This is a genomic window from Pseudomonas sp. Lb2C2 (genome assembly GCF_052112205.1).
Lineage (GTDB): Bacteria > Pseudomonadota > Gammaproteobacteria > Pseudomonadales > Pseudomonadaceae > Aquipseudomonas > Aquipseudomonas kilonensis.
On sequence record NZ_JAUTYW010000002.1, the window covers coordinates 403,224 to 459,886 of the forward strand.

The 56,663-nt window shown below is 62.5% G+C and carries 52 protein-coding genes (2 of these 52 cut by a window edge); 31 read left to right on the top strand and 21 right to left on the bottom strand.

Features of this window, described 5'->3' with window-relative positions:
• Both Q7F16_RS06065 and Q7F16_RS06070 read right to left on the bottom strand, forming a co-directional pair.
• Positions 1–1,093, bottom strand: the 5' portion of a protein-coding gene (locus Q7F16_RS06065; protein WP_079302049.1) for a gamma-aminobutyraldehyde dehydrogenase. Its footprint begins 365 nt before the window's first position; only the first 1,093 of its 1,458 coding nucleotides appear in the window; its start codon is at positions 1,091–1,093; the stop codon falls past the left edge of the window.
• Positions 1,094–1,289: 196 nt separating this feature from the next.
• A complete protein-coding gene (locus tag Q7F16_RS06070) occupies positions 1,290–2,204 on the bottom strand; it encodes a LysR family transcriptional regulator (RefSeq protein ID WP_046065341.1) in 915 nt (304 codons plus the stop codon).
• A gap of 182 nt (positions 2,205–2,386) precedes the next feature.
• On the opposite strand from Q7F16_RS06070, the gene Q7F16_RS06075 reads away from it, so the two are divergent.
• The 15 genes from Q7F16_RS06075 to Q7F16_RS06145 all read left to right on the top strand — a co-directional run bounded on the left by Q7F16_RS06075 (position 2,387) and on the right by Q7F16_RS06145 (position 18,893).
• Positions 2,387–3,097 carry a tellurite resistance TerB family protein gene (locus tag Q7F16_RS06075; protein WP_046065340.1) on the top strand — a complete coding sequence of 237 codons (711 nt, stop codon included), beginning with the start codon at positions 2,387–2,389 and terminating at the stop codon, positions 3,095–3,097.
• Between the two features lie 282 nt (positions 3,098–3,379).
• Positions 3,380–5,002: a methyl-accepting chemotaxis protein gene (locus Q7F16_RS06080; RefSeq protein WP_046065339.1), complete on the top strand. Its 1,623-nt coding sequence runs from the start codon at positions 3,380–3,382 to the stop codon at positions 5,000–5,002.
• Positions 5,002–5,538: a chemotaxis protein CheW gene (locus tag Q7F16_RS06085; protein WP_409555921.1), complete on the top strand. Its 537-nt coding sequence runs from the start codon at positions 5,002–5,004 to the stop codon at positions 5,536–5,538. The genes Q7F16_RS06080 and Q7F16_RS06085 overlap by 1 nt, the downstream gene beginning before the upstream one ends.
• Positions 5,535–6,800: a CheR family methyltransferase gene (locus tag Q7F16_RS06090; RefSeq protein WP_014336749.1), complete on the top strand. Its 1,266-nt coding sequence runs from the start codon at positions 5,535–5,537 to the stop codon at positions 6,798–6,800. Before Q7F16_RS06085 ends, Q7F16_RS06090 begins: the two co-directional genes overlap by 4 nt.
• Positions 6,797–7,468 (top strand): chemotaxis protein CheW, encoded by a 672-nt coding sequence (locus tag Q7F16_RS06095; RefSeq protein WP_014336750.1) that lies wholly within the window; start codon positions 6,797–6,799, stop codon positions 7,466–7,468. Before Q7F16_RS06090 ends, Q7F16_RS06095 begins: the two co-directional genes overlap by 4 nt.
• Positions 7,465–9,729 carry a hybrid sensor histidine kinase/response regulator gene (locus Q7F16_RS06100; RefSeq protein WP_409555920.1) on the top strand — a complete coding sequence of 755 codons (2,265 nt, stop codon included), beginning with the start codon at positions 7,465–7,467 and terminating at the stop codon, positions 9,727–9,729. The genes Q7F16_RS06095 and Q7F16_RS06100 overlap by 4 nt, the downstream gene beginning before the upstream one ends.
• Positions 9,726–10,736: a chemotaxis response regulator protein-glutamate methylesterase gene (locus tag Q7F16_RS06105; protein ID WP_204127606.1), complete on the top strand. Its 1,011-nt coding sequence runs from the start codon at positions 9,726–9,728 to the stop codon at positions 10,734–10,736. The genes Q7F16_RS06100 and Q7F16_RS06105 overlap by 4 nt, the downstream gene beginning before the upstream one ends.
• A gap of 45 nt (positions 10,737–10,781) precedes the next feature.
• Positions 10,782–11,783 (top strand): diguanylate cyclase domain-containing protein, encoded by a 1,002-nt coding sequence (locus tag Q7F16_RS06110; protein ID WP_409555919.1) that lies wholly within the window; start codon positions 10,782–10,784, stop codon positions 11,781–11,783.
• A 273-nt stretch (positions 11,784–12,056) separates the two neighbouring features.
• Positions 12,057–13,152, top strand: a protein-coding gene (gene prfB / locus Q7F16_RS06115) for a peptide chain release factor 2 (RefSeq protein ID WP_095963568.1) whose coding sequence is annotated in 2 segments (ribosomal slippage) — positions 12,057–12,128 and positions 12,130–13,152 — 1,095 coding nt in all. Because the reading frame shifts where the segments join, the coding sequence is not laid out codon by codon here.
• A gap of 109 nt (positions 13,153–13,261) precedes the next feature.
• A complete protein-coding gene (gene lysS, locus Q7F16_RS06120) occupies positions 13,262–14,764 on the top strand; it encodes a lysine--tRNA ligase (RefSeq protein WP_003198151.1) in 1,503 nt (500 codons plus the stop codon).
• Between the two features lie 101 nt (positions 14,765–14,865).
• Positions 14,866–15,582, top strand: coding sequence for a TetR/AcrR family transcriptional regulator (locus tag Q7F16_RS06125; protein ID WP_003198153.1), 717 nt, complete (start codon positions 14,866–14,868; stop codon positions 15,580–15,582).
• 151 nt (positions 15,583–15,733) lie between these two features.
• Entirely contained in the window at positions 15,734–16,288 is a 555-nt protein-coding gene (locus Q7F16_RS06130; protein WP_014336756.1) for a hypothetical protein, read from the top strand.
• A 36-nt stretch (positions 16,289–16,324) separates the two neighbouring features.
• Positions 16,325–17,602, top strand: coding sequence for a flavohemoglobin expression-modulating QEGLA motif protein (locus tag Q7F16_RS06135; protein WP_014336757.1), 1,278 nt, complete (start codon positions 16,325–16,327; stop codon positions 17,600–17,602).
• A gap of 59 nt (positions 17,603–17,661) precedes the next feature.
• Entirely contained in the window at positions 17,662–18,567 is a 906-nt protein-coding gene (locus tag Q7F16_RS06140; protein ID WP_046065331.1) for an alpha/beta hydrolase, read from the top strand.
• The gene (locus Q7F16_RS06145; protein WP_014336759.1) at positions 18,564–18,893 is read left to right on the top strand and encodes a hypothetical protein; all 330 of its coding nucleotides are present in this window, start codon (positions 18,564–18,566) and stop codon (positions 18,891–18,893) included. The genes Q7F16_RS06140 and Q7F16_RS06145 overlap by 4 nt, the downstream gene beginning before the upstream one ends.
• 186 nt (positions 18,894–19,079) lie before the next feature.
• Here the strand turns inward: Q7F16_RS06145 and Q7F16_RS06150 are convergent, their stop codons facing one another.
• From Q7F16_RS06150 to Q7F16_RS06160, 3 genes are all read right to left on the bottom strand, one after another.
• Positions 19,080–19,868 (bottom strand): OmpA family protein, encoded by a 789-nt coding sequence (locus tag Q7F16_RS06150; RefSeq protein ID WP_046065352.1) that lies wholly within the window; start codon positions 19,866–19,868, stop codon positions 19,080–19,082.
• A 51-nt stretch (positions 19,869–19,919) separates the two neighbouring features.
• Positions 19,920–20,333 carry a DUF4398 domain-containing protein gene (locus Q7F16_RS06155; RefSeq protein WP_095974827.1) on the bottom strand — a complete coding sequence of 138 codons (414 nt, stop codon included), beginning with the start codon at positions 20,331–20,333 and terminating at the stop codon, positions 19,920–19,922.
• Between the two features lie 284 nt (positions 20,334–20,617).
• Positions 20,618–20,962: a hypothetical protein gene (locus tag Q7F16_RS06160; RefSeq protein WP_003198166.1), complete on the bottom strand. Its 345-nt coding sequence runs from the start codon at positions 20,960–20,962 to the stop codon at positions 20,618–20,620.
• A 180-nt stretch (positions 20,963–21,142) separates the two neighbouring features.
• Here Q7F16_RS06160 and ppc point away from each other — a divergent pair, with 180 nt between their 5' ends.
• The 7 genes from ppc (at position 21,143) to Q7F16_RS06195 (ending at position 28,577) form a co-directional block, all read left to right on the top strand.
• A complete protein-coding gene (ppc, locus tag Q7F16_RS06165; RefSeq protein WP_409555918.1) occupies positions 21,143–23,773 on the top strand; it encodes a phosphoenolpyruvate carboxylase in 2,631 nt (876 codons plus the stop codon).
• A gap of 291 nt (positions 23,774–24,064) precedes the next feature.
• On the top strand, positions 24,065–24,712 hold the full coding sequence (gene adk / locus Q7F16_RS06170; protein WP_014336764.1) for an adenylate kinase: 648 nt from the start codon (positions 24,065–24,067) through the stop codon (positions 24,710–24,712).
• A gap of 94 nt (positions 24,713–24,806) precedes the next feature.
• Positions 24,807–25,484 (top strand): tRNA (adenosine(37)-N6)-threonylcarbamoyltransferase complex dimerization subunit type 1 TsaB, encoded by a 678-nt coding sequence (tsaB, locus tag Q7F16_RS06175; protein ID WP_409555917.1) that lies wholly within the window; start codon positions 24,807–24,809, stop codon positions 25,482–25,484.
• Positions 25,485–25,837: 353 nt separating this feature from the next.
• Positions 25,838–26,149 (top strand): hypothetical protein, encoded by a 312-nt coding sequence (locus Q7F16_RS06180; protein WP_014336766.1) that lies wholly within the window; start codon positions 25,838–25,840, stop codon positions 26,147–26,149.
• On the top strand, positions 26,149–27,009 hold the full coding sequence (locus Q7F16_RS06185) for a DUF72 domain-containing protein (RefSeq protein WP_409555916.1): 861 nt from the start codon (positions 26,149–26,151) through the stop codon (positions 27,007–27,009). Before Q7F16_RS06180 ends, Q7F16_RS06185 begins: the two co-directional genes overlap by 1 nt.
• Positions 27,010–27,040: 31 nt before the next feature.
• Entirely contained in the window at positions 27,041–27,862 is an 822-nt protein-coding gene (locus Q7F16_RS06190) for an isocitrate lyase/PEP mutase family protein (RefSeq protein ID WP_409555915.1), read from the top strand.
• Between the two features lie 16 nt (positions 27,863–27,878).
• On the top strand, positions 27,879–28,577 hold the full coding sequence (locus tag Q7F16_RS06195; RefSeq protein ID WP_409555914.1) for an extensin-like domain-containing protein: 699 nt from the start codon (positions 27,879–27,881) through the stop codon (positions 28,575–28,577).
• A 1-nt stretch (position 28,578) separates the two neighbouring features.
• Here Q7F16_RS06195 and Q7F16_RS06200 read toward each other — a convergent pair whose 3' ends face one another.
• Entirely contained in the window at positions 28,579–29,199 is a 621-nt protein-coding gene (locus tag Q7F16_RS06200; RefSeq protein ID WP_095974829.1) for an energy transducer TonB, read from the bottom strand.
• 91 nt (positions 29,200–29,290) lie between these two features.
• Between Q7F16_RS06200 and Q7F16_RS06205 the strand changes: the two genes are divergently transcribed.
• Positions 29,291–30,073 (top strand): class I SAM-dependent methyltransferase, encoded by a 783-nt coding sequence (locus tag Q7F16_RS06205; RefSeq protein WP_409555913.1) that lies wholly within the window; start codon positions 29,291–29,293, stop codon positions 30,071–30,073.
• Positions 30,074–30,267: 194 nt separating this feature from the next.
• Here Q7F16_RS06205 and Q7F16_RS06210 read toward each other — a convergent pair whose 3' ends face one another.
• Positions 30,268–30,903 carry a TetR/AcrR family transcriptional regulator gene (locus tag Q7F16_RS06210; RefSeq protein WP_079302061.1) on the bottom strand — a complete coding sequence of 212 codons (636 nt, stop codon included), beginning with the start codon at positions 30,901–30,903 and terminating at the stop codon, positions 30,268–30,270.
• Between the two features lie 94 nt (positions 30,904–30,997).
• Between Q7F16_RS06210 and Q7F16_RS06215 the strand changes: the two genes are divergently transcribed.
• Together Q7F16_RS06215 and Q7F16_RS06220 are read left to right on the top strand one after the other, a co-directional pair.
• Positions 30,998–32,098 (top strand): efflux RND transporter periplasmic adaptor subunit, encoded by a 1,101-nt coding sequence (locus tag Q7F16_RS06215; RefSeq protein ID WP_046065324.1) that lies wholly within the window; start codon positions 30,998–31,000, stop codon positions 32,096–32,098.
• 6 nt (positions 32,099–32,104) lie between these two features.
• Complete coding sequence (locus Q7F16_RS06220; protein WP_046065323.1) at positions 32,105–35,170, top strand: efflux RND transporter permease subunit; 3,066 nt, start codon at positions 32,105–32,107, stop codon at positions 35,168–35,170.
• A 190-nt stretch (positions 35,171–35,360) separates the two neighbouring features.
• Here Q7F16_RS06220 and Q7F16_RS06225 read toward each other — a convergent pair whose 3' ends face one another.
• From Q7F16_RS06225 to plsB, 4 genes are all read right to left on the bottom strand, one after another.
• Positions 35,361–36,050, bottom strand: coding sequence for a DUF4197 domain-containing protein (locus Q7F16_RS06225; protein WP_223472600.1), 690 nt, complete (start codon positions 36,048–36,050; stop codon positions 35,361–35,363).
• Positions 36,051–36,082: 32 nt separating this feature from the next.
• Positions 36,083–36,478 (bottom strand): YbaY family lipoprotein, encoded by a 396-nt coding sequence (locus tag Q7F16_RS06230; RefSeq protein ID WP_409555912.1) that lies wholly within the window; start codon positions 36,476–36,478, stop codon positions 36,083–36,085.
• 92 nt (positions 36,479–36,570) lie between these two features.
• A complete protein-coding gene (locus tag Q7F16_RS06235; protein WP_046065320.1) occupies positions 36,571–36,945 on the bottom strand; it encodes a hypothetical protein in 375 nt (124 codons plus the stop codon).
• Positions 36,946–37,133: 188 nt separating this feature from the next.
• Complete coding sequence (gene plsB / locus Q7F16_RS06240; protein ID WP_046065319.1) at positions 37,134–39,632, bottom strand: glycerol-3-phosphate 1-O-acyltransferase PlsB; 2,499 nt, start codon at positions 39,630–39,632, stop codon at positions 37,134–37,136.
• A 226-nt stretch (positions 39,633–39,858) separates the two neighbouring features.
• Here plsB and Q7F16_RS06245 point away from each other — a divergent pair, with 226 nt between their 5' ends.
• Positions 39,859–40,068 carry a cold shock domain-containing protein gene (locus tag Q7F16_RS06245; RefSeq protein WP_003198198.1) on the top strand — a complete coding sequence of 70 codons (210 nt, stop codon included), beginning with the start codon at positions 39,859–39,861 and terminating at the stop codon, positions 40,066–40,068.
• Positions 40,069–40,215: 147 nt separating this feature from the next.
• On the opposite strand, the gene Q7F16_RS06250 is transcribed toward Q7F16_RS06245, so the two are convergent.
• From Q7F16_RS06250 to dapE, 3 genes are all read right to left on the bottom strand, one after another.
• Entirely contained in the window at positions 40,216–40,593 is a 378-nt protein-coding gene (locus Q7F16_RS06250) for a hypothetical protein (protein ID WP_003198200.1), read from the bottom strand.
• An 82-nt stretch (positions 40,594–40,675) separates the two neighbouring features.
• On the bottom strand, positions 40,676–41,485 hold the full coding sequence (locus Q7F16_RS06255) for a putative RNA methyltransferase (RefSeq protein ID WP_409555911.1): 810 nt from the start codon (positions 41,483–41,485) through the stop codon (positions 40,676–40,678).
• Positions 41,485–42,636, bottom strand: coding sequence for a succinyl-diaminopimelate desuccinylase (gene dapE, locus Q7F16_RS06260; RefSeq protein ID WP_014336780.1), 1,152 nt, complete (start codon positions 42,634–42,636; stop codon positions 41,485–41,487). The genes Q7F16_RS06255 and dapE overlap by 1 nt, the downstream gene beginning before the upstream one ends.
• Positions 42,637–42,942: 306 nt before the next feature.
• On the opposite strand from dapE, the gene tcdA reads away from it, so the two are divergent.
• A complete protein-coding gene (tcdA, locus tag Q7F16_RS06265; protein WP_373419631.1) occupies positions 42,943–43,755 on the top strand; it encodes a tRNA cyclic N6-threonylcarbamoyladenosine(37) synthase TcdA in 813 nt (270 codons plus the stop codon).
• A 115-nt stretch (positions 43,756–43,870) separates the two neighbouring features.
• Here the strand turns inward: tcdA and Q7F16_RS06270 are convergent, their stop codons facing one another.
• The 4 genes from Q7F16_RS06270 to Q7F16_RS06285 all read right to left on the bottom strand — a co-directional run bounded on the left by Q7F16_RS06270 (position 43,871) and on the right by Q7F16_RS06285 (position 46,982).
• Complete coding sequence (locus tag Q7F16_RS06270; RefSeq protein WP_046065317.1) at positions 43,871–44,275, bottom strand: SufE family protein; 405 nt, start codon at positions 44,273–44,275, stop codon at positions 43,871–43,873.
• Complete coding sequence (locus Q7F16_RS06275; RefSeq protein ID WP_046065316.1) at positions 44,272–45,477, bottom strand: aminotransferase class V-fold PLP-dependent enzyme; 1,206 nt, start codon at positions 45,475–45,477, stop codon at positions 44,272–44,274. The genes Q7F16_RS06270 and Q7F16_RS06275 overlap by 4 nt, the downstream gene beginning before the upstream one ends.
• 75 nt (positions 45,478–45,552) lie before the next feature.
• Positions 45,553–46,587 (bottom strand): 2,3,4,5-tetrahydropyridine-2,6-dicarboxylate N-succinyltransferase, encoded by a 1,035-nt coding sequence (dapD, locus tag Q7F16_RS06280; protein ID WP_003198211.1) that lies wholly within the window; start codon positions 46,585–46,587, stop codon positions 45,553–45,555.
• Positions 46,588–46,619: 32 nt separating this feature from the next.
• Positions 46,620–46,982 carry an ArsC family reductase gene (locus tag Q7F16_RS06285; RefSeq protein ID WP_046065315.1) on the bottom strand — a complete coding sequence of 121 codons (363 nt, stop codon included), beginning with the start codon at positions 46,980–46,982 and terminating at the stop codon, positions 46,620–46,622.
• 323 nt (positions 46,983–47,305) lie between these two features.
• Between Q7F16_RS06285 and Q7F16_RS06290 the strand changes: the two genes are divergently transcribed.
• Together Q7F16_RS06290 and Q7F16_RS06295 are read left to right on the top strand one after the other, a co-directional pair.
• On the top strand, positions 47,306–48,952 hold the full coding sequence (locus Q7F16_RS06290) for a Na+/H+ antiporter (protein ID WP_409555910.1): 1,647 nt from the start codon (positions 47,306–47,308) through the stop codon (positions 48,950–48,952).
• 818 nt (positions 48,953–49,770) lie between these two features.
• On the top strand, positions 49,771–50,130 hold the full coding sequence (locus Q7F16_RS06295) for a DUF6124 family protein (RefSeq protein WP_409555909.1): 360 nt from the start codon (positions 49,771–49,773) through the stop codon (positions 50,128–50,130).
• Between the two features lie 251 nt (positions 50,131–50,381).
• On the opposite strand, the gene dapC is transcribed toward Q7F16_RS06295, so the two are convergent.
• The 3 genes from dapC to map form a co-directional block, all read right to left on the bottom strand.
• On the bottom strand, positions 50,382–51,581 hold the full coding sequence (dapC, locus tag Q7F16_RS06300; protein ID WP_409555908.1) for a succinyldiaminopimelate transaminase: 1,200 nt from the start codon (positions 51,579–51,581) through the stop codon (positions 50,382–50,384).
• A gap of 136 nt (positions 51,582–51,717) precedes the next feature.
• Complete coding sequence (locus tag Q7F16_RS06305; protein ID WP_409555907.1) at positions 51,718–54,420, bottom strand: [protein-PII] uridylyltransferase; 2,703 nt, start codon at positions 54,418–54,420, stop codon at positions 51,718–51,720.
• Positions 54,421–54,464: 44 nt separating this feature from the next.
• Positions 54,465–55,247 (bottom strand): type I methionyl aminopeptidase, encoded by a 783-nt coding sequence (map, locus tag Q7F16_RS06310; RefSeq protein ID WP_014336790.1) that lies wholly within the window; start codon positions 55,245–55,247, stop codon positions 54,465–54,467.
• Positions 55,248–55,622: 375 nt separating this feature from the next.
• Between map and rpsB the strand changes: the two genes are divergently transcribed.
• Positions 55,623–56,360 (top strand): 30S ribosomal protein S2, encoded by a 738-nt coding sequence (rpsB, locus tag Q7F16_RS06315; RefSeq protein WP_003198231.1) that lies wholly within the window; start codon positions 55,623–55,625, stop codon positions 56,358–56,360.
• A gap of 194 nt (positions 56,361–56,554) precedes the next feature.
• Positions 56,555–56,663: the 5' portion of a translation elongation factor Ts gene (tsf, locus tag Q7F16_RS06320; RefSeq protein WP_018603730.1), read on the top strand. 755 nt of this gene lie beyond the right edge of the window; only the first 109 of its 864 coding nucleotides appear in the window; the start codon lies at positions 56,555–56,557; its stop codon lies beyond the right edge, outside the window.

Here is a 56,663-nt window from a genome sequence, read left to right on the forward strand (position 1 = left end):
AACCGGCGCCGGAATGCACCGCCGCGCCGGTAATGCGTTCGATGTGTGGCTGACCGAGGGCGCGCTCGACAAAACTGGCCACGCGGTCGCGCTGACGGGTGCTGATCAGCGGGCCGATCTCATTGTCGGCGTCGCGCTTGCCGGCAAAGCGCAGGCTGCTGACGGCCGCGCCGAGTTCGGCCACCAGACGGTCGTGAATTGCGCCTTGGGCGTAGATCCGACACGCCGCCGTGCAATCCTGCCCAGCGTTGTAATAGCCGTAGGTGCGTACGCCTTCGACCACGGCCTGGATGTCGGCGTCGTTGCACACGATCACTGGCGCCTTGCCGCCCAGCTCCAGGTGTGTGCGCTTGAGGGTTTTCGCTGCTGCCTGGAGGATCTTCTGCCCGGTGACGATATCGCCGGTCAGCGAGACCATGCGCACCTTGGGATGGCTGACCAGATGGCTGCCCACACCTTCGCCGCCCCCGCAGAGTATGTTGATGACGCCTCGTGGCAGGATCCGGGCCAGTGTCGGCGCCAGGGCCAGGATCGACAGCGGTGTGTGTTCCGACGGCTTGAACACCAGCGTATTGCCGGCAGCCAGGGCCGGGGCGATTTTCCACGCGGCCATCATGATCGGGTAATTCCACGGCGCAATGGACGCCACCACGCCAATCGGGTCGCGGCGCACCATGCTGGTGTAGCCGGGCAGGTATTCGCCACTGAGCTGGCCGGTCTGGCAGCGCACGGCGCCGGCGAAGAAACGGAATACATCCACCGTCGCACTGAGGTCGTCCTGGCGCGCCAGGTGCAGCGGCTTGCCGCAGTTCAGGGATTCGAGGCGGGCCAGCTCATCGGCGTTCTTTTCGATGGCGCTGGCGATGTCCAGCAGCAGGTTCGAGCGTTGTTGCGGCGTGGTGCGTGACCAGCCGTCGAAGGCCTGATGGGCGGCGAGGATCGCGGCTTCGACCTGCTCGGTACTGGCCTCGGCGATGTGAGCCAGCACTTCGCCGGTGGCCGGGTTGAGGATCGGCTCGACAATGCCTTCACCGGGAACGAGTTCCCCGTCGATCAGCAACGCGGTGCACAACGGGGTTTGCGTGCCAGCCATTTTTATAGGTCTCAGTTGAAACAAAGAACCTGTGGGAGCGAGCTTGCTCGCGATAGCGGTGTATCAGTCGAATTAATGTTGCCTGTCACACCGCTATCGCGAGCAAGCTCGCTCCCACAATGGATTGTTGGGGCTCAGCAAGACTAGTGCTCAGCCGCAGGGCCGACAAATTCGAAATACTCAAGGCTGCGTTCGATTAAATAGATGGCTTGCGTCCGCCATGAGGCTGTTCCCGGGCGACGGCCAGGAACGGGTCGACCGACGCCGGCCGTGCCGTGCCCCGGCGCCAGGCCAGGCCTACGTCGAGGGTCTGGTTGAGGTCGGCAATCGGTCGCGCTTCGATGATGTCGCCTTCCAGCGACCAGGGTCGGTAGGTCATGTCTGGCTGGATCGACACCCCCAAGCCTGCTGCCACCAGGCTGCGCACCGCTTCGGTCGAGGCAGTGCGCAGGGTGACCCTGGGTTGCAGGCCGGCACCACGCCACAGGCGTTGGGCGTTGCGGTCCATTTCATCGACGTTCAGCTGGATCAGCGGCTCGTGGGCCACATCGGCCAGGTTGATGCTGTCGTGCTCCAGCAGCGGGTGCTGCGCCGGCAGCCACAGGCGGTGTGGCGAATGCGTCAGGACTTCGGTCTGCAAGGCGTGGCGGTCTTCCAGGTTGGACAGGATCAACACCCCGACGTCGATTTCGCCGCTGACCAGCAAATGCTCGATGTACGGCCGCTCGTCCTCCATCACGCGGATCTCCACGTTGGGATAGGCGCGCTGGAAACGGGTCAGCAGGTCCGCCAGATAGTAGCCGGCGACCAGGCTGGTGACGCCGATGGTGACTTGGCCGGCGACCTGGTCGGTGCTTTGTTGCAGGCTGCGCTTGGCGTTGTCGACGGTGGCCAGGATCAGGTGGGCCTGGCGCAGGAATTGGTGGCCCTGGTGGGTCAGGGTCATGCCCTTGGCGTGACGGTTGAACAGGCTGACGCCGATTTCCTGCTCCAGTTGCTGGATGGCCAGTGTCAAAGTGGACTGGGAAATGAATGCCGTTTGCGCAGCGGCAGAGATGGAGCCGGTTTCAGCCACGGCGATGAAATGGCGGATCTGACGCAGGGTCATCATGGTCGAATACCCAGTGGGCGGTTTTATCGATGTGCTGGAGTGTATATCGTTTTTTTAGAAGGGTAGGTGAGCGCTTCGCTGAAGGCGCCAAGCAACATCTGGAAGCAATCTCGCCCGAGGCGCCGGGGCACTTTCGATCTAGGCTGGGGGCCTTACGTTGACCCGAAATGTGGAGACAACAAATGAACACCCGTGGATTGCTCGATCAGCTTCTCAAGTCCGGCCAGGAAATGTTGCAGAACAAGGCTGGCGGCTCCCAAGGCAAGTCGTCCGGCGGTCTGGGCGGGTTGCTCGGTGGCTCCGGCAACTTGGGCGGGATGCTTTCCGGCGCGGGCGGCGGGGCACTGGCCGCCGGGGCCATGGGCCTGTTGCTGGGCAACAAGAAAGCCCGCAGCTTCGGCGGCAAGGCCCTGGCCTATGGTGGCCTCGCGGCCTTGGGCGTGATCGCCTACAAGGCCTACGGCAACTGGCAGGCCCAGCAGGGCACCGCGCCGAAAACCGAACCGCAGACCCTCGACCGTGTACCCCCGGCGCAGGTCGAGCAGCATAGCCAGGCGATCCTCAAGGCGCTGGTGGCAGCGGCCAAGGCCGATGGCCATGTGGACGAGCGCGAGCGGCAGTTGATCGAAGGCGAGTTCACCAAGCTCGACAACGACCAGGAACTGCAACACTGGCTGCACGCCGAACTCAACAAACCCCTGGACCCCACCGACGTCGCCCGTGCCGCCAGCACCCCGGAAATCGCGGCGGAAATGTACATCGCCAGCGTGATGCTGGTGGACGAGGAAAACTTCATGGAGAAGTCCTATCTCGACGAACTGGCGCGCCAACTCAAACTGGAGCCAGGGTTGAAGGTGGAGTTGGAGAAACAGGTACGCCAGGCGACTGTATAGATCAGTCCCAACCTAACTCCCACAGTGGTTTTGTGTCGTCTGATACTTCTGTGTCCAACGCATTTCCTGTGGGAGCGAGCTTGCTCGCGATGGGGCTCGGTCAGTCACAGCTTCGTTGCCTGACACTCCGCTATCGCAAGCAAGCTCGCTCCCACAGGAGGCATTGCTCATCTTGAGAGAACTACGAGCCTCGCCTTCGTCAAAATCCCCTCACGCCGCCATACTGGCCCGGCGCCGCCCTCGGCTATACTGCCCAGCATTTCAAGTGCCCGAGGTTTTACTGTGAAGAATTGGACATTGCGCCAACGCATCCTGGCGAGTTTTGCGGTGATCATCGCCATTATGCTGCTGATGGTGGTTGTCTCGTATTCACGGTTGTTGAAGATCCAGGACAGTGAAGAAAACGTCCGGGTCGATGCTGTGCCGGGGGTGTATTTCAGTTCCATGATTCGCGGCGGCTGGGTTGACAGCTACGTCTTGACCCAACAAATCGTCGGCCTTTCGGGCAACCGGGAAATTACCGCCGAGGACAAGGCCCGCTACCAGGGCTTCGAGCAGCACCTGCGCGAAGAAATACAGAACTATCAAAAACTGATCCAGAACCCCGCAGACCAAGTCTCTTTCGATGAGTTCGAGGTCAACCACCAGGACTTCAACAAGGCCCTGGCGAAGGTCCTGGACCTGTATCAGCGCAAGGATTACGAAGGGGCGCGACGGGCGCTGAACACAGAGCTGACGACGGCGTGGCTCGACGGCCGCGGGCACTTGAACCAGATCATCGAGCGCAATCGCGAGCTGGCGGAAAACGCCACCCTGACCATTGGCGATGCGGTCACGGCGGCCAAGATCGCCATGGGCCTGTCGTTACTGGTCGCGCTGATCATCGCCGTGCTGTGCGGGCTGTTGTTGATGCGGGCGATCATGGGGCCGATGAACCGTATCGTCGAGATTCTCGAGATCATGCGCAGCGGCGACCTGAGCGGGCGCCTGAACCTGGCGCGCAAAGACGAATTTGGTGCCGTGGAAACCGGCTTCAACGACATGATGGCCGAACTGACCTCGCTGGTGTCCCAGGCCCAGCGCTCTTCCGTGCAGGTCACCACCTCGGTCACCGAGATCGCCGCCACCTCGCGCCAGCAGCAGGCCACGGCCACCGAAACCGCCGCCACCACTACCGAGATCGGCGCGACGTCCCGGGAAATCGCCGCCACCTCCCGAGACCTGGTGCGCACCATGACCGAAGTGTCCACCGCCGCCGACCAGGCTTCGGTGGCCGCCGGCTCCGGCCAGCAAGGCCTTGCGCGCATGGAGGAAACCATGCATTCGGTGATGGGTGCCGCCGACCTGGTGAACGCCAAGCTGGCGATCCTTAACGAGAAGGCCGGCAACATCAACCAGGTGGTGGTGACCATCGTCAAAGTGGCCGACCAGACCAACCTGTTGTCCCTCAACGCGGCCATCGAGGCCGAAAAGGCCGGCGAGTACGGTCGCGGTTTTGCCGTGGTCGCCACTGAAGTACGACGCCTGGCCGACCAGACCGCCGTGGCGACCTATGACATTGAGCAGATGGTGCGCGAGATCCAGTCCGCGGTATCGGCCGGTGTGATGGGCATGGACAAGTTCTCCGAAGAAGTGCGTCGGGGCATGGCCGAAGTGCAGCAGGTGGGTGAGCAACTGTCGCAGATCATCCATCAGGTCCAGGCCCTGGCGCCGCGCGTGTTGATGGTCAACGAAGGCATGCAGGCCCAGGCCACCGGTGCCGAGCAGATCAACCACGCCTTGGTGCAACTGGGCGATGCCAGCAGCCAGACCGTGGAGTCCCTGCGCCAGGCCAGTTCTGCCATCGACGAGCTGAGCCAGGTCGCCGTGGGACTGCGCAGCGGCGTCTCGCGTTTCAAAGTCTGATGGGCGAACTCGAAACCCGGCGTGGCGCCGCACCGACGGCCCGCCAGTCGTTGTTCCTGGTGTTCTGCATCGGCAACGAACGTTACGCCCTGCAGGCCATCGATGTGGTGGAAGTGCTGCCGCGCCTGCCTCTCAAGCCGATTGCCCGGGCGCCGTCCTGGGTGGCGGGGGTGTTTGCCTGGCGCGGCACGGTGGTGCCGGTGATCGACCTGTGCGCCCTGACCTTCGGCCAGAGCGCACAGGCCCGGACCAGTACGCGATTGGTGCTGGTGCGCTATCAGGGCGACGCGCAACAAACGGGGCAAGTGCTGGGGTTGATCCTGGAACAGGCGACCGACACCGTGCGCTGTGACCCGGCCGATTTCAAACCCTATGGCCTGGACAACCGGCAGGCGCCGTACCTTGGCCCAGTACGCGAAGATGCCCAGGGGTTGCTGCAATGGGTGCGGGTCAATGACCTGCTCGACGAGTCCGTTCGGGCGCTGCTGTTTCCTGTGCCGCCGCTGAACCTCGATGACCTCGAGGCAACGCCATGAACAACGACCAGCGTTTTTTCGATTTCCTCAAGGAACGCATCGGCCTGGATGTGACCTCCGTCGGCACCGCGATCATTGAGCGGGCCGTGCGCCAGCGCATCATTGCCGTGCCCGGGCGAACCGCCGATGAATATTGGCAGGCCCTGCAGCATTCGACCCCGGAGCAGCAGGCGCTGATCGAAGCGGTGATCGTCCCGGAGACCTGGTTCTTCCGCTACCCGGAATCCTTCGCGACCCTCGCCAGGCTGGCCGTCAAGCGCCTGGCCGAGATCAAGCATTTGCGCGCGCTGCGCATCCTCAGCCTGCCGTGTTCCACCGGCGAAGAACCTTATTCGATTGCCATGGCCTTGCTCGACGCCGGCCTGGGACCGCATCAGTTCAAGGTAGACGGCCTGGACGTCAGCCCGCTGTCGGTGGCGCGGGCCAAGGAAGCGCGCTACGGCAGGAATTCCTTCCGTGGCGCGGAGCTGGGTTTTCGCGAGCGGCACTTCGACGCCGAAGACGAGGGCTATCGCCTCAGCGAGCGGGTGCGCGAACAGGTGCGTTTGCAAGTGGGTAACCTGCTGGATCCGGCTTTGCTGGTGAACGAGGCACCTTACGATTTTGTGTTCTGTCGCAACCTGCTGATCTATTTCGACCAGCCGACCCAACAGCAGGTGTTCGAGGTGCTCAAGCGCCTGACCCATCAGGACGGTGTGCTGTTTATCGGCCCCGCCGAGGGCAGCTTGCTGGGCCGACTGGGCATGCGCTCGATCGGGATCGCCCAATCGTTCGCCTTCAGTCGCCAGGGGGCACCCGAGCCGCAACCGTTACCGGCCTTGATGCCGACCCCGCTGCCGGTTCGTCAGCCTCCGCCTCGCGTCGTTGCGCCAGTGATTCGGCCGCGGCCGTTTGCGGCGAACGTGACGCCGATTGCCGAGCCCAAAAGCAGCGATGCCGCGACCTTGCTGGCTAATATCGCCGCCCTGGCCAACAGCGGCAAAAGCGCCGAGGCCCGCGTGGCTTGTGAGGCCTACCTGGGCAGCCACGCGCCAAACGCCCAGGTGTTCTATTGGTTGGGTCTGCTCAGCGACATGGCTGGCAGCGCCCTTGAAGCCCAGGGTTTTTATCGCAAGGCGCTTTATCTTGAACCGCAACACGCCGAGGCCCTGGTGCATCTGGCGGCGCTGCTGGCTTCCCAGGGAGACGCGGCTGGAGCCCGTCGATTGCAGGAACGCGCCGCCCGTAGCGGGCGCGCGGCAGACAGTGAGCACAAACGATGAGCGGTTCGGCTTCTTACACCGTCACCCATGACGATGCCCAGGCTATCGACGACTGCTGGAATCGCATCGGCGTGCATGGCGATAAATCCTGTCCGTTGTTGGTCGAGCATATCCACTGCCGCAATTGCTCGGTGTATTCGGCGGCCGCCACCCGGCTGCTCGACCGTTATGCCTTGCCGCAGGATCAGCGGGACGTGTCCCTGGCCCCGGTGGACACCGATGTGGTCACGCGTTCGCTGCTGATGTTCCGCCTCGGCGAGGAATGGCTGGGCCTGACCACTCGCAGCCTGGTGGAAGTGGCGCCGTTGCAGCCGATCCATTCCTTGCCCCACCAGCGCTCGCGGGCCTTGTTGGGCGTGGCGAACGTGCGCGGGGCGCTGGTGGCCTGCCTGTCGCTGGTGGAACTTTTGGACCTGGAGCCAGGCGTGGCGGCGGTTTCCGGCGCACGGGTCATGCCGCGCATGTTGATTGTCGCGGCCAAGGGCGGGCCGGTGGTGGTGCCGGTGGATGAGGTGGACGGCATCCACGCCATTGATGAACGCATCCTGGCGAGCGCTTCGCCATCGGCGGGCAAGTACACCCGTGGCGTGCTGCCCTTCAAGGGCCGCAGCCTGCGCTGGCTGGATGAAGAACAGCTGCTGTCCGCTGTGGCTCGGAGCCTGTCATGACCCCTGATCAGATGCGCGACGCCTCGTTGCTGGAGCTGTTCAGCCTGGAAGCCGAAGCCCAGGTCCAGGTGTTGAGTGCAGGCCTGCTGGCCCTGGAGCGCGATCCGACCCAGGCCGATTATCTGGAGTCGTGCATGCGCGCGGCGCATTCCCTCAAGGGTGCGGCACGCATTGTCGGGGTGGACGCCGGGGTTAGCGTGGCCCATGTGATGGAAGATTGCCTGGTCAGCGCCCAGGAGCGGCGCCTGGTACTCAGCGCCGAGCATATCGACGCCTTGCTGCAAGGCACTGACCTGCTGACGCGCATCGCCACCCCAGGCAACAGCGTCGGCGCCGCGGACATCGACGCCTATGTGGGGTTGATGGGGCGGCTGCTTGATCCCAACGCGCCACAGGCCCCGGCAGTGGCGTCACCGAGCGTCGAAACACCGGTCGAGCCGCTACGCGTCGAGCTGCCAGAAGTGGAACCGCCCACGGCAACGGAGCCGGCTCCCAAGCGCAAACGGGTCACCGAAGGCGGCGAGCGGGTCTTGCGGGTCACGGCCGAACGCCTCAACAGTTTGCTCGATCTGTCGAGCAAGTCCCTGGTGGAGACCCAGCGCCTCAAGCCCTGGCTGGCGACGCTGCAGCGGCTCAAACGCCAGCAAAGCGGCGGCCTGCGCGCCCTTGAAGAACTGAACGTGCACCTCAAGGACCACGCCCTGAGCCTGCAAGCCCAGGAAGCCCTTGGCGATGCTCGCCGTTTGCTCGCCGAAACCCAGCAATTGCTGGCGCAGAAAACCGCCGAGCTGGATGAGTTCGCCTGGCAGGCCAGTCAACGGGCGCAGGTGCTGTACGACACGGCGCTGGCCTGTCGCATGCGCCCGTTCGCCGATGTGCTTTCAGGTCAGGCACGCATGGTCCGTGACCTGGGCCGCAGCCTGGGCAAACAGGTGCGCCTGGAGATTGAAGGCGAGAAAACCCAGGTCGATCGCGATGTGCTGGAAAAGCTCGAAGCGCCACTGACCCACTTGCTGCGCAACGCCGTGGACCACGGTATCGAAACCCCGGAGCAACGAATGCTGGCCGGCAAGCCCGCCGAAGGCCTGATCCGCCTGCGGGCTTCCCATCAGGCTGGCCTGTTGGTGTTGGAGCTGGCGGACGATGGCGCCGGGGTGGACCTGGAACGGGTGCGCCGCAGCATCGTCGAGCGCGGCCTTTCCCCTGAGCCAACCGCCGCCAGCCTGAGCGAAGAGGAGCTGCTGACCTTCCTGTTCCTGCCCGGTTTCAGCCTGCGCGACAAAGTCACCGAAGTGTCCGGGCGCGGCGTCGGCCTGGACGCCGTCCAGCACATGGTCCGGCAACTGCGCGGTGCGGTGGTGCTGGAGCAGACGGCGGGCGAGGGCAGTCGCTTCCACCTCGAGGTGCCGCTGACGCTTTCGGTGGTGCGCAGCCTGGTGGTGGAAGTCGGCGATGAAGCGTACGCCTTTCCTCTGGCCCACATCGAACGCATGTGCGACCTGGCGTCGGAAGACATCGTCCAGGTCGAAGGTCGCCAGCATTTCTGGCACGAAGGCCGGCATATCGGCTTGGTCGCCGCCAGCCAGTTGCTCAATCGCCCGGCGACGCAGAACGGCAGCCAGACCCTCAAGGTCGTGGTGATCCGCGAGCGCGAGACGATCTACGGCGTGGCGGTGGAGCGCTTCATTGGCGAGCGGACCCTGGTGGTCCTGCCCCTGGACGAACGCTTGGGCAAGATCCAGGACATTTCCGCCGGGGCCTTGCTCGATGATGGCTCGGTGGTGTTGATTGTCGATGTCGAAGACCTGCTGCGTTCGGTGGACAAATTGCTCGATACCGGGCGCCTGGAACGCATCGCTCGGCAGAACCAGGCCCAGGCCCCGCGCAAGCGGATCCTGGTGGTGGACGATTCTCTCACCGTGCGCGAGCTGCAACGCAAGTTGTTGCGGGGTCGCGGCTACGACGTGGCGGTGGCGGTGGATGGCATGGATGGCTGGAATGCATTGCGCTCGGAGGATTTCGACTTGCTGATCACCGACATCGACATGCCACGCATGGACGGCATCGAGCTGGTGTCGCTGTTACGGCGCGACAACCGCTTGCAGTCGCTGCCGGTGATGGTGGTGTCCTACAAGGATCGCGAAGAAGATCGTCGTCGTGGCCTCGACGCCGGGGCCGACTATTATCTGGCCAAGGCGAGTTTCCACGACGACGCCTTGCTCGACGCCGTGGTTGAGTTGATCGGAGGGGCTCGCGCTTGAAGATCGCCATCGTCAATGACATGCCCCTGGCGGTCGAAGCCCTGCGCCGCGCCCTGGCGTTCGAGCCGGCGCATCAACTGGTCTGGGTGGCGGCCAACGGGGCCGAGGCGGTGCAGCGTAGCGCCGAATACACCCCGGACCTGATCCTCATGGACTTGTTCATGCCCGTCATGGATGGCGTGGAGGCCACCCGGCGGATCATGGCCGACAGCCCATGCGCTATCGTGATTGTCACGGGTGACAGCCAGCAGAACGTCCACCGGGTGTTCGAGGCCATGGGCCATGGCGCACTGGATGTGGTCGATACCCCGGCCCTGGGCGTCGGTAACCCGGCAGACGCGGCGGCGCCGCTGTTGCGCAAGATCACCAACATCGGCTGGCTGATCGGTGAGCGCAACAAGCGTGAGCGACCCGCGCCGGCGGCGCAGCGTGCGGCAGTGTCGCGCAAGAGCCTGGTGGCCATCGGGTCGTCGGCGGGCGGGCCGGCGGCGCTGGAGGTGCTGCTCAAGGCGCTGCCGCGAGACTTTACCCCGGCCATCGTGCTGGTCCAGCATGTGGACGAGGTGTTCGCCGCCGGCATGGCCGAGTGGCTGGGCAGTGTCTCGGGCCACACGGTGCGCCTGGCCCGGCAGGGCGAGACGCCACAGAGCGGCACGGTGTTGCTGGCCGGGACCAATCATCATCTGCGTTTGTTGAAGGACGGCACCCTGGCCTACACCGCCGAGCCGGTGAACGAGATCTACCGGCCCTCCATCGACGTGTTTTTTGAAAGTGTCGCCCAGTACTGGAGCGGTGACGCGGTGGGTGTATTGCTCACAGGCATGGGCCGCGACGGTGCACAAGGGCTTAAACTCATGCGCCAGCAGGGCTATGTGACCATCGCCCAGGACCAGCGCAGCAGTGCGGTGTACGGGATGCCCAAAGCGGCGGCCGCCATCGACGCCGCCGCCCATATTCTCGCCCTGGACGCTATCGCGCCACGGCTGTTGGAGATTTTTACCCCATGAAGAACCCCGCCAGCGTTGCCCCAGGCCGTACTCAGGTAAGCCACCATGAATGATCTGCAGCTCGACGATTTCAAGCGCGATGAGAACGCCGCCATGGTCTTGCTCATCGACGATCAGGCGATGATCGGCGAGGCGGTACGGCGCGGGCTGTCGAATGAAGAAAACATTGATTTCCACTTCTGCTCCGACCCTCACCAGGCCATCGCCCACGCGATTCGCATCAAGCCGACGGTGATTCTCCAGGACCTGGTGATGCCCGGCCTGGATGGCCTGAGCCTGGTGCGCGAGTACCGTAACCATCCGGCCACCCGCGATATCCCGATCATTGTCCTGTCCACCAAGGAAGACCCGTTGATCAAGAGCGCGGCGTTCGCCGCCGGTGCCAACGACTACCTGGTCAAGTTGCCGGACAACATCGAACTGGTGGCGCGCATCCGCTATCACTCGCGTTCCTACATGATGCTGTTGCAGCGCGACGCGGCCTATCGGGCACTGCGGGTCAGCCAGCAGCAACTGCTGGACACCAACCTGGTGCTGCAGCGCTTGATGAACTCCGACGGCTTGACCGGGTTGTCCAATCGCCGGCACTTCGACGAATACCTCGAGCTGGAATGGCGCAGGGCGATGCGCGACCAGAGCCAACTGTCGCTGCTGATGATTGATGTGGACTACTTCAAGGCCTACAACGACAACTTCGGCCACCTGGAGGGCGACGAAGCGCTGCGCAAGGTCGCCATGGCGATCCGTGACGCGTGCAGCCGTCCGTCCGATTTACCGGCCCGCTACGGCGGCGAGGAATTCGCCCTGGTCCTGCCCGGCACCTCGCCTGGCGGCGCCCGGCTGATGGCCGAGAAACTGCGCCAGAGCGTCGTCGCCCTGAAGATCCCCCACACCACGCCCGACGGCGGCGAGAACCTGACCATCAGCGTCGGCGTATCGACCTTCATTCCCCAGCAGGGTAGCGATTGCCGGCAACTGATCTCGGCGGCGGACAAGGGGTTGTACCTGGCCAAGCACAATGGGCGTAATCGGGTGGGGGTTGAATAGGCTCCTTGCCTGGTGAGATTGCTTTTGTGGCGAGGGAGCTTGCTCCCGCTGGGCTGCGCAGCAGACCTGAAACCAGACGGCTCGGTGTATCAGATGAGTTGAGTCGCTCCTTTTGGGGCTGCTGCGCAACCCAGCGGGAGCAAGCTCCCTCGCCACAGGACCTGTGGCGTACAAGGAATTGGTGTTCCTAAAGCCGCCAGGCGGGCTGCCGCTGGCGCTTGATTACGTTATACTCGCCGGCTTTCAAAAGTTCGCCAACGAGTGCTGCCCGCCATGGAAATCAACCCGATCCTGAACACCATCAAGGACCTCTCCGAGCGCTCCGAAACTATTCGGGGGTATCTTTGACTACGATCAAAAGCATGAGCGTCTGACCGAAGTCAATCGCGAGCTTGAAGATCCGAATGTCTGGAACAACCCTTCGTACGCCCAGGAGCTGGGCCGCGAGCGTTCTGCGCTGGCGCAGATCGTCGAGACCCTGGACGAGTTGTCCAGCGGCCTGGCCGATTGCCGCGACCTGCTGGACATGGCTGTCGAAGAGAATGATGAAGGCGCGGTCGGCGATGTCGTCGCCGAGCTGACACGCCTGGACGAGAACCTCGCCAAGCTGGAATTCCGTCGCATGTTCAGCGGCGAGATGGACATGAACAACGCCTACCTGGACATCCAGGCCGGTTCCGGCGGCACCGAGGCCCAGGACTGGGCCAACATCCTGCTGCGCATGTACCTGCGCTGGGCTGACAAACGCGGTTTCGACGCCACCATCATGGAACTGTCGGCCGGTGAAGTCGCCGGGATCAAGGGCGCCACCGTGCACATCAAGGGTGAATACGCCTTTGGCTGGCTGCGGACCGAGATCGGCGTGCACCGCCTGGTGCGCAAGAGCCCGTTCGACTCCGGCAATCGCCGCCACACCTCGTTCTCGGCTGTGTTCGTCTCGCCGGAAATCGATGACAACATCGAGATCGAGATCAACCCGGCGGACTTGCGCATCGACACCTACCGTTCCTCCGGGGCCGGTGGTCAGCACGTTAACACCACCGACTCGGCCGTACGGATTACCCACGTACCGACCAACACCGTGGTCAGTTGCCAGAACGAGCGTTCCCAGCACGCCAACAAAGACACCGCGATGAAGATGCTCCGGGCTCGCCTGTACGAGCAGGAAGTGCAGAAGCGCAACGCGGCGTCCCAGGCGCTGGAAGACACCAAGTCGGACATCGGCTGGGGTCACCAGATCCGTTCGTACGTGCTCGATGCCTCGCGGATCAAGGATCTGCGGACCAGCATCGAACGCAGCGATTGCGACAAGGTGCTCGATGGCGATATCGATGAATACCTGATCGCCAGCCTCAAACAAGGGCTGTAACGCGACACCCATGCGGCGGGCAGGCACGCTTCCATCAAGGAGCATGACTCGCCCGCAAACTCCGGCCCGGGGCCGGGGGCAACGAACCTGTGATGGAATCCTTAAAGACATGAGCGACCTAGAACTCGACCCGCAAGCCCTGCAACAGGAAGAAAATTCCCTGATCGCCCTGCGCAAGGAAAAGCTTGCTGCCGAGCGCGCCAAGGGCCAGGCCTTCCCCAACGACTTCCGCCGCGACGCCTACTGCGACGTCTTGCAGAAGCAGTATGCGGACAAGACCAAGGAAGAGCTGGCCGAGGCGGCGATTCCAGTCAAGGTGGCCGGTCGTATCGTGCTCGATCGTGGTTCGTTCATGGTGATCCAGGACATGACCGGGCGCCTCCAGGTCTACGTCAACCGCAAGACCCTGCCGGAAGAAACCCTGGCCGCCGTCAAGACCTGGGACCTGGGCGACATCATTGCCGCCGAAGGCACCCTGGCCCGTTCCGGCAAGGGCGACCTGTACGTCGAGATGACCAGCGTGCGCCTGCTGACCAAGTCCCTGCGCCCGCTGCCGGACAAGCACCACGGCCTGACCGACACCGAGCAGCGCTATCGCCAGCGCTACGTCGACCTGATCGTCAACGAAGACGTGCGCCAGACGTTCCGCGTGCGCTCGCAAGTCATCGCCCACATCCGCAGCTTCCTGATGAAGCGTGACTTCCTGGAAGTCGAGACGCCAATGCTGCAGACCATCCCCGGCGGTGCGGCGGCCAAGCCGTTCGAAACCCACCACAACGCCCTGGACATGGAAATGTTCCTGCGTATCGCGCCGGAGCTGTACCTCAAGCGTCTGGTTGTGGGTGGCTTCGAAAAAGTCTTCGAGATCAACCGCAACTTCCGTAACGAAGGCGTTTCGACCCGGCACAACCCCGAGTTCACCATGCTCGAGTTCTACCAGGCCTACGCCGACTACGAAGACAACATGGACCTGACCGAGGAACTGTTCCGCGAGCTGGCCCAGCTTGTTCTCGGGACGACCGACGTGCCGTACGGCGACAAGGTGTTCCACTTCGGTGAGCCGTTCGTGCGCCTGTCGGTGTTCGACTCGATCCTCAAGTACAACCCTGAACTGACTGCCGATGACCTGAACGACATCGAAAAGGCCCGCGCCATCGCCAAGAAGGCCGGTGCCAAGGTGCTCGGCTTCGAAGGGCTGGGCAAGCTGCAAGTGATGATTTTCGAAGAGCTGGTCGAGCACAAGCTGGAACAGCCGCACTTCATCACCCAGTACCCGTTCGAAGTGTCGCCGCTGGCCCGTCGCAACGACGAGAACCCAAGCGTGACCGACCGTTTCGAGCTGTTCATCGGTGGCCGTGAAATCGCCAACGCCTATTCCGAGCTCAACGATGCAGAAGACCAGGCCGAGCGTTTCATGGCCCAGGTGGCTGACAAGGACGCCGGCGACGACGAAGCCATGCACTACGATGCCGACTTCGTGCGTGCCCTGGAATACGGCATGCCGCCGACCGCTGGCGAAGGTATCGGCATCGATCGCCTGGTGATGTTGTTGACCAACTCACCGTCGATCCGGGACGTGATTCTCTTCCCGCACATGCGGCCTCAAGCGTAAGTGCTTCAACTAAAAAGCCGCCTGGAAGGGCGGCTTTTTATTGCCTGTCTGGTACAAACGTATCAATTGGTTACTTTTTCAAAGAGCGAGGAAGACCTGTCGTGAATCGTGCAATGGCTTCAGAAGGTGCAGCGGGCGTCGCCACGGCTGTCGCTGAAAGTGTTCAGTACCAGGGCCGCAAGGCCAGCCGACAGGGCAGTGAGCAGCGTCGCCAGGAGATTCTCGACGCGGCCATGCGCATTGTGGTGCGTGATGGCGTGCGAGCCGTGCGTCACCGCGCCGTGGCCGCCGAAGCCGGCGTGCCGCTGTCGGCCACCACGTATTATTTCAAGGACATCGATGACTTGCTCACCGATACCTTCGCCCAGTATGTGGAACGCAGCGCGGCGTTCATGGCCAAGCTGTGGACCAACAACGAAGGCCTGCTGCGGGAAATGGTCGCCTATGGGGACGGCAGCGCCCAATCGCGTTCGCAACTGGCGGACGACATTGCCCGGATGACCGCCGACTATGTGCAACACCAATTGGACAGTCGCCGTGAGTACCTGATGGCCGAACAGGCCTTTCGCCAGGAAGCGCTGCTCAACCCGCGCCTGGCGGTATTGGTGCGTTCCCACCAGCAGATTTTGCTGCACGGCACCTGTCAGTTTTTCCAGGTATTGGGCTCCCGTGAGCCGCAACAGGATGCCAAAGTGTTGACGGCGATTATCGGTCGGATGGAATATCAGGGCTTGCTCAATGGCGCCGAGCCGGTAGCCGATGAAGATATGCTCGGCATCCTGACCCGCTACATGCACCTGGTACTGGCGTCGGTGTAACCCAGATGGGTTCACCACAGCCCTTGTGGCGAGGGAGCTTGCTCCCGCTTGAGCGCGCAGCGCTCACCAAAAAAGGGGGCCGCTGCGCAGCCCAGCGGGAGCAAGCTCCCTCGCCACAAAGGCAAGGCGACCTGTGCCATAGGGAGTTCAAATGAAAGCCTGGCGTGCCGTTGTACTGGCCGTGTCGTTGCTGCTGCTCAGTGGTTGTCTGGTGTCGTTCAAGGCACCGTTGCCTGACAGCGAAGCCGCGCCCGCGGGCCTGCTCGGTCACTGGACCAGCACCAATGCCTGGGGCGAACCGTTGAACCTGGAGCTGACGCAGGTCGGCAAGCACCGCTACCAGGCCATCAGCTACTTCAGGGCCAGGCCCCATGAGCGCGAAGCCATTCCCCTGACTGTGTCCCGTCATGGCAGCCGCTGGTACGTGTCGGCCAAGGTGCCAGCCCGGTTTGGCGGCCACTATTTGATCGCCGGTTTCGAGTTAACCGACCAGCAAGAGCTGGTGGTCTACAACCTGGATCTGGAGCAGATCAACCAGGCCATTGGCCAGAAGATCCTCAGCGGCCAACCTAACCAGAGCGAGGAAGGTGACGGCGTGCTGGTGGACAGCGACATGAACAAGGTTTTCGGTTACCTCGACGACCCGGCCAATTCCGACGTGTTCTCGGAGGCCGTGCGCTACCAGCGGCTGGTCAAATCCCAATAACGGCAACAAGCGGACGTTTTTTCACAGGAGTTCCGGGTGGACGATTACCAGCAGACGATACGCACCTTGTCCGATCGCATTGTGCTGGCGCAAACGCCGATTCGCATCCTCGACGCGGTGAAGTGGGACGAGAGCATCCGCAAGGGGTTTCTCAAGGCCAAGGGCAAGGAAATGCCTGCGGTGGATCGCGACTATTACCTCAACCGGCCACTGTCCTTCGATTCCAGCAAGGTGAAGCTGGAGTTCCAGAACATCGAGCGGGACATCACCCGCCAACTGGGGCAGTTCAACCCGGTCGGCCAGATCATGCGCCGCATGTGCAAGGAATACCGCATGGTGGTGCGCATGCTCGAGGCGCGTGGCACCGAGGATTTCGGGCTGATCTCCCAGGAGCTCTATGGCGCCGCCTCCGATGCCTTCCACGCCGGCGACCCGACCCTGGCCGACCTGGGCCTGATGCTCTCCGATTACCTGAACAACATCGATGGCCGTGGCGACCTCAAGGACGAGCCCAAAGTCCTCAGCGCCAAGGAAGCCGTCAGCCTGCTGCAGCACCGCCTCAACCGGGTGTTTGGCGAAGCCGAGGAAACCATCCGGGTGTTCGAGTCCGATGGCATTGTGGCCGACGCAGCGGCGGGTGCGGACTACATCAAGATCCGCACCGATGCGATGTTCAACGAGCGCGACGTACGAGCGCTGGAAGTCCACGAAGGGCTGGTGCACGTCGGCACCACCCTCAACGGCCTCAACCAGCCAATCTGCACCTTCCTGTCCAAGGGCCCGCCCTCGTCCACCGTGACCCAGGAAGGCCTGGCGATCCTGATGGAAATCATCACCTTCGCCTCCTACCCGAGTCGCCTGCGCAAACTGACCAACCGCACCCGGGCCATTCACATGGTGGAGGAGGGCGCCGATTTCCTGCAGGTCTTCGAGTTCTTCCGCGAGCAGGGCTTTGAAATGGCCGAAAGTTACGGCAACGCCAGTCGGGTTTTCCGAGGATCGGTGCCGACGGGTCTGCCATTCACCAAAGACTTGTCCTACCTCAAGGGCTTCATCATGGTTTACAACTACATTCAGTTGGCCGTGCGCAAGGGCAAGCTGGAACAGGTGCCGCTGCTGTTCTGCGGCAAGACCACCCTCGAGGACATGCGTACGTTGCGGCAACTGGTGGACGAAGGCCTGGTGGTACCGCCCAAGTACCTGCCCGAGCAGTTCCGTGACATGAACGCCCTGTCGGCCTGGATGTGTTTCTCCAACTTCCTGAACCACCTGAGCCTGGACCGGATCGAAGCGGATTATTCCAATATCCTCTAATCGCACCACCCATCCCACAGGGGGACTGCGTTTACTTCTGACTTGCGAGGCTTCACCGGATGCGAACCCTCGGCATCATTTGCCTGTTGCTGGCCCTGAACGGTTGCAGCTCACTGCTGTTCTACCCCGAACGCGGCCTGCCGTTCACCCCGGAGCGGGCCAAGCTCGAATACCGCGACGTCACCCTGACCACCGCTGACGGGCTCAAGCTCCGCGGCTGGTGGCTGCCCGTCAAACCAGGCGTGGAGGTCAAGGGCACGGTGCTGCATTTGCACGGCAACGGCGGCAACCTGGCCTGGCACCTGGGCGGGAGCTGGTGGTTGCCGGAGCAGGGCTACCAGGTGTTGATGGTCGACTACCGTGGTTACGGCGTGTCCGAAGGCGAGCCAAGCCTGCCGGCGATCTACCAGGACATCGACGCGGCGTTCCAATGGCTCGACCAGGCGCCGGAGGTGCAGGGCAAGCCGCTGGTGTTGCTCGGCCAGAGCCTGGGCGGCGCGCTGGCGGTGCATTACCTGGTTGAGCACCCGCAGCGCCAACGGCAGCTCAAGGCCCTGGTGCTCGATGGCGTGCCCGCCAGTTACCGCGACGTCGGCCGTTTTGCCCTGAGTACCTCGTGGTTGACCTGGCCGTTGCAGGTGCCGTTGTCCTGGCTGGTGCCGGATGGGGACAGCGCGATCAGTTCCGTGGCGCAATTGAATGGCGTGCCGAAATTGATCTACCACAGCCTGGACGACCCCATCGTGCCCCTTTCCAACGGCATCCGTCTGTATCAAGCTGCGCCGCCGCCGCGGGTCTTGCAGTTGACACGCGGCGGCCATGTGCAGACATTCGCCGACCGAACCTGGCGCACCGTGATGCTGCGCTACCTCGAGGATCCCCAGCACTTCGACGGCCTGCGCCGCCTGGGCGAGGTCCCGAACTACCCGAAATCACCCGTTGAATCACCAGAGAGTCCGCAATGAGCGAAGAACGTAACGCCATCCCCCTGATCATCACCGGTATCTGCAGCATCCTCGGCACCGTGGGGGTGCTCTGGTACTACGGTTACCTGCACTTCGCCAAGCCCGAGGACGCGTTGCTGCTCAACCAGTTCACCATGCTCAAGACCGTACCCGGCGAGGACTACAAGGTTTCCCTGGAACCGGCCCCCCAGGTCGCCCAATGCATCGATGGCGTGCTGGTATTGTTCGACACCGAGCAGAAAGGCCTGACCGGCGTGCTGATCAACGAGAAGAAACGCGCGGTGCGCTGCATGGGCCAGGAAACGCCGCAAAAATTGCAGCCATAAGCGAGCCCCCTGTGGGAGCGAGCTTGCTCGCGATAGCGGTGGTTCAGCAGCATAAATAGTGCCTGACACTCCGCCATCGCGAGCAAGCTCGCTCCCACAGGGATTGTGTATAGCCAAACCTCTTCGGCCATGAAAAAGCCCCGCCTGATGAAAGTCAGGCGGGGCTTTTTTGTTGCTCTCAGCCGATCAGTTGGCGCTCATGGTCGAGCGCGGGGCCACTGGCTGGTTGTCGTTGGAGATGGTCACTTCCACGCGACGGTTCATGGCACGGCCCGAGACGCTGGTGTTATCGGCCACCGGGAATTCCTTGCCGTAACCCTGGGTCACGATGCGGGCCGGGTCCACGCCCATTTTCACCAGGGCAGTGCGCACGGAGCTGGCGCGGCGCTCGGACAGCGACTGGTTATAGGAATCCGAACCGGTGCTGTCGGTATAGCCTTCGATGATCACCTTGCGGTCCGGGTTTTCCTGGAGGAACTGCGCCAGTTTGCTCACATTCGTCATGCCGCTGGCGCGCAGGTCGGACTTGTTGGTGGCGAACAGCACGTCGCCGAAGGTCACCAGCGTACCGCGTTCGGTCTGCTTGGCGTTGAGGCTGTCCTGCAGTTGCTTGATCTGCGCGTTACGCGCATCGAGCAAGGCACGCGCACGTTCGTCACCGGCGTTTTTCAGTTCGGCTTCGGCGTTGCGCAAAGCGATGGTCTGCTTGGCCACTTCAACGCGCTGGTTGGTCAGGTAGGCCAACTGGTCGACCTTGGCTTCGTCTTCCTTGTCCAGGTAGGCCTTGTCGGCCTTGGCCAGGAAATCCGCCGCGTCCTTGGTTTCCAGGGCCGCCACTTTGGTCGCCGCCGGGTCAGCCTGCAGGCCGTTATAGTTGGTGCGCGCCTGTTCCAGGTTCGCGTTCGGGTCGTGGGAGCAAGCGGCCAGGGCTACGCAGGCAGCGAGCAGGGCGGGCATCATCAAGTGTTTGTGCATCATAGTCTGTCGTCCTTTTATCAATGAGAAGTACGTCGTGGCGTGAACGGTTTACTGAACCTTGTTCATGCCTTCCTGACGCAGTTCCTGAACCCCTTTCTGAGAATCCTTGAGTGCTTGTTCGGCCTTGGCGGCCTGAGCCTTGCGCTCGGCGACGCGGGCATCCCACTCGGCCTGTTCGGCCAATCGCTTGGCTTCTTCGTAGTTCTTGTCATGCATGGCGATTTCGGCCTGCTTGAGCTTGTCCTGGGCCGATTTCATTTCCACAGCGGCGAATTCGGTACCGCCGGCGCTGACGGCGCTGTTGACCGCCGATTGGGTCACCGCGTACTGCTCCGAAGGTGGATTACCGGCGCAACCGGCGAGAATGAAGCTGCTACCGATCGCCAGGGCAGCCAACTTCAAGCCGCGCAGGCCAGTGGATGAGGGTTTGGCAGTGCAGGTATTCATAGGCTTCAACTCCATTGGAAAACTCCTGAAAAAACGACAAATCCATGCTGGGACCGAAGCCGTGACGTCTGGTTTGGCGCTGGCGCCAAGGCGCGTTTATTTAAACGACCGTTCCAGTATGGTTACTCGGTGTGACCCGAGGCGTTTTTCAAAAGTTCAGCGAAGATGGCCATTCGCCAAAAGAATTACTGACTGATCGGTCAGTGGCAGAAAAGCTGAACTTTCAAGGCGCGCAGCGGTATTGCGGCGCAGGTGGAAAAGCCACCGCGCCGGAAAGTCGCAACCAGGAATGAAAGAAGTCAGTGTTTGGATTTGTCGTTCTGCGAGGAAAGTTCGTGCAGATGCCGGCGGGACAAGGCGAGGAATCGCGGGGTCGGGCCGACGTCTTCGTACAGCGGGTCGCCTTCTTCATCGGTGGCGACGACTTGTGAGCCCTTGATGTAGGGAAAGCTTGCTTCCAGTTCTTCCAGCGCCGCCCCGATCAGCTCGCCGAGCAGCTCCTCGGGCTGGCGCTTGGGGTACATGTCGCAGATCGCTGCCAGGCGCGCGGCGGCTTCCACGTCCAGATGGATCGTGTAGCCGGTCTGGGTCAGGCGGCCCTTGGCGTTTTCTTCCCAATGCTGGGCAAGCTCACGAATTTTCATGATGACCTCAATCAGTCTGCTCGTGGCAGGCGCGGTGAGTGACAAGCCGTTGTGTGGCTTACTCATGAGACTAGCTTTGTTGTGCAAGGTTTAAAGTCCCTTCGTCGCTTGTCATAAGCGACGGGCATCGGCACTCTCTGATCCAAGAGCTGTCCGGACTTTTTTGCTGGAGAAATGCTGATGACCGATATCGATGCCCGCTTGCGCGAGGATGTCCACCTGCTCGGCGAACTGCTGGGCAATACCATCCGCGAACAGTACGGGGACACGTTTCTCGACAAAATCGAGCAGATCCGCAAGGGCGCCAAGGCTGACCGACGCGGCTCTGTGGACGCCGAGCTCAGCGCCAGCCTCAACCAGCTGAGCGAGGACGAACTGCTGCCGGTGGCGCGGGCGTTCAACCAGTTCCTCAACCTCGCCAACATCGCCGAGCAGTACCAACTGATTCATCGCCGCGAAGAGTCGCAACCGGCGCCATTCGAGGCACGGGTGCTGCCCGAGTTGCTCGCCCGGTTGCGCGCCGAGGGCCATGGCGCCGAAGCCCTGGCGCGACAATTGGGGCGGCTGGAGATCGAACTGGTCCTCACCGCCCACCCCACGGAAGTGGCTCGCCGTACGCTGATCCAGAAATACGACGCCATCGCCGCGCAACTGGCGGCCCAGGATCACCGCGACCTGACCAGCGCCGAGCGCGCGCAGATTCACGAACGCCTGCAGCGGTTGATCGCCGAAGCCTGGCACACCGAAGAAATCCGCCGCACCCGGCCGACCCCGGTGGACGAGGCCAAATGGGGTTTCGCGGTGATCGAGCACTCGTTGTGGCAGGCCATCCCCAATTACCTGCGCAAGGCCGACCAGGCCCTGCATGCCGCCACCGGGCTGCGCCTGCCGCTGGAGGCTGCGCCAATCCGTTTTGCCTCGTGGATGGGCGGCGACCGTGACGGCAACCCGAATGTCACCGCCGCCGTGACCCGCGAGGTGCTGTTGCTGGCGCGGTGGATGGCGGCGGACCTGTACCTGCGTGATGTCGATCAACTGGCGGCCGAGCTGTCGATGCAACACGCCAGCGAGGACTTGCGTGCCCAGGCCGGCGACAGCGCCGAACCTTATCGCGCCGTGCTCAAGCAACTGCGTGAACGCCTGCGCGCCACCCGCAACTGGGCCCACGCTTCCCTGAGCGCCGCCACGCCGCCAAGCGCCGACGTGCTGCAGCACAACCGCGAGCTGCTGGACCCCCTGGAGTTGTGCTACCACTCGTTGCACGAATGCGGCATGGGCGTGATTGCCGACGGGCCGCTGCTCGATTGCCTGCGCCGGGCGGTGACCTTCGGCCTGTTCCTGGTGCGCCTCGATGTGCGCCAGGACTCGACGCGCCATACCGCCGCCATGACGGAAATAACCGACTACCTGGGCCTGGGGCGCTATGAGGATTGGAACGAGGAGCAGCGCATCAGCTTCTTGCTAGGGGAACTGAACAACCGGCGTCCGCTGCTGCCGGCCCATTTCAAGCCGTCGGCCGATACGGCGGAAGTGTTGGCGACGTGCCGGGAAGTGGCTGCGGCGCCAGCGGCGTCCCTGGGTTCCTACGTGATCTCCATGGCCGGTGCGGCTTCCGATGTCCTCGCCGTGCAGCTGTTATTGAAGGACGCCGGCGTGTTGCGGCCAATGCGCGTGGTGCCGCTGTTCGAGACCCTGGCCGACCTGGACAACGCCGGGCCGGTGATCGAGCGGCTGTTGCTGCTGCCCGGCTATCGCTCGCGGCTGCAAGGCCCTCAGGAAGTGATGATTGGCTATTCCGATTCGGCCAAGGACGCCGGGACCACCGCGGCGGCCTGGGCACAGTATCGGGCCCAGGAGCGGTTGGTGGACATCTGCCGCGAGCAGCAAGTCGAACTGCTGTTGTTCCATGGTCGTGGCGGCACCGTGGGCCGTGGTGGCGGTCCGGCGCACGCGGCGATCCTGTCCCAGCCACCGGGTTCGGTGGCCGGGCGTTTCCGCACCACTGAGCAAGGCGAAATGATTCGTTTCAAATTCGGCCTGCCGGACATCGCCGAACAGAACCTCAACCTTTATCTCGCCGCCGTGCTCGAAGCGACGCTGCTGCCACCGCCGCCGCCCACGCCGCAGTGGCGGGACCTGATGGACGAGCTGGCGGCCGATGGCGTCCGTGCCTACCGCGCCGTGGTGCGGGAAAACCCGCAATTTGTCGAGTATTTCCGCCAGTCCACCCCCGAGCAGGAACTGGGGCGCCTGCCCCTGGGCAGCCGTCCGGCCAAGCGTCGGGCCGGTGGTATCGAAAGCCTGCGGGCGATCCCGTGGATCTTCGGCTGGACCCAGACCCGCCTGATGCTGCCGGCCTGGCTCGGCTGGGAAACCGCACTGAGCAAGGCCCTGGAGCGCGGCGAAGGTGAGTTGCTGGGGCAGATGCGCGAGCAGTGGCCGTTCTTCCGGACCCGCATCGACATGCTGGAGATGGTGCTGGCCAAGGCCGACGCCGATATTGCCCGCTCCTACGACGAGCGTTTGGTTGAACCTGGGCTGCTGCCTTTGGGTGCGCAGTTACGCGACCTATTGTCGCAGGCCTGTGGGGTGGTACTTGGGTTGACCGGTCAGTCGCAGCTACTGGCACATAGCCCAGCCACGCTGGAATTCATTCGCCTGCGCAACACGTACCTCGACCCGCTGCACCTGTTGCAGGCCGAACTGTTGGCGCGCTCGCGGCAACAGGATGTGGCCCAGGGCAGCCCCGTGGAACAGGCGTTGCTGGTGTCTGTGGCGGGGATTGCCGCCGGTTTGCGCAATACCGGCTAAGATCAGGCAGCGCACCGAAACGGCTCGCCCGGCGTTCCCGGGCGTTGTCCGTCGGGGGAGGGGACAGGTCGGTCAGGCGACAGTTTGTTGCCCGGTTGCGACTCTCGCCACCCCCTGCGAAGGTCGTATCCGGCGCGGGTTCCTCCGACTTTCGGCGGCTTGTGTGGGTCGGGCCTGCTGTGTATCTTGATCAGCCTTTGGCCGTTTGGGCGGTCACGATCCTGTTTTTCGAAGATTGGCCCCACGAGGCGAATCCGAGCGTTTTACATAAAAAAATTGAGGAGCACATCGATGCGCGTCATTCTGCTGGGAGCTCCCGGGGCCGGTAAAGGTACTCAGGCAAAGTTCATCACCGAAAAATTCGGTATCCCGCAAATTTCCACTGGCGACATGCTGCGTGCCGCGGTCAAGGCAGGCACTCCACTGGGCGTTCAAGCCAAGAGCATCATGGATGCCGGCGGCCTGGTGTCGGATGACCTGATCATCGCCCTGGTCAAGGATCGCATCGCTCAACCCGACTGCGCCAATGGGTTCCTGTTCGATGGCTTCCCACGCACCATTCCCCAGGCCGAAGCCCTGGTGACGGCTGGTGTCGAGCTGGATGCGGTCGTTGAAATTGCCGTCGAAGACGAGGAAATCGTCCAGCGCATTGCCGGTCGACGCGTTCATGAGCCTTCCGGGCGCGTTTACCACACCGTCTACAATCCGCCGAAAGCCGAAGGCAAGGATGACGTGACGGGTGAAGACCTGGTGCAGCGCAAGGACGACACCGAAGAAACCGTGCGTCATCGCCTGTCGGTCTACCATTCCCAGACCAAGCCGCTGGTGGATTTCTACCAGAAACTGTCGGCTGCCAATGGCAAGCCGAAATACAGCCATATCGAAGGCGTCGGTTCGGTTGAAGCGATCACTGCCAAGGTGCTTGCAGCCTTGAGCTGAAAAGTCTGATCAGTTGCATCAACTACGGCCCGCTTGCGGGCCGTAGTTGTTTATACTGGCGCACTTTTTTTCCACCTGATTTACGGACACATCGATGAGCACCTTGCTGGCCCTGGACACCGCGACTGAAGCTTGCTCCGTTGCCTTGCTGCACGACGGCAAGGTCACGAGCCATTACGAGGTGATCCCGCGCCTGCACGCGCAGAAACTGTTGCCGATGATCCAGAAACTGCTGAGCGATGCCGGGACGACCTTGCAGGCAGTGGACGCGATAGCCTTCGGTCGCGGACCGGGGGCTTTTACCGGCGTGCGCATCGCCATCGGTGTGGTGCAGGGGCTGGCGTTTGCCCTGGAGCGGCCGGTGTTGCCGGTGTCGAACCTGGCGGTGCTGGCCCAGCGCGCCTTGCGCGAACAGGGCGCCCGTCAAGTCGCAGCGGCCATCGATGCGCGCATGGACGAGGTGTACTGGGGCTGCTATCGCGAAACCGACGGCGAGATGCGCCTGGTCGGTGCTGAAGCGGTATTGCCGCCCGAAGCGGCGGCGTTGCCGAACGAAGCCAGCGGCGATTGGTTCGGCGCCGGTACCGGTTGGGGCTACGGCGAGCGCATCGCCGTCAACCTGGCCGGCCAGGACGCCACCCTGCTGCCTCACGCCGAAGACCTGCTGGCCCTGGCCCGCTTCGCCTGGGCCCGTGGTGAAGCCATTGTGGCCGATGATGCGCAACCCGTTTACTTGCGGGACAAAGTCGCCACGCCAAAGTCCGAGCGATAAAAAGCATCACTCCGCTTTCAAGCGGGCAGCGTTGTGGCGAGGGAGCTTGCTCCCGCTGGGGCGCGAAGCGGCCCTAGAACCTCGCTCGCATCGTTCTGGTCCAGGTTTTGGGGCTGCTTCGCAGCCCAGCGGGAGCAAGCTCCCTCGCCACAAAGGCATGGGGTCCTCCCAAAAGCGGTGTTCTCGCAAAAAGTCATTTTCGCCTCTAAAAGTCACACCCAGTATTGCCAGTCGTCACTTTTTCAGCCCGTTTTTAAACCTTTTAGGCTTTATGTGTTCTAGTTATCACTTGCGCATTTGCGCGGCTGTGAAAGTGCCGCTAAATTGCCATCATTGATACCGAGCATTCTGTTATGCGTATAGACGGCGTTTCATCCCAGTCCTATCCCATCAAGCGCAAGCCTCGTGCAGGCAAAATCGCTGAGCAAGAGTCCTTCGATGATGATATCGATGGCGAACTGGAGTTCCCGTCTGAAGAGCAACTGGCCGCCCGCGCCGCCAAGGCCTCCGCGCAACGCCTGAGCAATCTCCCCGCCCGTCAGCAAGACATGCTTTATCACCGTGCAATGAGCCGCAGTGTCGCCACGGCCCTGGCGAGCTACCTGAGCACCGCCGGTTTTGTCGATTGGGATATGGAAGTGCTGGGACTCGATCTCTACATCTGATGGTCTTGCCTTACTACCTGGGCTGTCCGTCCTGGAGCGAAAACGCCTGGCGTGATTATCTCTATCCCCAGGACGCGAAAAGCACCGACTTTCTGAATCTCTATTCCCAAGTGTTCAATGCCGTGGAAGGCAATACGACCTTCTACGCCAGCCCTTCTGCGGCCACGGTCCAGCGCTGGGCCGAAATCATGCCCGAGCACTTTCGCTTCACCGCCAAGTTTCCCGGTGACATCAGCCACAACGGCGACTTGCGCGAGCGCCTGACGGCCACCGAAACCTTCCTGCAATTGCTCAGCCCCTTGGGTGAGCGTGTCTCGCCGTACTGGCTGCAACTGTCCAAGGCCTTCACCCCGAATCGGTTGCCGGAATTGGCGGGGTTCATCGACGCCTTGCAGCGCCCCTTGGCTGTGGAAGTCCGTCACGATGAGTTCTTTGCCAAGGGCGACGCCGAACGGCGCCTCAATCGCCTGTTGCTCGATCGTGGTGTCGAACGCATCTGCCTCGATCCCCGGGCCTTGTTCAGTTGCACCTCGACTGATCCTGCGGTGCTCCACGCGCAATCGAAAAAGCCCCGCGTACCACCCCGGCCCGCGGCGTTCACCCAATGTCCGCAAGTGCGCTTCATCGGTCATCCGGTGCTGGAAGCCAATGAACCGTTCCTGACGCCCTGGGTGGAGAAAATCGCCGGGTGGATCGAAGAAGGGCGCACGCCCTATATCTTCCTCCACACCGCCGACAACCTGCTGGCAGCCAAACTCGCGCAACGCTTCCACACTCGCCTGATGAGTCGTTTGCCTGGCTTGCCGGCCTTGCCTGAGCTATATAGAGAGCCCGCCGCCGAGCAACTGGGTTTGCTCTGAGGCCAACCCTCCCTGCTCAGGAGCGAACCAGATGGATGCGCAAACTCGTCGAGCCCAGGCGTTCAAGGCCTTGCACGCACGTGAAGGGGCTTTTGTCATTCCCAACCCGTGGGATGCCGGTTCGGCCAAGATGCTGGCCAGCCTCGGTTTTGAAGCCCTGGCGACCACCAGTGCCGGTCACGCCTTTTCCTTGGGCCGGCCCGATGGCGCCCTGGGCCTGGAGGACACGCTGGCCAATGTGCGGGCGATTGTGGCGGCCACCGACCTGCCGGTGGCCGTCGACCTGGAAAACGGTTTTGCCGATGCCCCCGACGATTGCGCACGCAACCTGCTCCGTGCGGCAGCGGCCGGCGCGGTGGGCGGTTCGATCGAGGATGCCACGGGGCGTGAAGGCAGCCCGATCTATTGCTTCGACCATGCCGTGGCGCGGGTCAAGGCCGCCGCCGAGGCCGTGCGCACCTTGCCGTATCCCTTCCTGCTGACGGCCCGGGCGGAGAACTTCCTGCATGGCAATCCGGACCTGGACGACACCATTCGCCGCTTGAAGGCCTTCGCAGACGCGGGGGCCGACGTGTTGTACGCCCCGGGGCTGAGCAGCGCCGAGCAAGTGCTCGCGGTGGTACAGGCCGTGGCGCCGAAACCGGTGAACGTGCTGATGTCCGGGGCGCTGGACCTGACGGTGACGCAGTTGAGCGAGTTGGGCGTCAAGCGCATCAGCGTCGGATCGGCGTTGGCCCTGGCCGCGCTTGGCGAGTTCTTCCGCGCCGCCGAAGAAATCCAGCAGCAGGGCACGTTCACCTTCACGCGCCGCTCGATGCCGTTCAAGCAGGCCAACCAATTATTCAAGGGTTGAGGCCCGAGGCAACGTCGTGCGGTTTTTGAAAGTTCTTGCGGTAGTGGCACTGCTCGTTGGCGTTGCAGTGCTGGGAGTATGGCGCGGCTGGGTGGCGCTGCCGCCCCAATGGAATCCCTGGGCGCCTTTGGACGTCAGCCTTGCGCCGAACCTGCTGACCCGCTTCAAGCTCATGGCCCTGCGTAACGACCCGCAGCTGTGCGACCAGGCCCTCGCCACCTCGGGGCTGCGCACCGCCCGCCAGGCGGACAGCGGCGCCAATTCGACGTGCCCGCTGACCAACGTGCTGAGGGTGCAGGGTGGCGAGGTGGCACTGAGCAGCAGCTTCCTCGCCAGTTGCCCGCTGGCCGTGGCGTTTGCGCTGTTCGAGCGCCATGGGTTGCAGCCGGCGGCAATGGCGGTCTACGGGCAGAAAGTGACACGGGTCGATCACCTCGGCAGTTTCGCCTGTCGCAACATGTATGGCCGTGAGAGCGGGTCGCGCAGCCAGCACGCCACCGCCAGTGCGCTGGACATCGCCGGGTTTCGCCTGGCCGATGGCCGCACGGTCAGCGTGCTCAAGGACTGGCCCAAGGACGATGCCGATGCGCGGTTTTTGCGTCAGGCCCGCGACGGCGCCTGCGATATGTTCAGTGTGGTCTTGAGCCCGGATTACAACGCGGCGCACCGCAACCATTTTCATCTGGACGTGGGGCCATGGTGGATCTGTCGTTGATTTAAGCGGCGATACGCAGGTTCTGTAGCACGATCGGACGTGCCCAGCGGATGTCGAAATCCAGTTGTTTCTGCTGCGCCACCAATTCCTCTTCCGGGAAGGGCGGGAACGGCTTGTCCAGCAGGTCGAGTTCGAACTCGGCGATCGGCAGGTGCAGTGGGCGCGGTTGCGGTGCCGGGCTGGGCTCCGGCAGCGGTTGGCCGGCGGTGAGGACGAGTGGGCGAACCCAGTTGCTCTCGAAGGTCTGCTGCTTTTGCTGGGCGGCGATTTCTTCCGCTGGGAAGGGCGGGAAGGGCTTGTCCAGCAGGTCGAGTTCGAATTCGGCGATGGGCAGGAACAGCGGCTCAGGCGGCTTGACCGGCGTTTCGGTCACTTCGCAGGTGCGCTGGCTGACGATGTGCTCCAGCAACTCGGCGCCGAGGGTCGGTTCAACCGCTTCATCGAGGGCCACTGGCTGGTAGCTGCCAGGTGCCGGTGCGTTGTCACCCAGTTGATCGGCCAGGGCCCGGGCAAAAAAATCCTGCCACAGGTGACTGACGCCGCTCAGCGCTTGGGTGTTACGCAGGCTGTAATCACCGTAAGGGGAGATAACGCCTATCGATGTGGATTGAATGTCTGACATTTTTCTCGGTCGACGCTCAGCTCTGGCAAAATGCCGTTCACCGTTGTTATCGGCCGTTTTTGCCGATCCTTAATTTTTTGAGCATGTTTCCATGAGTGAGCAACCCGCGGCCTGCCGCATCCATGTCGAGGCCCTGGCCCCGGCCTTCCAATCGCAGGCCGAGCACTGGGCCGAGCGGCTTGGTCTGCCTTTGCAAGTGGACGATGGCGAGTTTGCCTTGCAGGTCGGCGAGCAGGGGTTGCAGTTGCAGCAACTGGGCCCGGACGCGCCAGGGCCGGTGCGTGTGGACTTCGTCGAGGGTGGTGCGGCCCATCGGCGCTTGTACGGCGGTGGCAGCGGCCAGATGATCGCCAAGGCGGTCGGTATTGCCCAGGGTGTGCGCCCGCGGGTGCTGGACGCCACGGCCGGGTTGGGCAAGGATGCGTTTGTGCTGGCCAGCCTGGGCTGCGACATGAGCCTGATCGAGCGCCAGCCGCTGATTGGCGCCTTGCTGGAGGATGGCCTGGCCCGTGGGGCAGAGGACTTCGAGGTGGCGCCGATCGTGGCGCGCATGCGTTTGCTCAAGGGCAATTCCATCGAAGTGATGCGCGACTGGGAAGGCGAACCGCCCCAGGTGATCTACCTGGACCCGATGTTTCCCCATCGGGAGAAAACCGCCCTGGTGAAGAAGGAAATGCGCCTGTTCCGCCCTCTGGTGGGCGATGACCCGGACGCCCCGGCATTGCTCGCTGCGGCCCTGGCCCTGGCGACCCACCGGGTGGTGGTCAAGCGCCCGCGCAAGGCCCCCTGCATCGAAGGGCCGAAGCCGAGCCATGGGCTCGATGGCAAATCCAGTCGCTACGACATCTACCCCAAGAAAGCGCTCAAGGCCTGATCTGTGGGAAAAGGTGTTCTGTCGGAGAAAAATGATCTGTGGGAGCAAAGCTTGCTCGCGATGAACGATGACGCGGTGTTCTGAGAGATCGCAGCGCCGCCATCGCGAGCAAGCTTTGCTCCCACAGGTCCACCTCTGTCAGGGAAAGCTATGCTCCCACAGGCCCACCTCAGTCAGAAAAAACTGTGGCAGGCCTAAGGCCGATAAGCCCGCACAAACAACCCCACCACTTCCTGCACATGAGCCTCGGCGGCTTCCGGTTCCGGCGCCGGGCCGCAGCCAGACAACAAGCGGAAATTCGCCGCGCCCTTGATCAGGCAGAAAAAATGCTCGGCGGCATTGCGTGGTTTATCGATGCTCAGGGCGCCGCTCTGGTTGACCTTGCTCAGCAGCCGCTCCATGCCTGAGAGCATCCGCTGTGGGCCTGCTTCGTAGAAAATCGTCGACAGCTTCGGATCCTGGCTGCCCAAGGCCATGATCAGCCGATGCAGGTTCAACGATTCATCGCTGTTGATCAGTTGGTTGAACCCACGGGCAATGTTCAGCAGCACGTTTTCGATCGGAACGCCGTCAGGCCATTCGTAAAACAGCGACGGTACCTGCTCTTCACATTTGGCCATCACGGCAGCGGAAAACAGCGTCTCCTTGTCGTTGAAATGGCTGTAGACCGTCAGCTTCGAAACCCCCGCCTCGGTGGCGACGGCGTCCATGCTGGTATTGGCATACCCCATGCTCAGGAACAGACGTTTCGCCGCGTCGAGAATGGCCTGGCGCTTGGCCAAGTCCTTGGGACGGCCGGGGCCGGAGGGGACTGGAGGATTGTTCGACATTTCTTCGCTTTAATACTGGACTGGTGAGTTTGCTATTAATAACATACTCGTCAGTATAATTATTCCAAGCACCATTAGCGAAAGGTCACTCGCCATGTTCCGCTATGCCCTGCCCCTCGCCGTGCCAGTCGCCCTGGCTTTTTTATTGTCTGCGTGCGGTCATGACGAGCCGGTCCCGGTCGCCGTGCGCCCGGTCATGGTGGTCAATCCGGAGCCTTCGGCCCAGGCGATGGACAGTTATCCCGGCGAAGTACGAGCCCGGTTCGAGCCCGACCTGGCCTTTCGCATTGGCGGCAAGGTGAGCCGACGGCTGGTCGAAGAGGGCCAGCGGGTCAAGGCCAATCAACCGCTGGCTGAACTTGATCCCGAAGATGTGCGCCTGCAATTGGAAGCAACCCGTGCCCAGGTTGCAGCCGCCGAGGCCAACCTGAACCTGGTCCGCGCCGAGCGTGACCGCTACAAGACCTTGATGGAACGGCAGATGGTCAGCCGCTCCCAGTACGACAACGCCGAAAACCTTTACCGCTCCGGCACCGCGCGGCTCAAGCAGATCAAGGCCGAGTTCGATGTCGCCAACAACCAGGCCAGTTATTCGATATTGCGTGCGCCCCAGGATGGCGTCGTCGCCCGGCGTTCTGTGGAAGTCGGGCAGGTGGTGTCGGCCGGGCAAACCGTCTTTACCCTGGCCACCGACGGCGAGCGTGAAGTGCTGATCAGCCTGCCGGAGCAGGGTTTTGGCCGGTTCAAGATCGGCCAGCCGGTTTCGGTCGAACTGTGGAGCCAACCCGACCAGCGGTTCAGCGGACGCATTCGCGAGCTGTCGCCTGCCGCCGACCCCAAGTCTCGCACCTTCGCCGCCCGCGTGGCCTTCACCGCCGGCAGTGTTCCAGCCGAGCTGGGTCAGAGCGCACGGGTGTTTATCCAGACCGCCGACAAGGTGCCGCTGTCGGTGCCGTTGTCGGCCCTGACGGCGGAAAATGGCGCGACCTATGTCTGGGTGGTCAACGCCAACAACACCCTGAAGAAAGTCCCGGTGCGGGTCGGCGCCTTCGGCGAAAAGACCGTGCCGGTGCTGGAAGGCCTCGACCCCGATGACTGGGTGGTGGCGGCCGGTGTGCATGTGCTTCTCGACGGCCAGCAGGTGCGGCCGGTGGATCGCTCCAACCGCGTGGTCAACCTGACGGCCAAGGAGTAATCCCCGATGGGTTTCAATCTTTCCGAATGGGCGCTGCGTAACCGCCAGATCGTACTGTTCCTGATGCTGTTGCTGGCCATCGTTGGCGCGCTTTCCTACACCAAGCTTGGCCAGAGTGAAGACCCGCCGTTCACCTTCAAGGCCATGGTCATCCGCACCAACTGGCCGGGCGCCACGGCCGAGGAAGTCTCGCGGCAGGTTACTGAGCGCATCGAAAAGAAGCTCATGGAAACCGGCGATTACGAACGGATCGTCTCGTTCTCCCGGCCGGGCGAGTCCCAGGTGACCTTCATGGCACGCGACTCCCTGCATTCGGCGCAGATTCCCGAGCTGTGGTACCAGATCCGCAAGAAGATCAGCGACATCCGCCACACTTTGCCGCCGGGTATCCAAGGGCCATTTTTCAACGATGAATTCGGGACCACCTTCGGCAATATCTACGCGCTGACCGGCGATGGTTTCGACTACGCCGTGCTCAAGGACTACGCCGATCGCATCCAGATCCAGCTGCAGCGGGTCAAGGACGTGGGCAAGGTCGAACTGCTCGGTTTGCAGGACGAGAAGATCTGGATCGAGCTGTCGAACGTGAAGCTGGCGACCCTCGGCCTGCCCTTGGCGGCGGTCCAGCAGGCCCTTGAAGAGCAGAACGCGGTATCGACCGCCGGCTTCTTCGAAACCGGCAGCGAGCGATTGCAGCTCCGGGTTTCCGGGAATTTCCAGACCGTGGAAGAGATCCGCAACTTCCCGATCCGGGTCGCCGATCGTACGTTCCGTATCAGTGATGTGGCCGATGTGCGCCGTGGCTTCAACGATCCACCGGCGCCACGCATGCGTTTCATGGGCGAAGACGCCATCGGCCTGGCGGTGGCGATGAAGGACGGCGGTGACATCCTGGTGCTGGGCAAGGCCCTCGAGGTCGATTTTGCCCGGATCCAGGACACGCTCCCGGCCGGCATGCAATTGCGCAAGGTGTCGGACCAGCCGGCAGCGGTGAAGACCGGGGTCGGTGAGTTCGTCCAGGTGCTGGTGGAAGCGCTGACGATTGTGTTGCTGGTGAGCTTCTTCTCCCTGGGGCTGCGCACCGGGATGGTGGTGGCCCTGGCGATCCCGCTGGTGTTGGCGATGACCTTCGCCGCGATGTATTACCTGGGGATCGGCCTGCACAAGATTTCCCTTGGCGCGCTGGTATTGGCGCTGGGGCTGCTGGTGGACGATGCGATCATCGCCGTGGAGATGATGGCGATCAAGATGGAGCAGGGTTTCGACCGGATCAAGGCCGCCAGCTTTGCGTGGACCAGCACGGCGTTCCCGATGCTCACCGGTACGTTGATCACCGCGGCCGGCTTCCTGCCAATCGCCACCGCGCAATCGGGCACCGGCGAATACACACGTTCGATCTTCCAGGTGGTAACCCTGGCGTTGCTGGCGTCCTGGGTGGCTGCGGTGGTGTTCGTGCCGTATCTGGGGGAAAAGCTCCTGCCGGACCTGGCGAAAATTCATGCGGCCAAACATGGTACGGCCGACGGCCAGACCGACCCTTACGGCACGCCGTTTTATCAGCGTGTCCGGCGGATGGTGGAGTGGTGTGTGCGTCGCCGCAAAACCGTCATCACCTTGACCGTGCTGTTGTTTGTCGGCTCGGTGGTGTTGTTCCGTTTCGTGCCGCAGCAGTTCTTCCCGGCATCGGGGCGGCTGGAGCTGATGGTCGACCTGAAACTGCAGGAAGGCGCCTCCCTGAGCAACACCGCCGAGCAGGTCAAGCGCCTTGAAGCGCTGCTCAAGGACCATGCCGGCATCGATAACTACGTGGCGTACGTGGGCACCGGTTCGCCGCGTTTCTACTTGCCGCTGGATCAACAATTGCCGGCGTCCAGCTTCGCCCAGTTCGTGGTGCTGGCCAAGACCATCGAAGACCGCGAACCCCTGCGCAGTTGGTTGATCAGTACCCTGAACGAGCAATTCCCGACCCTGCGCTCGCGGGTCACGCGCCTGGAAAACGGCCCGCCGGTCGGTTACCCGGTGCAGTTCCGCGTCACGGGTGAGCACATCGAAGTGGTCCGGGCCCTGGCGCGCAAAGTGGCGACGAAAGTGCGAGAAAACCCTTACGTGGCCAATGTGCACCTGGACTGGGAAGAACCGAGCAAGGTGGTGTACCTGAATATCGACCAGGACCGTGCCCGGGCGTTGGGCGTCAGCACCGCCAACCTGGCGAGTTTCCTGCGCAGTTCCCTCACCGGCTCCAGCGTCAGCCAGTATCGGGAAGACAACGAATTGATCGAAATCCTGCTGCGCGGCACGGTGCATGAGCGCACCGAGTTGTCGTTGCTGCCGAGCCTGGCGGTGCCGACCGACAACGGCAAGAGCGTGGCCCTGTCGCAGATCGCGACCCTGGAATACGGTTTTGAAGAGGGCGTGATCTGGCACCGCAACCGCCTGCCGAGCGTGACCGTACGGGCCGATATCTACGGCAAGGAACAACCGGCGACCCTGGTGCAGCAGATATTTCCGACCCTGGAGCCGATTCGTGCAGAACTGCCGTCCGGTTACTTGTTGGAGGTGGGCGGTACGGTCGAGGATTCGGCCCGCGGCCAGAAATCGGTGAATGCCGGTGTGCCGCTGTTCATCGTAGTGGTGTTGACCTTGCTGATGCTGCAACTGCGCAGCTTCTCACGCACCGCCATGGTGTTTCTCACCGCGCCGCTGGGGTTGATCGGTGTGACGCTGTTCCTGCTGGTGTTCCGCCAGCCGTTCGGTTTCGTCGCCATGCTCGGCACGATCGCGCTGTCGGGGATGATCATGCGCAACTCGGTGATCCTGGTGGACCAGATCGAACAGGACATCAAGGCGGGGTTGGCGCCGTGGCAGGCGATCATCGAAGCGACGGTACGCCGCTTCCGTCCGATTGTGCTCACCGCACTGGCGGCGGTGCTGGCGATGATCCCGCTGTCACGCAGCCTGTTCTTCGGCCCGATGGCCGTGGCGATCATGGGCGGCTTGATCGTGGCGACGGCGTTGACGCTGTTGTTCCTGCCGGCGTTGTATGCGGCGTGGTTCAGGGTCAAGAAAACCTGATCAACAGGTGTACACCTAACCTGTGGCGAGGGAGCTTGCTCCCGCTCGGTTGCGCAGCAACCGCAAAAGCTTGGGGGCCGCTGCGCAGCCCAGCGGGAGCAAGCTCCCTCGCCACAGGATTGTGGTTTGTCAGATAGACAGTGTATTCATCGCGAGCAAGCTCGCTCCCACAGTTGTTTTGGATTGAGGCTTAGAGAGTACCGAAAACCTTCTTCGCCAAACTGGTCGCCGCAGCCGCCGGGTTCTGGCGAATGGTGGCTTCCTGCTTGCCGATCATCTCGAACAACCCGTCCAGCGCCTGCTCGGTCACGTAGTTTTCGATGTTGGCGCTCTTGGCGTCCAGCACGCCGAAGGTCGCGGCCTGGCCGGCGAAAGCATTGTATTTCTGCGCCAGGCCGACCTTGTCGGTGGCTTGCTTGACGATGGGCAGGAACTTGGCGCGGATCTGCTCGCGGCTGCTCTTGTTCAAGTATTGCGTGGCGGAGTCCTGGCCGCCGCTGAGAATGCCCTTGGCATCGTCCACGCTCATGTTCTTCACGGCATTGACCAGAATTGGCTGGGCCTGGACCACGGCAGCCTCGGCGGCCTGGTTCATGCTGGTTTCCAGTTGATCGACCTGATCACCCATGCCGAAGGCTTTCATCTTGCTGGCGACTTTGCCCAGCTTGCCTGGCAGTTCGATCTTCACATCCGGGTTGTTGCTGAAGCCGCCGGGGGTGCCCAGTTGCTTGACCGCCACCTGCGCGCCTTGGGTCAAGGCGTCCTTGAGGCCGCCCGTGGCGTCCTTTTGCGACAGGTCGCCCAGGGACAGGGCCATGGCATTGGCGCAGATCAGCAGGCCTGCGCACAGGCCGGTGAAACGAAGGGTTGAGCGAAGCATGATGGCGTCCTTGAAAAAGTTGGAAAAAGGAATCAGCGTGCGGCGTTGACGCGGATCTTCAACGGCTGCGGATCCTTGCCATCGAGTTGCACGGCGTGTTGTTCGGTGGTGATGAACATCAACTGGCCGTCCACTTCGATGCGGGCGCTCACGGCATAACGATGGCCGGGCTTGACCTGGGCCGGATCATAACTGAGGTGGAACGGCAGCGGGACCTGGCCTTTGACCGGGCCGCTCTGCTCATCGAGCACCACCGCAGGGGCGTCGGCCAGGGAAACGTCCTGCAGGCTCACGCTCAAGGTAGCGTTGGGCGGCAGGGCGATGCGTTGCAGGTAGAACACTTCGCCATCGAGGGATGCGGAGGGGGGCGTTGTCGATTGGCAGGCGGCCAGTAACGCCATGGATGCAAGCAGAGCGAGTTTTTTCATTGGAAGCACCTGGCTCATTGACGCCAGCCACACCGGGCGTCAATGAGCATTTAGCGGATTTGCGTCCAAGCATCCATTCGTAACGTCGCGGCTCAGGAACCGAACGCAGGCGCTTGAACAGTTTCAGCCAGCGATGCTGGCGCCAGGCTCAGCGGGATGTCAACGTGTTGATTGCTGCCATCCCAGGTGAAGGCCTGTTCGGTATCAAGAAAAAGCGCGGTGTCGCCTTGGTACGCTTGGGCCTTGACCGAGAGTTTTTCGCCTACGGGCGTCGTCTTGGGGTCGACAAGAAAGCGATATTGCCAAGGCTGCTGGGCCACTGCTTCCTTTGGCGCCATGTTGGAGCCCTGGCCGCCGCTGGCGCTGATCTGCGCGCCGGCTGCATTTCGCACACTGACTTCGGTGCGAGCGGCTTCCGGGAGTTGGAAACCTTCAGGCAGTTGCAGGGTTAACGTGATGATGTTCATGCTGAATTCCTTTTCAGTACGTCGACGTTGACGTGAGCCCATCCTAGGGGCCTGCTCCAAAGTTCTCTGTAGGTCTTTTCTTGGTTTGACGTCGCCTTAGCCGCTGCGCAGTGTCGGAGTAAGCCCGATGACTGGCCCATCAACTCACCGCAAGCGTTCCATGCTTCTCGGTGAGTGATCGGCAACGTTCAACTGTCGGGGCTGACGGCGATCTCCGCCGCATCCTCACTGCGATGCAGCGCCACCTGGCGGATCGACAGGCGAATTTCCGCTGGCAGCACCCGCTTGGCCGCGCCTTCGGCCAGTTCGCCCAGCAGCTCGTGGTAGCTGAGTTTGCCGGCCTCGTCGCGGCGCAGCACGTCGAGGTCAAGCATGGTCTGGATGAAGTGGCGGAACAGGCTCTTGTCGAAGAACTCCGGCGCATTCAGGCCATGCAGGATCGACAGGCGCTGGGCCATGACGGTGCAGAGGTCTTCCAGTTCTTCGGCGCTGATGGTGTTCTGGCCGCTGTTGAGCAGCAGCGAGACGGTCATGTAGAAGCGCTGCAAGGTCTGGGCGATGCTTTTTGACAGCAGGGTCAGCAGCACGAAGTGCCGCGAACTCGGCGCCGGGCGCAGGTACAGGTCATTTTCGAAACGCAGCAGGCCCTGTTCGACGAATGCTTCGAGCCACTGGTCGACCACGCCGTCCAATTCTTCCAGCGACCAGCGAATGAACAGCTCCGATTGCAGGTACGGGTACAGCGCGTGGGTGTAGCGCAGGATCTGCTCGCGGCTCATGCGCGAGCTGCTCTGGAAGAAGCTCGCCAGCAACGCCGGCAGGGCGAAGATGTGCAGGACGTTGTTGCGGTAGTAGGTCATCAGTACCGCGTTCTGCTCATCCAGGTACAGAATCTTGCCCAGGGCATCGCTCTGTTCCGACAGCAGGTCCATGCCTTTTACATGTTCGATCAGCGCCCGGCCATCGCCTTCGGGCAGGGTGGTGTGGGGCGAGTACGGGACTTTGCGCAACAACGCCAGGTACAGGTCGAGCACCCGGGCCATGGCGCGGTCGTCCAGGGCCAGGCGGCTGGTGGACAGCAGCGCCAGGGCGACGAGGTTGACCGGGTTGATCGCTGCGGCTTCGTTCAGGTGCCGGGCCACGCGCTCGCCAAGGCGATTGGTGGTCGCATTGAGCCAGGCCGGTTTGAATTGCGGACCCAGTTCCTGTTGGCGCCAATCCGGCTGTTCGCTGTCGAGGAATTCCGCCAGCTTGATCGGTTCGCCGAAGTTCACCGCCACCTGGCCGAAACGTTGCTTGAGGGCGCCGATGACCTTGAAGATGTCGAAGATCGATTCTTTTTTCTTGCTGGCCCCACGCAGTTCGCCCAGGTAGGTACGGCCTTCCAGCACCCGCTCATAACCGATGTAGACCGGCACGAACACGATGGGCATGCGCGAGGAGCGCAGGAAGCTGCGCAGGGTGATGGCGAGCATGCCGGTCTTGGGTTGCAGCATGCGCCCGGTGCGCGAACGCCCGCCCTCGACGAAGTACTCCACCGGAAAGCCTTTGGTGAACAGCGTGTGCAGGTATTCGTTGAACACGGCGGTGTAGAGCGGGTTGCCCTTGAAGGTGCGACGCATGAAGAACGCCCCGCCACGGCGCAGCAGGCTGCCGATCACCGGCATGTTGAGGTTGATGCCGGCGGCGATGTGCGGCGGCGTCAGGCCGTTGCGAAACAACAGGTACGACAGCAGCAGGTAGTCGATGTGGCTGCGGTGGCACGGCACGTAGATGACTTCATGGCCTTGGGCGACGTTCTGCACGCCTTCGATGTGGTTGACCTTGATGCCGTCGTAGATCTTGTTCCAGAACCAGCTCAGCACCACTTCCAGGAAACGGATCGCGGTGTAGGTGTAGTCCGAGGCAATCTCGTTGCCGTAGCGCAGGGCCTGGGCCTTGGCTTTTTCGGCGGAGATCTTTTCCCGCTCGGCTTGCTCGGCAATCGCCTGCTTGACCAGCGGCTGGTTCAGCAGGCCCTTGACCAGGTTGCGCCGGTGGGAAATGTCGGGGCCGATGACCGCTGCTTTCAGATTGCGGAAGTGCACCCGCAGGATCCGCTGGGCCATGCGTACAGTGCGCTCGTGGCCCTTGTCGTGTTCGATCAGCTCGCGCAGGTGGATCGGCGCGGAGAATTGCACGCGGGTCTTGCGCCCCAGAATCATGATGCTCAACAGGCGGCGCAGGCGCCCGGTGACGGCCCAACTGTCGGCGAACAACAGTTTCCAGGGGCTGGATTCGCTGTCGGGCGACTGCCCCCAGAACACGCTGACCGGGATGATCTGGGCGTCTTCGGCGGCATTGTGGGTCAGGGCGTCGACCAGTCGCGTCAGGGTGGGCGGCGCACCGCGCTTGTCCTGGCGGCCGATCCAGTCCGGCGCTGGCGTCAGGTAGAAAAACGCCGCCGGCTCCAGCAGGTTGCCCACCGAGACCGGCAGCACCGGACGGGGCAGGCCGGCCTTGGTGCATTCGGTGTCGAGCACCGCCAGGTCAGTGAGCGAAGGATCTTGCAGGACGTAGAACACCGGACGACTGCGGTCGAGGTTGAGGGTGAAGGACGACTGGTTGATCGTCTCGGAGCGAACCCAGAGATACAACAGTCGGCGCAGGGTGCCAAACACAAGACGGCGGAACGGGGAGCGGGTCATACGGCTTCTGCATGAGTGAATGGAATGGGGCGGGCGCCAGTGTGCCGGATTCGCCGAAAATCGGCAAAAAAGCGCCGAAGTAAAGTCAGTTGAGAGTTTTTGTGTCTGTCATATACTCGGCCAGTGACTGCCATGGCCTCCCTTATGGACGGCTGGACGGCAGCTAACGTTCGTACGGCTTTCCCTCGAAAAGCCGACTTAAAAATAAGAAGTGGGAGTGAGCATCATGGCAGCACGGGAAACCGGCAGTGTGAAGTGGTTCAACGACGCGAAGGGCTACGGCTTCATCCAGCGTGAAGGCGGGGCGGATGTGTTCGTGCATTACCGCGCCATCCGCGGTGAAGGCCACCGTTCACTGACCGAAGGCCAGCAGGTCGAGTACGCGGTCGTGGAAGGGCAGAAGGGCTTGCAGGCTGAGGATGTGGTGGGGTTGTAACCCGCATTCACTGCCTACACAAAAACCATTGTGGGAGCGAGCTTGCTCGCGATAGCGGTGTGTCAGTCACTTCTAATCTGGCTGATCTACCGCTATCGCGAGCAAGCTCGCTCCCACATTGGCTCCTCGGTGGGCTGGAAGTCAGCGTTACGCCGTCTTCCAGGTAATTTCTTCTTCCCCATCGGCGCTGATGCGAATCCAGCGGTCCGCCGATTCCTCGCCTTCTTCCTCGACCCATGACCCAGGCGCGCAGCGTACTTCGACGTTCAGTGCGGCGAAGGCGGCGCGGGCGCAGGCGATGTCGTCTTCCCACGGGGTCTGGTCACTTTCCAGGTACAGGCTGTTCCATTTGCCCACGGCCTTGGGCAGCCAGGTCACCGGGATATTGCCGGCCTTGCACTTGTAGGTCTGGCCTTTCTGCACCCAGTCGCTGCACGGGCCCAGGGCCTGGCCGAGCCAGGCGGCGATGGCCTTGTGGTCGACGTCGGCGTCTTTGAGGTAAATCTCGATATCGGGTTGGCGCATGGATGTCCTCGCTGCGGTCTTGAAAAATCCATTCGCGGATTTAACGGGGCCCGAGCGGTTGCCCGGGACCGGAATCAAAAGGTTATTGAAGAACGAAATAATCGTAGCGCATCGACACCGTGACCTCGAACGGCTCGGCCTGCTCGATCACGCTGGCACGGCGTTCGGCACTGGCGCGCCAGCCGTGGGGCGTCATGGCCAGCAGGTTGGCGCGGTCCTGGCCACTGTCGAGGGTCAGCTTGAATTCGAGGGTTTCGCTGTGATCCAGCACCATGCCCGGCGGCACCAGGGCCAGGTGCTTGTCGTCGGTGTATTCGCGCACTTCGTCGTACAGGCGCTCGCGCAGTTCCATCAGGTGGCCGGCGGTGGGGCCGACTTTCATCAGGCCGCCGCCGGGGCTGAGCAAGCGCTTGGCCTCCTGCCAGTCCAGCGGACTGAACACGCTGGCCAGGAACTGGCAGCAGCCGTCCGTCAGCGGCACCCGGGCCATGCTGGCGATCAACCAGGTCAGCTGCGGGTTGCGTTTGCAGGCGCGCTTGACCGCCTCGCGGGAAATGTCCAAGGCATAGCCATCGGCCTGGGCCAACGCCTCGGCGATCTGCGCGGTGTAGTAGCCCTCGCCACAGCCAATGTCCAGCCAACGCCCAGGCGCGCGTTCGGCGGCCAGTTCGGCCAGGCGCCGGGCGACCGGGGCATAGTGCCCGGCGTTGAGGAAGTCGCGGCGGGCTTCGACCATCGCCTGGTTGTCGCCGGGGTCGCGGCTGTTCTTGTGCTGCACCGGCAGCAGGTTCAAGTAACCCTGCCGTGCGCGGTCGAAGCGGTGGCCGGCCGGGCACACCACGCCGTTGTCCACCGCGTTCAGCGGTTCACTGCAGATCGGACAGGCGAGCATCAGGCGAGCAACTTGATCAGCGTCTTGTAGTAGATCTCGGTCAGCACGTCGAGATCGGCGGCCAGCACACGCTCGTTGACCTGGTGGATGGTCGCGTTGACCGGCCCCAGTTCCACCACTTGCGTGCCCATGGTGGCGATGAAGCGACCGTCGGACGTGCCGCCGCTGGTGGACGCTTGGGTCTCGCGCCCGGTGACGTCCTTGATGCTCGACGATACGGCGTCGAGCAGTGCACCGGGTTCGGTGAGGAACGGCAGGCCGGACAGTGCCCAGTCGATGTGCCAATCCAGCTGATGCTTGTCGAGGATATCGGCAACGCGCTGTTGCAGGCCTTCGACGGTGGACTCGGTGGAAAAGCGGAAGTTGAACACCGCCACCAGGTCACCGGGGATCACGTTGGTCGCGCCGGTGCCGGAATTGAGGTTGGATATCTGGAAACTGGTCGGCGGGAAGAAGTCGTTGCCGTGGTCCCAATGCTCGGCGGCCAGTTCGGCCAAGGCGGGCGCGGCCAGGTGGATCGGGTTCTTCGCCAGGTGTGGATAAGCCACGTGGCCTTGCTTGCCGCGCACGGTCAACTTCGCGCCGAGGGAACCGCGCCGGCCATTCTTGACCACATCGCCCACCAGCGTGGTGCTCGACGGCTCGCCGACGATGCACCAGTCCAGTCGCTCCTGGCGGGCCTTGAGGCGCTCGATCACGGCTTTGGTGCCGTGGTGGGCCGGGCCTTCTTCATCGCTGGTGATCAGGAAGGTCAGCGAGCCCTTGTGGTCCGGGTAGTCGGCGACGAACCGTTCGGCCGCCACGACCATCGCCGCCAGGCTGCCTTTCATGTCCGCCGCGCCACGGCCGCAGAGCATGCCCTGTTCGTCGATGACCGCATCGAACGGGTCGAGTTGCCAGGCCTGCACCGGACCGGTCGGCACCACGTCGGTGTGCCCGGCGAAGCACAGCACCGGACCGTCATGCTTGCCATGGCTGGCCCAGAAGTTATCCACATCCTCGATGCGCATCGGCTCGAGCGTAAAGCCCGCATTGCCCAGGCGCTGCATCATCAGTTTCTGGCAATCGGCATCCACCGGCGTCACGGACGGACGGCGGATCAGGTCGCAGGCGAGTTGCAGGGTCGGCGAGAGGTCGGCGTGGGCCGTCATGAAAGCTCCGGGAATATAGTGTGAACGCAAGGCTTGTGCAGGCGCGGGCTGGCTCGCGCAAAATGGCGGTTATCTTATAGCAAAACGACCACCATGGGCCCCTGGTGCGGGACAGGTGGAACACAAAACCTGTGGGAGCGAGCTTGCTCGCGATGGCGGTGGATCAGTAGCGCTGGTGTTGACTGACACGCCGCCATCGCGAGCAAGCTCGCTCCCACAAGGGAAATTGGTGGGATTCAATTCGCGAACAGCTCGAATTGCCACGGCAAAGCCCTATAATGCGCGCCGGTTTTTGGGGTAATGGTCATGAGTACAGAAGATCCACGGTTTGCCGGTATCGCCCGCTTGTATGGCATCGAAGGCCTGGAGCGCCTGCGGGCGGCCCATGTGGCGATTGTCGGGGTTGGCGGTGTCGGCTCCTGGGCGGCGGAAGCCATTGCCCGTTGCGGCGTGGGCGAGATCTCGCTGTTCGACCTGGACGATGTCTGCGTGAGCAACGCCAACCGTCAGTTGCACGCCCTGGACAGCACCGTCGGCAAGCCCAAGGTCGAGGTCATGGCCGAGCGGCTGCGTGGGATCAACCCCGACTGCACCGTGCATGCGGTGGCCGACTTCGTCACCCGCGACACCATGGCCGAGTACATCACGCCGAACATCGACTGCGTGATCGACTGCATCGACAGCGTCAACGCCAAGGCTGCGCTGATCGCCTGGTGCAAGCGCCGCAAGATCCAGATCATCACCACCGGCGGCGCGGGCGGGCAGATCGACCCGACGCTGATCCAGGTCTGCGACTTGAACCGTACGTTCAACGATCCGCTGGCCTCCAAGGTGCGCTCCACCTTGCGCCGCGACTACGGTTTCTCCCGCACCGTGACCCGCCACTACAGCGTGCCTTGCGTGTTCTCCACCGAACAACTGCGCTACCCGAAACCGGACGGCAGCATTTGCTTGCAGAAGAGTTTCGTCGGCGACGGCGTCAAGCTCGACTGCGCCGGCGGGTTTGGCGCGGTGATGATGGTCACGGCGACGTTCGGCATGGTCGCGGCGACCAAGGCTGTGGATAAGATCGTGGCGGGCGTGCGGCGGCCGGCGGATAGGGTCAAGCCTCAGGATTGAGGGTGGGGCTGATGGCCCCTTCGCGAGCAAGCTCGCTCCCACATGGGATCTGGCTGAATGCAGTATTTGCGTACACCCAAATCCCCTGTGGGAGCGAGCTTGCTCGCGATGGCGGTTACTGAGTCAACTCAAACATCCGCTTTAACACCGCATTCAAGCCATTGCTACGCGACGGCGACAACTGCCGCGACAACCCCAGCTGATTGAACCAGTCCGGCAAATCCACCTGCTGCAACTCTTCAGCGGACAAACCGTTGACCCGCGCCAACAGCAACGCCACCAGCCCACGGATCAACCGCGCATCGCTGCTGGCAGAGAACTGCCAGTACCCGTCCTGCAGCCGACCCACCAACCACACCTGACTTTCACAACCGTGGACCAGGTTAGCGTCGCATTTGTCCGCATCGCTCAACGGCGGCAAACGTTCGCCCCATTGCATCAGCAGTCGGGCGCGTTGTTCCCAACCTGACGCGTCCTGGAAAATCTGCAGCGCTGTGGCAGCCTCGGCGGGCAGGTTCATCGGAGCATCTCCAGGGCCTGGTCCAGGGCCTCGAAGAAACGTTCGAGATCGGCGGAGTCGTTGTACAGCGCCAGCGACACCCGGATCGCCCCGGACAGCTTCAAATGCTTGAACAACGGCATCGCGCAGTGATGCCCGGCGCGCACGGCGATACCTTGCTCGGTCAGCAGGTGCGCCAGGTCGGCGTTGTGGATGCCTTCGACCACGAAGCTGACCAGGGCCAGGCGCGGGTTGCCCACCAGGCGAACGCCGTTGCGGGCCAACAGGCCATGGAGCAGGTAGTCATGCAGCGCTGCCTCATGCTCGATGACCGCCTGCGGGTCGAGGTCGGACAGGTAATCCAGGGTCGCCCCCAGGCCGATCACGCTGGCGATCGGCGGCGTGCCCGCTTCGAAACCCAGCGGCGCAGGGCGGAAGCTGGCGCTGTGGTAATCGGCCTGTTGCACCATTTCGCCGCCGAACTGCCAATGACGCAGGTTGCCAAGGGCTTCGGTACGGCCAAACAGCACGCCCAGCCCGTCGGGGCCGTAGAGTTTGTGGCTGGAAAACACATAGAAGTCGCAGCCCAGCGCCTCGACGTCGTGGCGACCATGGACCACGCCCTGGGCGCCGTCGATCACCGTCAGCGCGCCCTGGGCCTTGGCCAGCGCCAGCAGCGCCGGCACCGGCTGCCAGGCCCCGAGCACATTGGATAACTGGCTCACCGCCAGCAAGCGCGTACGCGGGCCGATCAGTTCGGCGGCGGCGCCAGGGTCGATCACCCCGTTGGCATCCAGTGGCAGTACCACCAGGGTCAACGAACGGCGCTCGGCCAGTTGCTGCCACGGCAGCAGGTTGGCGTGGTGTTCCAGGGCGCTGATGACGATCTCATCGCCCGGGTTGAATAAGTGTTCCAGCCCGTAGGCCAGCAGGTTCAGCGCCGAAGTGGCGCCGTGGGTGAAGACGACTTGCCCGCAGTTTCCGGCATTGAGCCATTGCGAGACCTTGAGGCGGCTGTCCTCGAACGCCTGGGTGGCATGGGCGCCCGGCAAATGTTGAGCACGGTGCACGTTGGCCGCGCCATTAGCGTAGTAATGCGTCAGGGCGTCCAACAGGGCTTGGGGTTTTTGCGTGGTGGCGGCGCTGTCCAGGTAGGTCTGGCCTTGCCGTTGCAGGGCGGCGATGGCCGGGAAATCGGCACGCCAGGGGGATTGGATCAACATGCTTTCGGGCCCTGCTGGAGGTACGCCGGCCCCTGTGGGAGCAAAGCTGCTCCCACAGGTGGGGTGTGAAGCGGCTTAGTTGTGGGCGTGCAGTGCTTCGTTCAGCTCGATGGCCGATTTGTGCGTCTTGCATTCCACCGCACCGGTTTCGGAGTTGCGGCGGAACAACAGGTCAGGCTGGCCGGCCAGGTCGCGGGCCTTGACCACTTTGACCAGTTGGTTGTTTTCGTCCAGCAGCTTCACTTTGGTGCCGGCGGTCACGTACAGGCCCGACTCCACGGTGTTGCGGTCGCCCAGCGGGATACCGATACCGGCATTGGCGCCGATCAGGCAGCCTTCGCCAACCTTGATCACGATGTTGCCGCCGCCCGACAGGGTGCCCATGGTCGAGCAACCGCCGCCCAGGTCCGAACCCTTGCCGACGAATACGCCCGCCGAAACACGGCCTTCGATCATGCCCGGGCCTTCGGTGCCGGCGTTGAAATTGACGAAACCTTCGTGCATCACGGTGGTGCCTTCGCCGACATAGGCGCCCAGGCGGACCCGCGCGGCATCGGCGATACGCACGCCGGCCGGAACCACGTAGTCGGTCATTTTCGGGAACTTGTCCACCGAGAACACTTCCAGCAGCTCGCCACGCAGGCGGGCTTCGAGCTGGTGCTCGGCCAGTTCGCTCAAGTCGATCGCGCCCTGGCTGGTCCAGGCCACGTTCGGCAGCAGAGGGAAGATGCCGGCCAGGTTCAGGCCATGAGGCTTGACCAGACGATGGGACAGCAGGTGCAGCTTGAGGTAAGCCTCAGGCGTGGAAGACAGTTGGGCATCTTCGGCCAGCAGCGTGGCGACCAGCGGCTTGTGGCTTTCGGCCAGGCGAGTCAGCAGCGCGGCTTGTGCGGCATCGACGCCCTTGAGGGCTTCTGCCAGTTGCGAGGCCTGGGCGGTGGTGAAGGTGATGGCCTGGTTGCCTTCGCTGTAGCCAAGGATTGGCGCGATGGCTGCGACGATGTCAGCCGACGGGTTGAGCAGCGGCTGTGCGTAGAACACTTCCAGCCAGGCGCCTTGACGGTTTTGAGTGCCGACACCGAAGGCCAGGCTGAACAGGGTAGTGGACATGAAATTACCTCTACAAAATGGACTGGGCAGGCTTACTTGATCTCTGCCGCATAAATATCTGGCTTGAAGCCAATCAGGGTTCGGTCACCGAGGTCAAGCACCGGGCGCTTGATCATCGAGGGTTGGGCGAGCATCAGTTCGATGGCTTTCGGCTGGTCGAGATCGGCTTTGCGTTCGTCGTCGAGTTTGCGAAAGGTCGTACCGGCACGGTTCAACACCACTTGCCAGCCATGCTCGTTGCACCATTGGGTCAGGTGCTCACGGTCGATGCCGGCAGTTTTGTAGTCGTGAAAGTCGTAGTGCACAGCGTGATCATCGAGCCAGGTGCGCGCCTTTTTCATCGTGTCACAGGCTTTGATGCCGAAAAGGTGCAACGTTTTGCTTGAATCGGTCAAGGAACTGCCCCCTTTGCAGGTGCTGAAAATAAAAGGTGAAGGATTATGCCATGACCGGACGGTTTCGCGACGGCCTAGATCGGTATGCCCCCAAACCTCTGGGCGAGCCTGTGGGAGCAAAGCTTGCTCGCGATACAGACGACACGGTTCAACTGCAAGACCGGGCCACCGTTCATCGCGAGCAAGCTTTGCTCCCACAGGCTCATTGCCACAGGGCAGGGCTGCGACATAGGTACAACGGCCAGACCCATGCTAAGGGGCTAATATGGCACTTCAACGGCAAGCTGTTGCCGGATGTGTGTTGCTGTCATTGGAAAACCGTCATGCAAAGCGCCTATACCGTCCTGATCCTGTTAATGCTGGTGGGCGTGTCGCGCCTGATCGGGCGGTTGATCCCGCTGCCGTTGCCCCTGGTGCAGATTGGTGCTGGCGCGGTGCTGGCCTGGCCCTCGCTGGGGCTGCATGTGGCGCTTGATCCCGAGTTGTTCCTGTTTCTGTTCCTGCCGCCGCTGCTGTTCTCCGATGGTTGGCGCATGCCCAAGCGTGAACTCTGGCGCCTGCGCGGGCCGATCCTGACGCTGGCGGTGGGATTGGTGCTGTTTACGGTAGTTGGGGCGGGGTATTTCATTCATTGGCTGCTGCCCGGTATCCCGTTGCCGGTGGCCTTCGCCCTGGCTGCCGTGCTGTCGCCGACCGACGCGGTGGCGGTGTCGGCGATTGCCCGTGACCGCCTGCCTGCGCCGTTGATGCACATGCTCCAGGGCGAGGCGCTGATGAACGATGCGTCGGGCCTGGTGACCTTCAAGTTCGCCTTGGCGGCGGCGATCACCGGCGTGTTTTCCCTGGCGGGCGCGAGCCTGACCTTTGTCCTGGTGGCGATCGGTGGATTGTTGGTGGGCGTGGCCTTGAGTTGGCTAGTAGGCCGCTTGCGGGCCTGGATGATTGCCCGGGGCTGGGACGATCCGGCCACCCACGTAGTATTCATGTTGTTGCTGCCGTTCGCGGCCTATGTGCTGGCTGAACGCTTAGGGGCCTCGGGGATTCTCTCGGCGGTGGCGGCGGGGATGATGCAGAGCTGGCTCGACCTGCTGCCGCGCCAGACCGGCACGCGGTTGCTCAATCGCAGCGTCTGGTCACTGTTGGAATTTGCCTTCAATGGCTTGATCTTCCTGCTGCTGGGCCTGCAATTGCCGGACATCATCAAGGCAGTGACCAGCCACGAAACCACGTTGTGGCCGACGTTGCTCTACCGCTGCCTGGACTTGGTGGCGATTTTCCTGGTGTTGCTGGTGCTGCGGTTTGTCTGGGTGCAAAGCATCTGGCGCTTGTCCGGGCTGCTGCGGCGCTGGCGCGGCAAAGGCGAGTTGACCTTGGTGCCGGACGCGCGCTCCTGCTGGCTGCTGACTTTTGGCGGCGTGCGTGGGGCGGTGACACTGGCTGGCGTGCTGTCGGTGCCGTTGCTGCTGGGGGCGGGCGAGCCGTTTCCCGAGCGAGATCTGCTGATCTTCATTGCCGCCGGGGTGATCCTGCTGTCGCTCATTGCTGCCTGCATCGCCTTGCCACTGCTGCTGCGTGGCATCGAGAAAAGCCCCGACGACAAGCGCCGTAATGAAGTCCGCGAGGCCTGGCGCAAAACCGCTGAAGCGGCGATTCATGCACTGGAAGTGGAAGAGCCGACCGAAGCGACCAGTACGCCGGATGCGGCCCAGGCGGCGCTGGCGACCGAGGTCAAGGCGCGGTTGATGTCTGAGTATCGCCATCAGTTGGAGGTGTTCAACGACTCCGCCGAAGCGCAGGCGCTGGCGTTCGAGATGGACCTGTTGGAACGCCGGCTGCGCTTGAAGGCTTATCGGGCGCAGCGGCTGGAGCTGTACCGGCTCAGTCGTCATCATCAGATTGGGGATGATGTGCTGCGTGAGGTGCTGGGGGAGTTGGATTTGGCGGAGGCGAATTTGGGGTTGGGTAAATAGCAGCCATGGCGCAAAGCTAATTGTGGCGAGGGGATTTATCCCCGTTGGACTGCGCAGCAGTCCCAAAACAGTCAATTCAAGCTGCCTGATACTGCGCGTTGTTCGGTTTTAGGGCTGCTACGCAGCCCAGCGGGGATAAATCCCCTCGCCACAGGGGAGATCCAACCACTTTGCGGATCTTAAGCATTTCAGGCGCAACAAAGCCCGGCGTGCCTAGTCCTCATAGAAAGCAAAGCCGCCCGAAGGCGGCTTCAATCGACACGCAACTGAGCTTGCTTGGCCCCGTCTGCGTGGCTGGGTCAACCCCGAGAGGGACCGAGACTCCTGCCAGCTTTCGCTGGTGACGAGGGTGATCATGGCCACAGGTAATAGCGAATTCAAGCCAGCTTGATTCTTGAAACAGGACTGCGTGAGATTTGTTGAGGTGCTTAGCCAGTGAAATCAATGGCTTGCTTTATGGAGGTGCGTTTTATTTCTTTTCTTGTCTGAGCAAGTGATTGTGGTCTGTCAGACGCGCCGAAGTTTCCGACAAGTTTTTAAGGTTGTCCGTCGGAAGCGAGGGCTCTAGCCTCTGGGTGTCGCTGCCAATTCAGCGACCGGACGTGAGAATCCGATCCTCCCTAGTAGGCGCGTAGGCGCCGACCATATAAAGTGCAGGCGCTTTTCGTCTGGGCACTATGTTATGGCGGCTGTGCGCGGGCATGCTTCGGCATGGCCGGGCTTCCTAGGGGCTTGGATTCTCACCCCGCGTACGGCTGCCACCCTCCGGTCCGTGAGAAGACTCGGTGGCGGCTCCCAATTTCCCTAGGAGCAATAGCATGACTAAAGAAACGCCTAATCCTCCAAAACCGGCCTCCACTTTCCCCTACGGCGACTACGCCCCCGAAAAGCTGCAAGAAGCCGCTGATCGTGCGCTGGACCATTACCTCAAACCTGACGACAGCGAGCCAGAATCCAAGCCCCCAGTGCAGTTATTCACTGTGGCTGACGGTATCGACACCGAAGTGTTGCTGGCCAACCTCAGTGAAACCCTGGCTTCGGCCAATGCAATGCTCAACGACCTTGCCTTCGATCAGGACGGCTCGCGACGACATGTAGCATTGGGGGTGGCCCAGATGATTGAGTTGGGGATGTTGTTGGCGAACAAGTGCCTGGACCGGATAGAGCTTCGGACTTGATGCAATAAGTGCCGGCCTCATCGCGAGCAAGCTTTGCTCCCACAGGGGATTTGTGGTGTTCACAGATATGGGGGCGACACCAAGCCCTTGTGGCGAGGGAGCTTGCTCCCGCTGGGGCGCGAAGCGGCCCTGAAACCGGGCAACGCGGTACGTCAGGCAGATTGAGTTGGCTGCTTCAGGGGCCGCTGCGCAGCCCAGCGGGAGCAAGCTCCCTCGCCACAACAGCGGTCCGCTTCAGCGCGATACAGTCATCAACCCCGACGTTGGATGAACGCGCGAATCCGCTCGGCCGCTTCCACGCATTCAGCCAATGGCGCAACCAAGGCCATGCGCACGCGCCCGGCGCCTGGGTTGACGCCGTCCACGTCGCGGGACAGGTAGGAGCCCGGCACGACCGTCACGTGTTCCTGTTCGAACAGGTCCCGGCAGAACGCCGCATCATCGCCCGCTACGTTCGGCCACAGGTAGAAGCTGCCATCGGGACGCTGTACGTCCAGCACCGGGCTGAGGATCTCCAGCACGGCGTCGAATTTCTCGCGGTACAGCGCGCGGTTGGCCCGGACGTGCACTTCGTCGTTCCACGCCGCAATGCTCGCCAGTTGCGTCTGCACCGGCATCGCGCAGCCGTGGTAGGTGCGGTACAGCAGGAAGCCCTTGAGGATGTCGGCGTCGCCAGCCACGAAGCCGGAACGTAGGCCTGGCAGGTTGGAGCGCTTGGACAGGCTGTGGAACACCACGCAGCGCTTGAAATCCTTGCGACCGAGTTCGACGCAGGCGCTGAGCAGCCCCGGCGGCGGGGTTTGTTCGTCGAAGTACAGTTCGCTGTAGCACTCGTCCGCGGCGATGACGAAGTCATATTCGTCAGCCAGGGCGATGAGCTTCTTCAGTACATTCACCGGGATCAGCGCACCGGTCGGGTTGCCCGGGGAGCACAGGAACAGGATCTGGCAGCGTTTCCAGATGTCCGGCGAGACCGCATCGAAATCCGGGTTGAAGCCGTTCGCGTCCAGGCACGGCAGGTAGTGCGGCTTAGCCCCGGCCAGGAACGCCGCACCTTCGTAGATCTGGTAGAACGGGTTAGGGCTGACCACCAGGGCGTCGTCGCCACGGTTGACCACGGTCTGGGTGAAAGCGAACAGGGCTTCACGGGTGCCATTGACCGGCAGCACATGGCGCGCCGGGTCCAGCCAGCCGTTCGGCACGTTGAAGCGGCGCTCGCACCAGCCGGTGATGGCTTCACGCAGTTCCGGGATGCCGAGGGTGGTCGGGTACACGGCCATCTTTTCCAGATTGCTGGCCAGGGCTTCAGCCACGAAGCTTGGCGAGCGATGCTTGGGTTCGCCGATGGACAGGGCGATCGGGCGTTTGTCCGGATTGGGCGTGACGCTGCCAAGCAAGGCGCGGAGCTTTTCGAACGGGTAGGGCTGGAGCTGGTTCAGAGCGTTGTTCATCGAGGGCCTCGTCAATGTGGGCGCGGTCCTTGTGGGAGCGAGCTTGCTCGCGATAGCGGTGAGTCAGGCAGCATCAATGCTGGATGCTCCGTCGCTATCGCGAGCAAGCGTGCTCCCACAGAGGGAGATTGTTCGTTTAGATGCTGATGCGTGTCATGTGAGCATCGGGTTCCTGGTTGACGCTCAAATGCCGCACAATCGCTTCCTGCAGGCGGCTGCACAGCTGCGGATCGGACAGCGGCTGGTTGTGAGCGTCGGTGATGAAGAAGACGTCTTCCACCCGTTCGCCGAGGGTGGCGATCTTGGCGTTTTGCAGCGACAGGTCGAACTCCAGGAAGATATGGCCGATCCGCGCCAGCAGGCCCGGGCGGTCCGGGGCGCTGAGTTCCAGCACGGTGACCTGGCGCTGGGCGTCGTTGTGGATCGTCACCTGGGGTGCGAAGGCGAAATGCTTGAGCTGGCGTGGCACCCGGCGCTGGATGATGGTCGGGTAGTCTGCCGGGTTGCGCAGGGCTTCGGTCAGGCCGTCGCGAATCTGCTTGACCCGCGCCGGGTTGTCGCCAATCGAGTCGCCGTCGGTGTCGAGCACGATGTAGGTGTCGAGGGTGAACTGGCTGCTGGAGGTAATGACCCGGGCGTCATGGATGTTGAGGTTGAGCTGGTCCATCGCCGCCACGGTCACGGCGAAGAAGTCGTGCTGGTCCGGGGCGTAGATGAAGATCTGCGTGCCACCCTCGAACTCGCGCTGGGTGGTTTCCTTGATCAGCACCAGCGGCCCGCCATCGGCCGGTTGCTGCAGGATCGCGTCGCTGTGCCAGGCCACGTCGCCGGCGGTGTGGCGCAGGAAATAGTCGTCGCCCAATTGCGACCAGAGCTGCTCGACGTCGTCCGGGTCGGTGCCACCGCGCACCAGGATGTCCAGGGCCGCACTTTGGGTGCGACGAATCTGCTCTTCGCGGTCCACCGGGTTTTCCAGGCCGCGGCGCAAGGCGCGCTTGGTCTCGGTGTAGAGCTGGCGCAACAGGCTGGCGCGCCAGGAATTCCACAGGCTCGGGTTGGTGGCGTTGATGTCGGCCACGGTCAGCACGTAGAGGTAATCCAGGCGTGTTTCATCGCCGACGATCTGGGCGAAGTCGTGGATCACCTGCGGGTCGGACAAATCCTTGCGTTGGGCGGTGGTCGACATCACCAGGTGGTTCTGCACCAGCCAGACGATCAACCGGCTGTCCCACAGGGGCAGTTGATGGCGCTGGCAGAACGCTTCGGCATCCACCGCACCAATCTCGGAGTGGTCGCCCTGGCGGCCCTTGCCGATGTCGTGGTACAGCCCGGCCATATAGATAAGCTCAGGCTTGGGCAGCTTGCCCATGAGCTTGCTGGCCAGCGGGAATTTCTCCGACACCTGGGTGTACTGGAGCTTACGCAGGTGCTTGATCAGGTTCAGGGTGTGGGCATCGACCGTATAGATGTGGAACAGGTCGTGTTGCATTTGCCCGACGATGAAACCGAACTCCGGCAGATAACGTCCGAGGATCCCGTAGCGGTTCATCCGGCGCAGGTTGCGGTGCACGCCGATCCTGCACTTGAACAACTCGATGAACAGGCTGGTGTTGCGGATGTCGTTACGGAAATCTTCATCGATCAGATGACGATTTTCCCGCAGCTGGCGAATGGTGTCGGCGCGTACGCCCTTGATTTCCGGCTGCTGGGCCATGAGCACGAAGATTTCGAGCATGGCGAAGGGCGTGCGGCGGAACACATAGTCGTGACGCGCTTCGATGTAGCCGTCGTGCAGTTGGAAACGTGAGTTGATCGGCTGCGGCGGTTCTTCATCCTCGGGGGCGAGGATGACTTCCTCGAAGTGCTGGATGATCAGTTCGCTGAGCTGGGCAATGCTCATCACCACCCGGTAGTACTGCTGCATGAAGTTTTCGATGGATTGCTTGGCATCCTGCCCTTCGAAACCCAGCAGGCTGGCGATGGAGCGCTGGTGGTCGAACAGCAGGCGGTCCTCGGAGCGCCCGGCGAGCATGTGCAGGGCGTAGCGGACCTTCCACAAAAATTCCTGGGAGGAGGCCAGCAAGGCGTTTTCGCTTTCCACCAAAAAGCCTTCGCCGGCCAGGGCGCGCAGGTTCAGCGTCCCGTACTGGCGGCGGGCGACCCAGAGGATGGTCTGGATGTCCCGCAGCCCGCCGGGCGAGCCCTTGACGTTGGGCTCCAGGTTGTATTCGGTGTCGTTGTACTTGTGGTGGCGGGCCTTCTGCTCGGCGTGCTTGGCCAGGAAAAAATCCTTGCTGGGCCACATGTGCGTCGTGCTGGTGACGTCGAGCATGCGCTGGCGCAGGTGCTCGGGGCCGGCGATGGTGCGGCTTTCCATCAGGTTGGTGATCACCGTCAGGTCGGCGCGGGCCTCGTCGGCGCATTCCTGCACCGAGCGCACGCTCTGGCCGACTTCCAGGCCAATGTCCCACAGCAGCGTCAGGAACCGCTCGATGGAGTCGCGGAAAACTTCATGATCGGCGCTGTCCAGCAGGATCAGCAAGTCGATGTCGGAGTAGGGGTGCAGCTCGCCACGTCCATAGCCGCCCACCGCCACCAGGGCGATGTCGGCGTCTTCGCTCCAGTCGAACTGCTCCCAGGCCTTTTGCAGGATGTTATCGACGAACCAGGCGCGGTCCTCGATCAGCCGACGAATGTCCCGACCATTGCGAAAGCGCTGGTCGAGCACTTCGTGGGCCTGGCGGATCGCCTTCTTGAACGCCGAGATGGGGCTTGCCTTCAGGGCCAGTTCAGCCTGGAACTGGCCGCGGTCGAAGAGTTCGGGATCCACCTGCGGCATTGAATGGCTTTCCTTTCTATCTATATCTATAGGCTGGGTTCGGATCAGGCGGAAACGCGAGGGATGGTGTCATCGCTGCGCAGGGTGAAGATCTCGTAGCCGGTCTCGGTGACCAGCAAGGTGTGTTCCCACTGGGCCGACAGCTTGCGATCCTTGGTGATGGCGGTCCAGCCGTCGCCCAGCACCTTGGTGTCGGCGCGGCCCTGGTTGATCATCGGCTCGATGGTGAAGGTCATGCCGGCCTGCAGTTCCATGCCAGTGCCGGCACGGCCGTAGTGCAGGATCTGCGGTTCTTCGTGGAACACCTTGCCGATGCCGTGGCCGCAGAACTCGCGCACCACCGAGAAGCCGTTCTTCTGCGCGTGCTTCTGGATCACTTCGCCGATGTCACCCAGGCGGCAGCCCGGTTTCACCAGTTCGATGGCCATGTACATGCATTCCTGGGTGACCTTGGACAGGCGCTCGGCCCACTCCGGCACGTTGCCGACATGGAACATGCGGCTGGTGTCGCCGTGAAAACCATCCTTGATGACGGTGACGTCGATGTTCAGGGTGTCGCCATCCTTCAACGGTTTTTCGTTGGGGATGCCGTGGCAGACCACGTGGTTGATCGAGGTGCAGATCGACTTCGGGAAGCCCTTGTAGTTGAGCGGGGCCGGGATGGCTTTCTGCTCGTTGACGATGTAGTCATGGCAGATGCGGTCCAGTTCTTCGGTGGTCACGCCAGGCTTGACGTAGTCGGCGATCATCTCCAGCACATCGGCGGCGAGTTTGCCGGCGACACGCATTTTGGCGATGTCCTCGGCAGTCTTGAGGGTAACGGTCATACAGGCTCTCTCTGCGCCCGACGGCGCTGTTCAAAACGAAATGGGCGGCGGATGATGCTTCACGTGGCCCTGAAAGAGGCGATTCTAACAGACGATCAGCGCAAATCCGCGTCCACATGCATCGCTTCTCTCTATAAGGGTGTGCATCCACTGCCCATGAAAGGGCTGTGGGAGGGGCTCCTCACCAGGATTTCAGAATCCGTGTTCCGTTTTCGCCCTTGCTGTGGTATAAAATGCGCCGCTTTCCGGGGATGACCCCGCAAGCTTAAATCCACACACGTGTCGACACGATGACCTGGGTGCCTTCGGCTTATATAGCCGCTGGTTGGTCATTGGGATACGTGGAGGCCAAACCCGACTTATCAAGGAACTATCATGTCCCAAGTCAACATGCGCGATATGCTGAAGGCCGGTGTGCACTTCGGTCACCAGACCCGTTACTGGAACCCGAAAATGGGCAAGTACATTTTCGGCGCGCGTAACAAGATCCACATCATCAACCTTGAAAAAACCCTGCCAATGTTCAACGAGGCACTGACCTTCGTAGAGCGCCTGGCCCAGGGCAAAAACAAGATTCTGTTCGTCGGCACCAAGCGTTCCGCTGGCAAGATCGTTGCTGAAGAAGCAGCACGTTGCGGTTCGCCGTACGTCGATCACCGCTGGTTGGGCGGCATGCTGACCAACTTCAAGACCATTCGCGCTTCCATCAAGCGTCTGCGTGACCTTGAAGTCCAGTCCGAAGACGGTACTTTCGCCAAGCTGACCAAGAAAGAAGCGCTGATGCGCACTCGCGATCTTGAGAAGCTGGACCGCTCCCTGGGTGGTATCAAGGACATGGGCGGTCTGCCTGACGCACTGTTCGTGATCGACGTTGATCACGAGCGCATCGCGATCACCGAAGCCAACAAGCTGGGTATCCCGGTCATCGGCGTTGTCGACACCAACAGCAGCCCGGAAGGCGTTGACTACATCATCCCAGGCAACGATGACGCCATCCGCGCCATCCAGCTGTACATGGGTTCGATGGCTGACGCTGTTATCCGTGGTCGCAACAACGTGAATGGCGGCACCGAAGTCTTCGCTGAAGAAGCTCCGGCAGCAGCCGCTGAGTAATTGACGCCCTGGCGTTGACTCAGTAAGCAAAAAGGGGGCTTGGCCCCCTTTTTGCCACCTCGAAAACCATTTGCCGCCAGCGCAGTGACCTGTTTGTAACCTGCCGCGGCCTATAAGCAGTGGTTTTCCAGGAAGAATTGATCGCCCGTTCGATCGGGTGGAATGGTTGAAAACCTATCCAAGAGGATTTTGAAATGGCAGAGATTACTGCAGCGTTGGTCAAAGAACTGCGCGAGCGTACCGGCGAAGGCATGATGGATTGCAAGAAAGCCTTGACCAAGGCTGGCGGCGACATCGAGAAAG

Coding starts and splice junctions, on each gene's coding strand:
- Q7F16_RS06070 (WP_046065341.1), bottom strand. CDS start 2,204: ATGATGACCCTGCGTCAGATCCGCCATTTCATCGCCGTGGCTGAAACC.
- Q7F16_RS06075 (WP_046065340.1), top strand. CDS start 2,387: ATGAACACCCGTGGATTGCTCGATCAGCTTCTCAAGTCCGGCCAGGAA.
- Q7F16_RS06085 (WP_409555921.1), top strand. CDS start 5,002: ATGGGCGAACTCGAAACCCGGCGTGGCGCCGCACCGACGGCCCGCCAG.
- Q7F16_RS06090 (WP_014336749.1), top strand. CDS start 5,535: ATGAACAACGACCAGCGTTTTTTCGATTTCCTCAAGGAACGCATCGGC.
- Q7F16_RS06095 (WP_014336750.1), top strand. CDS start 6,797: ATGAGCGGTTCGGCTTCTTACACCGTCACCCATGACGATGCCCAGGCT.
- Q7F16_RS06100 (WP_409555920.1), top strand. CDS start 7,465: ATGACCCCTGATCAGATGCGCGACGCCTCGTTGCTGGAGCTGTTCAGC.
- Q7F16_RS06110 (WP_409555919.1), top strand. CDS start 10,782: ATGAATGATCTGCAGCTCGACGATTTCAAGCGCGATGAGAACGCCGCC.
- lysS (WP_003198151.1), top strand. CDS start 13,262: ATGAGCGACCTAGAACTCGACCCGCAAGCCCTGCAACAGGAAGAAAAT.
- Q7F16_RS06130 (WP_014336756.1), top strand. CDS start 15,734: ATGAAAGCCTGGCGTGCCGTTGTACTGGCCGTGTCGTTGCTGCTGCTC.
- Q7F16_RS06140 (WP_046065331.1), top strand. CDS start 17,662: ATGCGAACCCTCGGCATCATTTGCCTGTTGCTGGCCCTGAACGGTTGC.
- Q7F16_RS06145 (WP_014336759.1), top strand. CDS start 18,564: ATGAGCGAAGAACGTAACGCCATCCCCCTGATCATCACCGGTATCTGC.
- Q7F16_RS06150 (WP_046065352.1), bottom strand. CDS start 19,868: ATGCACAAACACTTGATGATGCCCGCCCTGCTCGCTGCCTGCGTAGCC.
- Q7F16_RS06155 (WP_095974827.1), bottom strand. CDS start 20,333: ATGGAGTTGAAGCCTATGAATACCTGCACTGCCAAACCCTCATCCACT.
- Q7F16_RS06160 (WP_003198166.1), bottom strand. CDS start 20,962: ATGAAAATTCGTGAGCTTGCCCAGCATTGGGAAGAAAACGCCAAGGGC.
- ppc (WP_409555918.1), top strand. CDS start 21,143: ATGACCGATATCGATGCCCGCTTGCGCGAGGATGTCCACCTGCTCGGC.
- adk (WP_014336764.1), top strand. CDS start 24,065: ATGCGCGTCATTCTGCTGGGAGCTCCCGGGGCCGGTAAAGGTACTCAG.
- tsaB (WP_409555917.1), top strand. CDS start 24,807: ATGAGCACCTTGCTGGCCCTGGACACCGCGACTGAAGCTTGCTCCGTT.
- Q7F16_RS06180 (WP_014336766.1), top strand. CDS start 25,838: ATGCGTATAGACGGCGTTTCATCCCAGTCCTATCCCATCAAGCGCAAG.
- Q7F16_RS06185 (WP_409555916.1), top strand. CDS start 26,149: ATGGTCTTGCCTTACTACCTGGGCTGTCCGTCCTGGAGCGAAAACGCC.
- Q7F16_RS06190 (WP_409555915.1), top strand. CDS start 27,041: ATGGATGCGCAAACTCGTCGAGCCCAGGCGTTCAAGGCCTTGCACGCA.
- Q7F16_RS06200 (WP_095974829.1), bottom strand. CDS start 29,199: ATGTCAGACATTCAATCCACATCGATAGGCGTTATCTCCCCTTACGGT.
- Q7F16_RS06205 (WP_409555913.1), top strand. CDS start 29,291: ATGAGTGAGCAACCCGCGGCCTGCCGCATCCATGTCGAGGCCCTGGCC.
- Q7F16_RS06210 (WP_079302061.1), bottom strand. CDS start 30,903: ATGTCGAACAATCCTCCAGTCCCCTCCGGCCCCGGCCGTCCCAAGGAC.
- Q7F16_RS06215 (WP_046065324.1), top strand. CDS start 30,998: ATGTTCCGCTATGCCCTGCCCCTCGCCGTGCCAGTCGCCCTGGCTTTT.
- Q7F16_RS06220 (WP_046065323.1), top strand. CDS start 32,105: ATGGGTTTCAATCTTTCCGAATGGGCGCTGCGTAACCGCCAGATCGTA.
- Q7F16_RS06225 (WP_223472600.1), bottom strand. CDS start 36,050: ATGCTTCGCTCAACCCTTCGTTTCACCGGCCTGTGCGCAGGCCTGCTG.
- Q7F16_RS06230 (WP_409555912.1), bottom strand. CDS start 36,478: ATGAAAAAACTCGCTCTGCTTGCATCCATGGCGTTACTGGCCGCCTGC.
- Q7F16_RS06235 (WP_046065320.1), bottom strand. CDS start 36,945: ATGAACATCATCACGTTAACCCTGCAACTGCCTGAAGGTTTCCAACTC.
- plsB (WP_046065319.1), bottom strand. CDS start 39,632: ATGACCCGCTCCCCGTTCCGCCGTCTTGTGTTTGGCACCCTGCGCCGA.
- Q7F16_RS06245 (WP_003198198.1), top strand. CDS start 39,859: ATGGCAGCACGGGAAACCGGCAGTGTGAAGTGGTTCAACGACGCGAAG.
- Q7F16_RS06250 (WP_003198200.1), bottom strand. CDS start 40,593: ATGCGCCAACCCGATATCGAGATTTACCTCAAAGACGCCGACGTCGAC.
- Q7F16_RS06255 (WP_409555911.1), bottom strand. CDS start 41,485: ATGCTCGCCTGTCCGATCTGCAGTGAACCGCTGAACGCGGTGGACAAC.
- dapE (WP_014336780.1), bottom strand. CDS start 42,636: ATGACGGCCCACGCCGACCTCTCGCCGACCCTGCAACTCGCCTGCGAC.
- tcdA (WP_373419631.1), top strand. CDS start 42,943: ATGAGTACAGAAGATCCACGGTTTGCCGGTATCGCCCGCTTGTATGGC.
- Q7F16_RS06270 (WP_046065317.1), bottom strand. CDS start 44,275: ATGAACCTGCCCGCCGAGGCTGCCACAGCGCTGCAGATTTTCCAGGAC.
- Q7F16_RS06275 (WP_046065316.1), bottom strand. CDS start 45,477: ATGTTGATCCAATCCCCCTGGCGTGCCGATTTCCCGGCCATCGCCGCC.
- dapD (WP_003198211.1), bottom strand. CDS start 46,587: ATGTCCACTACCCTGTTCAGCCTGGCCTTCGGTGTCGGCACTCAAAAC.
- Q7F16_RS06290 (WP_409555910.1), top strand. CDS start 47,306: ATGCAAAGCGCCTATACCGTCCTGATCCTGTTAATGCTGGTGGGCGTG.
- Q7F16_RS06295 (WP_409555909.1), top strand. CDS start 49,771: ATGACTAAAGAAACGCCTAATCCTCCAAAACCGGCCTCCACTTTCCCC.
- dapC (WP_409555908.1), bottom strand. CDS start 51,581: ATGAACAACGCTCTGAACCAGCTCCAGCCCTACCCGTTCGAAAAGCTC.
- Q7F16_RS06305 (WP_409555907.1), bottom strand. CDS start 54,420: ATGCCGCAGGTGGATCCCGAACTCTTCGACCGCGGCCAGTTCCAGGCT.
- map (WP_014336790.1), bottom strand. CDS start 55,247: ATGACCGTTACCCTCAAGACTGCCGAGGACATCGCCAAAATGCGTGTC.
- rpsB (WP_003198231.1), top strand. CDS start 55,623: ATGTCCCAAGTCAACATGCGCGATATGCTGAAGGCCGGTGTGCACTTC.